General features: G+C 70.5%; 31 protein-coding genes and 2 pseudogenes. 22 read left to right on the top strand and 11 right to left on the bottom strand.

Features of this window, described 5'->3' with window-relative positions; translation table 11 throughout:
• The 3 genes and pseudogenes from IG62_RS46710 to IG62_RS0131815 form a co-directional block, all read left to right on the top strand.
• Positions 1 to 89: pseudogene (locus IG62_RS46710) on the top strand (IS5/IS1182 family transposase); the annotation flags it as partial.
• Between the two features lie 315 nt (positions 90 to 404).
• Positions 405 to 1,232, top strand: a complete 828-nt coding sequence (locus tag IG62_RS0131820; protein WP_030811271.1) for an enoyl-CoA hydratase family protein — start codon at positions 405 to 407, stop codon at positions 1,230 to 1,232.
• Positions 1,217 to 3,634 carry an oxidoreductase gene (locus IG62_RS0131815; protein ID WP_037839788.1) on the top strand — a complete coding sequence of 806 codons (2,418 nt, stop codon included), beginning with the start codon at positions 1,217 to 1,219 and terminating at the stop codon, positions 3,632 to 3,634. The genes IG62_RS0131820 and IG62_RS0131815 overlap by 16 nt, the downstream gene beginning before the upstream one ends.
• Before the next feature lie 49 nt (positions 3,635 to 3,683).
• Here the strand turns inward: IG62_RS0131815 and IG62_RS0131810 are convergent, their stop codons facing one another.
• The 3 genes from IG62_RS0131810 to IG62_RS0131800 all read right to left on the bottom strand — a co-directional run bounded on the left by IG62_RS0131810 (position 3,684) and on the right by IG62_RS0131800 (position 6,501).
• Complete coding sequence (locus tag IG62_RS0131810; RefSeq protein ID WP_030811264.1) at positions 3,684 to 4,667, bottom strand: ScbA/BarX family gamma-butyrolactone biosynthesis protein; 984 nt, start codon at positions 4,665 to 4,667, stop codon at positions 3,684 to 3,686.
• Between the two features lie 129 nt (positions 4,668 to 4,796).
• Complete coding sequence (locus tag IG62_RS0131805; protein WP_030811261.1) at positions 4,797 to 5,414, bottom strand: ScbR family autoregulator-binding transcription factor; 618 nt, start codon at positions 5,412 to 5,414, stop codon at positions 4,797 to 4,799.
• A gap of 442 nt (positions 5,415 to 5,856) precedes the next feature.
• Positions 5,857 to 6,501 (bottom strand): TetR/AcrR family transcriptional regulator, encoded by a 645-nt coding sequence (locus tag IG62_RS0131800; protein WP_030811258.1) that lies wholly within the window; start codon positions 6,499 to 6,501, stop codon positions 5,857 to 5,859.
• Between the two features lie 484 nt (positions 6,502 to 6,985).
• Here IG62_RS0131800 and IG62_RS42545 point away from each other — a divergent pair, with 484 nt between their 5' ends.
• Positions 6,986 to 7,735 carry an HAD family hydrolase gene (locus IG62_RS42545; protein WP_234326826.1) on the top strand — a complete coding sequence of 250 codons (750 nt, stop codon included), beginning with the start codon at positions 6,986 to 6,988 and terminating at the stop codon, positions 7,733 to 7,735.
• Positions 7,736 to 7,748: 13 nt separating this feature from the next.
• On the opposite strand, the gene IG62_RS0131790 is transcribed toward IG62_RS42545, so the two are convergent.
• Both IG62_RS0131790 and IG62_RS0131785 read right to left on the bottom strand, forming a co-directional pair.
• Entirely contained in the window at positions 7,749 to 8,600 is an 852-nt protein-coding gene (locus IG62_RS0131790) for a PaaX family transcriptional regulator C-terminal domain-containing protein (protein ID WP_030811252.1), read from the bottom strand.
• Positions 8,601 to 8,604: 4 nt separating this feature from the next.
• On the bottom strand, positions 8,605 to 10,254 hold the full coding sequence (locus IG62_RS0131785; RefSeq protein WP_051798864.1) for an AMP-binding protein: 1,650 nt from the start codon (positions 10,252 to 10,254) through the stop codon (positions 8,605 to 8,607).
• Positions 10,255 to 10,493: 239 nt separating this feature from the next.
• Here IG62_RS0131785 and IG62_RS0131780 point away from each other — a divergent pair, with 239 nt between their 5' ends.
• On the top strand, positions 10,494 to 11,621 hold the full coding sequence (locus IG62_RS0131780; protein WP_030811247.1) for an acyl-CoA dehydrogenase family protein: 1,128 nt from the start codon (positions 10,494 to 10,496) through the stop codon (positions 11,619 to 11,621).
• 123 nt (positions 11,622 to 11,744) lie between these two features.
• Positions 11,745 to 12,545 carry a VOC family protein gene (locus tag IG62_RS0131775; protein ID WP_030811245.1) on the top strand — a complete coding sequence of 267 codons (801 nt, stop codon included), beginning with the start codon at positions 11,745 to 11,747 and terminating at the stop codon, positions 12,543 to 12,545.
• 188 nt (positions 12,546 to 12,733) lie between these two features.
• Here the strand turns inward: IG62_RS0131775 and IG62_RS45485 are convergent.
• Positions 12,734 to 13,350, bottom strand: a pseudogene (locus IG62_RS45485) (response regulator).
• On the bottom strand, positions 13,338 to 14,576 hold the full coding sequence (locus tag IG62_RS0131765) for a sensor histidine kinase (protein ID WP_030811241.1): 1,239 nt from the start codon (positions 14,574 to 14,576) through the stop codon (positions 13,338 to 13,340). The pseudogene IG62_RS45485 and the gene IG62_RS0131765 overlap by 13 nt, the downstream one beginning before the upstream one ends.
• Before the next feature lie 134 nt (positions 14,577 to 14,710).
• Here IG62_RS0131765 and IG62_RS49205 point away from each other — a divergent pair, with 134 nt between their 5' ends.
• Positions 14,711 to 15,199 carry a hypothetical protein gene (locus IG62_RS49205; RefSeq protein ID WP_234326825.1) on the top strand — a complete coding sequence of 163 codons (489 nt, stop codon included), beginning with the start codon at positions 14,711 to 14,713 and terminating at the stop codon, positions 15,197 to 15,199.
• A 191-nt stretch (positions 15,200 to 15,390) separates the two neighbouring features.
• Positions 15,391 to 15,918, top strand: a complete 528-nt coding sequence (locus IG62_RS42535) for a class I SAM-dependent methyltransferase (protein ID WP_234326824.1) — start codon at positions 15,391 to 15,393, stop codon at positions 15,916 to 15,918.
• Between the two features lie 253 nt (positions 15,919 to 16,171).
• Here the strand turns inward: IG62_RS42535 and IG62_RS0131750 are convergent, their stop codons facing one another.
• Entirely contained in the window at positions 16,172 to 17,701 is a 1,530-nt protein-coding gene (locus tag IG62_RS0131750) for a helix-turn-helix domain-containing protein (protein WP_030811236.1), read from the bottom strand.
• Between the two features lie 237 nt (positions 17,702 to 17,938).
• Here IG62_RS0131750 and IG62_RS0131745 point away from each other — a divergent pair, with 237 nt between their 5' ends.
• The 4 genes from IG62_RS0131745 (at position 17,939) to IG62_RS0131730 (ending at position 21,215) form a co-directional block, all read left to right on the top strand.
• Complete coding sequence (locus IG62_RS0131745; protein WP_234326823.1) at positions 17,939 to 18,958, top strand: DUF1648 domain-containing protein; 1,020 nt, start codon at positions 17,939 to 17,941, stop codon at positions 18,956 to 18,958.
• Between the two features lies 1 nt (position 18,959).
• A complete protein-coding gene (locus IG62_RS0131740) occupies positions 18,960 to 19,319 on the top strand; it encodes a GntR family transcriptional regulator (RefSeq protein ID WP_030811232.1) in 360 nt (119 codons plus the stop codon).
• Positions 19,320 to 19,424: 105 nt separating this feature from the next.
• Positions 19,425 to 20,228 (top strand): nucleotidyltransferase domain-containing protein, encoded by an 804-nt coding sequence (locus IG62_RS0131735; RefSeq protein ID WP_030811230.1) that lies wholly within the window; start codon positions 19,425 to 19,427, stop codon positions 20,226 to 20,228.
• A gap of 222 nt (positions 20,229 to 20,450) precedes the next feature.
• Entirely contained in the window at positions 20,451 to 21,215 is a 765-nt protein-coding gene (locus tag IG62_RS0131730) for a S16 family serine protease (protein ID WP_030811228.1), read from the top strand.
• A 59-nt stretch (positions 21,216 to 21,274) separates the two neighbouring features.
• Here the strand turns inward: IG62_RS0131730 and sigJ are convergent, their stop codons facing one another.
• Both sigJ and IG62_RS0131720 read right to left on the bottom strand, forming a co-directional pair.
• Positions 21,275 to 22,219 (bottom strand): RNA polymerase sigma factor SigJ, encoded by a 945-nt coding sequence (sigJ, locus tag IG62_RS0131725; RefSeq protein WP_078872366.1) that lies wholly within the window; start codon positions 22,217 to 22,219, stop codon positions 21,275 to 21,277.
• Between the two features lie 97 nt (positions 22,220 to 22,316).
• Positions 22,317 to 23,498 carry an alkene reductase gene (locus IG62_RS0131720; protein WP_078872365.1) on the bottom strand — a complete coding sequence of 394 codons (1,182 nt, stop codon included), beginning with the start codon at positions 23,496 to 23,498 and terminating at the stop codon, positions 22,317 to 22,319.
• Positions 23,499 to 23,565: 67 nt separating this feature from the next.
• On the opposite strand from IG62_RS0131720, the gene IG62_RS0131715 reads away from it, so the two are divergent.
• On the top strand, positions 23,566 to 24,459 hold the full coding sequence (locus IG62_RS0131715) for a sigma-70 family RNA polymerase sigma factor (RefSeq protein ID WP_030811218.1): 894 nt from the start codon (positions 23,566 to 23,568) through the stop codon (positions 24,457 to 24,459).
• A gap of 239 nt (positions 24,460 to 24,698) precedes the next feature.
• Positions 24,699 to 27,416, top strand: a complete 2,718-nt coding sequence (gene acnA / locus IG62_RS0131710) for an aconitate hydratase AcnA (protein ID WP_030811216.1) — start codon at positions 24,699 to 24,701, stop codon at positions 27,414 to 27,416.
• A gap of 104 nt (positions 27,417 to 27,520) precedes the next feature.
• Here acnA and IG62_RS0131705 read toward each other — a convergent pair whose 3' ends face one another.
• Positions 27,521 to 30,937 (bottom strand): GH92 family glycosyl hydrolase, encoded by a 3,417-nt coding sequence (locus IG62_RS0131705; protein ID WP_030811213.1) that lies wholly within the window; start codon positions 30,935 to 30,937, stop codon positions 27,521 to 27,523.
• A gap of 434 nt (positions 30,938 to 31,371) precedes the next feature.
• Between IG62_RS0131705 and ngcE the strand changes: the two genes are divergently transcribed.
• From ngcE to IG62_RS0131665, 8 genes are all read left to right on the top strand, one after another.
• Positions 31,372 to 32,811, top strand: coding sequence for an N-acetylglucosamine/diacetylchitobiose ABC transporter substrate-binding protein (ngcE, locus tag IG62_RS0131700; RefSeq protein WP_030811210.1), 1,440 nt, complete (start codon positions 31,372 to 31,374; stop codon positions 32,809 to 32,811).
• Between the two features lie 63 nt (positions 32,812 to 32,874).
• On the top strand, positions 32,875 to 33,798 hold the full coding sequence (locus IG62_RS0131695; RefSeq protein ID WP_030811207.1) for a carbohydrate ABC transporter permease: 924 nt from the start codon (positions 32,875 to 32,877) through the stop codon (positions 33,796 to 33,798).
• On the top strand, positions 33,798 to 34,766 hold the full coding sequence (locus IG62_RS0131690) for a carbohydrate ABC transporter permease (protein WP_030811204.1): 969 nt from the start codon (positions 33,798 to 33,800) through the stop codon (positions 34,764 to 34,766). The genes IG62_RS0131695 and IG62_RS0131690 overlap by 1 nt, the downstream gene beginning before the upstream one ends.
• A 208-nt stretch (positions 34,767 to 34,974) precedes the next feature.
• Complete coding sequence (locus IG62_RS0131685; RefSeq protein WP_030811202.1) at positions 34,975 to 36,174, top strand: ROK family transcriptional regulator; 1,200 nt, start codon at positions 34,975 to 34,977, stop codon at positions 36,172 to 36,174.
• Between the two features lie 139 nt (positions 36,175 to 36,313).
• Positions 36,314 to 37,408, top strand: coding sequence for a substrate-binding domain-containing protein (locus tag IG62_RS0131680; RefSeq protein WP_030811199.1), 1,095 nt, complete (start codon positions 36,314 to 36,316; stop codon positions 37,406 to 37,408).
• 224 nt (positions 37,409 to 37,632) lie between these two features.
• Complete coding sequence (locus IG62_RS0131675; protein WP_078872364.1) at positions 37,633 to 38,433, top strand: ATP-binding cassette domain-containing protein; 801 nt, start codon at positions 37,633 to 37,635, stop codon at positions 38,431 to 38,433.
• Positions 38,430 to 39,815: a sugar ABC transporter permease gene (locus tag IG62_RS0131670; protein WP_234326822.1), complete on the top strand. Its 1,386-nt coding sequence runs from the start codon at positions 38,430 to 38,432 to the stop codon at positions 39,813 to 39,815. Before IG62_RS0131675 ends, IG62_RS0131670 begins: the two co-directional genes overlap by 4 nt.
• Positions 39,816 to 40,111: 296 nt before the next feature.
• Positions 40,112 to 40,476 (top strand): 1-deoxy-D-xylulose-5-phosphate synthase N-terminal domain-containing protein (locus tag IG62_RS0131665; RefSeq protein ID WP_030414234.1); only part of this gene is annotated, 365 nt, incomplete at its 3' end.

The raw sequence follows: 40,476 nt of genomic DNA, 5'->3' as shown, positions 1-40,476 counted from the left end.
ACCGCCGTTATGAGCGAAAGGCCGAGCACTTCCTGGCCTTCGTCGGCATCGCCGCAGCCCTCATCAGCTACCGCCGACTCACCAACTGAAACAACCTCTTAGGGGTCATGGGAACAGATCCCCTAAGGGATGCGCGCGCCCCCTCGGGGCCGACAACGTGAAAACGGGGCGCGCAATTCCCGAAACTCGGCTCCCCGAAAGCCGTCTCCCCGAAAGTGGGCTCCCCGCGAGGGCCTCGGCGGCTCCGCGCCCCCCATCCGGTTACCGCCACGACAGCCACGACAGCCACGACAGCACATATCGCATATCGCGCCCTCATGACGACAGTCACAGAACAGTGATAGCTTCGAAGGGCATCCGGAAGAGCACCACCGGCCGACCCGCCGAAGGGGGCAGGCAGTCCGATGAGTCCGTTCGCAGGATCCGCCCGTAGTACAGAGGCCTGGCAGCACATCCGTGTGACCAGGGAGGACGGGGTCGCCACGGTCACCCTGGCGCGACCGGAGAAGCTCAATGCGCTGACCTTCGAGGCGTACGCCGATCTCCGTGATCTGCTCGCCGAGCTGTCCCGGGAGCGCTCCGTACGCGCCCTCGTGCTGGCGGGGGAGGGGCGCGGGTTCTGCTCGGGGGGTGACGTCGAGGAGATCATCGGGGCCACCCTGGGCATGGACACCGGCCAGCTGCTGGACTTCAACCGGATGACCGGGCAGGTCGTGCGGGCCGTGCGGGAGGCACCGTTCCCGGTGATCGCGGCGGTGCACGGCGTCGCGGCCGGTGCCGGTGCGGTGCTCGCGCTGGCCGCGGACTTCCGGGTCGCCGATCCCTCGGCCCGCTTCGCGTTCCTCTTCACCCGGGTCGGACTGTCCGGTGGCGACATGGGCGCGGCCTATCTGTTGCCGCGGGTCATCGGGCTCGGACACGCCACCCGGCTGCTGATGCTCGGCGACGCGGTCCGGGCGCCGGAGGCCGAACGACTCGGTCTGATCAGCGAGTTGGCCGATGAGGGACGGGCCGACGAGGCGGCCGCGGCGCTCGCCCGGCGGCTCGCCGAAGGGCCCGCGCTGGCGCACGCACAGACCAAGGCGTTGCTCACCGCGGAACTCGACATGCCGCTGGCCGCCGCGGTCGAGATGGACGCCGCCACCCAGGCACTGCTGATGAACAGCGCCGACTACGCGGAATTCCATGCCGCGTTCACCGAGAAGCGGACGCCCAAGTGGCAGGGGAAATAGCCGTGCGGGTCGCGGTCATCGGTGGCGGGCCGGGCGGGCTGTACGCCGCGGCGCTCCTCAAACGGCTCGACCCCACCCGCGAGATCACCGTATTCGAGCGCAACGCCCCCGACGACACCTTCGGCTTCGGTGTCGTCCTCTCCGACGAGACGCTCGGCGGCATCGAGCACGCCGACCCGGAGGTCTACCGCGCGCTCCAGGCGGAGTTCGTCCGCTGGGACGACATCGACATCGTGCACCGCGGCCGCACCCTCACCTCCGGCGGGCACGGCTTCGCAGCCCTCGGCCGGCGCCGGCTGCTGGCCGTACTGCACCGGCGCTGCCGCGGCCTCGGCGTGGAGCTGCGCTTCCGCACCGAGGCGCCGCCCGCCGCCGTACTGGCCCGGGAGTACGACCTGGTCATCGCCGCCGACGGCGTACACAGCGCGACCCGCACCGCGCACGCCGACGTCTTCCGGCCGCAGCTGACCACCCACTGCTGCCGCTACATCTGGCTCGCCGCGGACTTCGCGTTCGACGCCTTCCGCTTCGAGATCGCCGAGACCGAGCACGGCGTTGTCCAGCTCCATGCCTATCCCTACGCCGCTCCTGCTCCCGCACCTGTTTCCGCCGACGGCGGCCTCGCCTCGCCCCACGCCCGTTCCGCCGCCGCCCCCGACGCCGGCCCCCCTCCGCCCTCCGCCCGCACTTCGGCGGAGCCCGCCGGTCCTGGATCCGCCTCCGGTGCCAGCACCGTCATCGTGGAGATGCGGGAGGAGGTCTGGCGGGCCGCCGGGCTGGACCGGGCCGATGAGCGCGCGTCGGTGGAGTGGTGCGGCAAGGTCTTCAACGACGCCTTGCGCGGCCGGGCCCTGCGGTCCAACAACTCCAGCTGGATCGCCTTCCGCACCGTCGTCAACGAACGCTGGTCGCACGGCAATACCGTGCTGCTCGGCGATGCCGCGCACACCGCGCACTTCTCCATCGGCTCCGGCACCAAACTCGCCGTCGAGGACGCGCTGGCCCTGGCCGCCTGCCTCGAAGAGCAGCCCGACATCCCCGCCGCCCTCGCCGCCTACGAGGCGGAGCGCCGGCCCGTCGTCGCCTCCACCCAGCGGGCCGCGCGCGCCAGCCTGGCGTGGTTCGAGGAGCTCGCCGGGTATGTCGACCAGCCGCCGCGCCAGTTCGCCTTCAACCTGCTCACCCGCAGCCGCCGCGTCACCCACGACAACCTTCGGCTGCGCGACCCCGGATTCGTCGCCGCTGTCGAGGACGAGGCGGGCATCCCGGCCGGCACACCGCCGATGTTCACGCCCTTCCGGCTGCGCGGACTCACCCTGCGCAACCGCGTGGTCGTGTCACCGATGGACATGTACTCCTCCGAGGACGGCGTCCCCGGCGACTTCCACCTCGTACACCTCGGCGCCCGCGCCCTCGGCGGGGCCGGACTCGTGATGACCGAGATGGTGTGCGTCAGCGAACAGGGCCGGATCACACCGGGCTGCGCCGGTCTCTACACGGACGAACAGGCGGCGGCCTGGCGCCGCGTCACCGACTTCGTGCACACCCGGGCGCCCGGTACCGCGCTCGGCGTGCAGCTCGGCCACTCCGGCCGCAAGGGCTCCACCAAGCTGATGTGGGACGGCATCGACGAACCGCTCGACACCGGCAACTGGCCGCTCGTCGCCGCATCCCCCCTCCCCTACAAGCCCGGCAGCCAGCGCCCTCACGAGCTGACCACCGGCGAACTCACCGATCTGCGGCGGGAGTTCACCGACGCCGCACGGCGCGCCGCCGACTGCGGCTTCGACCTCCTCGAACTGCACTGCGCCCACGGCTATCTGCTGTCCGGATTCCTCTCCCCGCTGACCAATCAACGCACCGACGCCTACGGAGGTTCCCTGGCCGGCCGGCTCCGCTTCCCGCTCGACGTCTTCGACGCGGTGCGCGAGGTGTGGCCGGACGACCGGCCGATGACCGTCCGGATCTCCGCCACCGACTGGGCCGACGGCGGCACCACCGCCGAGGACGCGGTGGCCATGGCGGGCGCGTTCGCCGAGCACGGCGCCGACGCCATCGACGTCTCCACCGGGCAGGTCGTCTCCGACGAGCGCCCCGACTTCGGACGCTCGTACCAGACGCCGTTCGCCGACCGGATCCGCAACGCGCTCGGCGTGCCGGTCATCGCGGTCGGCGCGATCTCCTCCTGGGACGACGTGAACTCCCTCGTCCTCGCCGGGCGCACCGACCTGTGCGCACTGGCCCGACCGCACCTCTACGACCCGCACTGGACGCTGCACGCCGCCGCCGAGCAGGGCTACACCGGCCCTGGCGCCCCCTGGCCGCTGCCCTACCAGGCGGGCAGCCGCACCCCGCCCACCGGGCGCACCGACGCACCGAAGCCCCGCCTCACGCTGCGGTGACGGGGGAGGCACGGGCAGCGCGGGCGGGGCCGCTCGGGGAGCCGGTCCGTCAGGGCACCGGCACGCCGGTGATCCGCGCGGCGACCACCGGTTTTCCGTGCTGTTCCACGCCGACCTCGACCCGTCGCGCGCCGCCGGCGGTGACCGGGTCCGGGGTGCGCGCCCGCACCCAACTCGGCGCGTCCAGCTCGGCGTACCGCTCGAAGGAGCACTCCAGCGAGACCGGCAGCATCGGCACCCCGGGCGTCAGCGCCTGGGCGGCCTGCCGGGCGGCCTCCACCATCAGCATGCCGGGGGCGTGGTCGACGGGATGGCCGAAGAGCACCGGATGGGAGGTGTCGACCCGCAGCTGCCAGCGGTCCGGGAGGTCGGTGGGGGAGAGCACCACATCGCGTTCGTGGTCCCGGGCGACCAGCTGCGGGCTGACCGGCTCCGGCACCGGCAGCCGGCGGGAGGTGGCGAACGCCAGGTCGCCGTATCTGCCGCGCAGTCGGCGGTGGGCCGTCGGGCTGTGACAGGAGTAGATCAGCCGGGCATGGGCCAAGTGGGCGCCGTCGCACCGGATGCGGACCTCCTGACGGGCGCTGATCAGGCGCTTCCCGCGGCGTACCACGTCATGGTCGGTGATCCGCAGCTCCACCTCGGCCGGTTCGTCGGCGGTGCGCAGCGCCTGCGGGGCGAGGTCGTAGCGGACGTGCTGCCAGACGATGGGGTGGTCGAGCGGCACCCGGTGCGCCACATGGCTCAGTAGTATCCCCGCCTGCCGCACGGTCTCGATCAACAGCAGTGGATCGTGCAGCCCGGCGATCGGTTCGTAGAACGTGTGGGCCCGCGGCCACTGGGCGCTGACCACCCAGCTGTCGCCGGGACCGGGCTGCCAGTTGGTGAGGAACACCTCGGACACGGTGGTGCGGTGTCCGTACTCGCGGAGGCCGGGCGAGGGTGACGAGGCCGGGCGGTTTCCTCCCGCCGACGGAGTCGCCCTGTGGTGGTGGTCGCGCGAGGAGGAGGGCATCAGGGTGGCGCTGGCCATAGGCGTCCCTTTCTGCGGTGCGGCTCTCAGCGCCCTCACGGGCGAACGATCGACGACAGCCCCGAGGTAACTAAGATACGGACCATGTGGTTTGTTTGCCAGAGGCCACATGCCGGAGTGCAGCGCGGATCAGATGGGGACGTGGGTCCTGCGGCCGTGCGGATCGAGACGGCTCAACGGGCCGGGCGCGGCCAGCCCCGGCAGGGTGTGCTTCCACAACGCGGTGACCCGCTCGGGGAGGTCCGCGCGATTGGTCGCGGCCCGCGAGAACAACTGCACGCCCATGTAGGCGGCGACGAAGAACTCGGCCGCCCGTTCGGGTACCACGCCCGGCAGTAATTCCCCGTTGTCCCGGGCCTCGCGGAACATCGTCGTGATGATGTCCGTCCACACCTGATACGGCATCAGCGGTTCCTCGCTGAAGGTCGTTTCCACCGCGATACGGGTGCCGGCCTGCAGCATCGGGTCGCTGCGCAGCGCCAGGGCCACCTGGTGCGTGAAGTCGATGGCGTCCTGGAGGCGGGACGCGCTGACCTGTGGGAGGAACGGTTCGGCCTGCTCCGTGATGACGGCACGAGCGAGTGCGTCCTTGGAGGTGAAGTGGAAGTACACCGCCCCTTTGGTGACGCCGGCGCGCTGGATGATCTCGGCCATGGTGGCCGCCTGGTATCCGCGATGTCCTATAACATGAGCCGCTGCTTCGAGGACCGTGCGTCGGGTACGCAGTGCGCGTTCCTGCTTGACCACAGATCATCCTCCGCATGCTCTCTTGGAGTTGTCGGCCGTCGACCGCTGCTCGTGGCCGCGCAGTCTATTTGCGCCATGGTAAAGAAGCCAACCATGCGGTATTGAATCCGCGCGTCGTCGCCCGTCCCCAAGGCCGGTCTGCGGCAGGTGACTTCATCGGGAGCGGGGCCGGCCTCGCCGGCGCAATCACGGCGGCACGCGGGTATCGGCGGCGGTGCGCCGTCCGGCGCATGCGGCCACCGTCCTTACGCGTGGCGGGAGTTCGCCGCCTCCGGGCCGGTGCGGAGGTGGCCGATGGCGCCGGACGGCATCGATGTGCCGGCATCGGCGCGGTGTTCGTGGAGTGGCGACGGGGGCGCACGGTGACGCCGGTGCGTTGGCGTTCGCCGGAGAGAGGAAGACGGGCCGCGGGTGCGGCCCGGTACGGCGCGGCGGCTCGGGATCAGCCGGCCGCGGGCAGTTGTGCCGGTGCGGGAACACCGGCGGCCGGCACCCGGTCCGGGGCCTCCGGCAGCAGCGCCCACAGCCCGGCGACGGCCTCCTCGTCCCACCAGGTGCCGTCCTCGCCGCCCAGGTGCAGCAGCCCCACCACGACCGAGGTCAGCAGCTGGGCGGTGCGCCGTGGTTCGGCGTCCGGCGCGTCCGCCGCGGCCGGTCCGCCGGGGGTGCCGGTGCCGCAGGTGACGGCCTTGTCGAGGAAGAGCGCGTACCAGCGCTGTTCCAGGGCGTAGATGCCGAGGCCCGGTGCGGTCTCGGGACGCAGCCGCAGTCCGGCGCGCAGCACCGCGTCGGTCCGCACCCGGCCGAACAGCTCGACGGCGAAGTCCCGTACGGCGTGCGGCAGCGGCTCCGGGGAGCGGGTGAAGGCGTCCTCGATCTCCTGGAGGGTGGCGAGTGCGGAGTCCCGTACCGCGAGGGTCAGGTCGTCCTTGGACGTGAAGTGGAAGTAGAGGGCGCCCTTGCTCAGGCGGGCCCGCCGGCTGATCTCGACCATACCCGCGGCCGGGACCCCCTTCTCCAGGAAGGTCTCGGCGGCCGAGCGGATGAGTGCCTGGCGGCTCTGGATGGCGCGATGCTGGGTGGGCACGGTGTCCGTCCCGTCTCTAGTACGGCTGCGAGCTGATTGCAGTCTACATAGAAAACCAACCATGCGGTTCGATATGCTTCAGGGGTTTGGCCGGAACTCGCGTCCCCTGACGGGAAGTCGACGGTTCGCCACCCCTCCGGGGGCATCGGCGGCCCCTGTGAAGCGTGTGTCCCCAGTCTGAACGCTGGAAAGGGTGTTGTCGACCCGTCAGGGAGTGACCAAGGCACATTGACAAACAGCGCAGGCGGTTTTTAAATCTCCGAAGGCGGTAAACGGGACGTTCCCTTCCGTTGCAGCCGCCCCGTCGGTCGCGTGCCGCCCCAGGACAGCGGTGCGCCATGGCGAGACCGCCTCAGCCGTTACGAGTCGTCGACCGCGGGCCGCCCCACAAGCAGAGCCAGCAACGTCACCCGAACCCGCACCCCCACCGGAACCCGAAAGGTCTCCAGCCATGCGCGTAGCAACGGAAGTCCGCGAACGTCCCGTGAGAGGCGCACGGGGTACCGGAGTCGACACGCTCCGGGCCGCCGTCTTCGACCTGGACGGCACTCTCGCCAACACTCTGCCCGCCATCAGCAAACTGTTGGTCAAGGTGGCTTCGGAGCAGGGCTGCTCGGTGACCGCGCGGCAGGCAGCGGCGGCCATCGGCAAGCCGCCCGGCACGGCCTTCGGCCGGCTGCTGGGCCGTCCGGAGGACGACAGCCGGGTGCAGGCCGCCATCAACCGCTACCGCGAACTGTTCTCCTACGAAGTGCTCTGCCAGGGACCGCAGCTGCTCTTCCCGGGCGTGAGCGCGGGGCTGTCCGCACTGCGCGCCCACGGCGTCGAGCTGGCGGTCGCCACGTCCAAGCCCACCCGCAGCGCCGAGGCGCTGCTCGACGTCATGGGCATCCGCGACCTGGTCGGGCCGGTCATCGGCCAGGACATGGTCCGGCGCGGCAAGCCGCACCCGGAGATGGTGCTGCGGGCGGCCGGCCGACTGGGGGTCGCGGCCTGGCAGACCGCCTACGTGGGGGACACCGTGGGGGACATGAGGATGGCGGTCACCGCGCGGATGGAGCCGGTCGCGGTGACGTACGGGGTCGGCACGTTCGGCGAGTTGGCCGCGGTCGCCGGTACGCGCATGTGCAGTTCGTTCAAGGACGTGGTGTCGGTGATCGCCGCCGCCCGGCCGCGCCCCGCCATGGCCGCCGGAGCCGCGGGCGCCGCGCGGGCCGTACAGCGCCGCCGCTGACGCATCGCGGCGGTCACGGCCCGGCCGTCACCTCACGCACGTAACGGGCGCCCGCCGCCCGCAAGGTGTCGTGCAGCCGGCCGAAGACCTCCGCAGCGCGGCCGCCCGGCCAGTCCTCCGGCAGGAGGGGAGAGGGCAGTCCGGGATCCGCGTACGGCAGACGGCGCCAGGCGTCCAGGGCCAGCAGATAGTCGTGGTAGGCCGCCTCGCCCGGCACCGTGCGCCGCCGTGACCACCGGCGCAGCACCGGCTCCTGCTCCGCCAGGAAGGCGCGGTGCTGCGCGGCGATGGCGTCCAGGTCCCACCACCGCGCCACCGACGAGGCCGTCGGCGCGAAACCCGCATGCGTACCGGTGAACAGCTCGACGTAGGGGGCGAGTTCGAGCCGCTCCAGGGTGTGCCGGGTCTCCTCGTAGAGGTGTGCGGGGGCGATCCACACACCCGGGGCGGCGGTACCGAAGCCCAGCCGGGCCAGCCGTGAGCGCAGCAGGTGCCGTTTGTGCCGCTCCTCCTCGGGGACGGAGAAGACGGCCAGCACCCAGCCGTCGGAAAGCCGCGCGGCCGGCCGGCCGAAGATCCGCCGGTCACCGTCGTCCAGCAGCTGGCGGCCCGCGTCCGACAGCCCGTAACCGGCCGCCCCGGTGACGGTGCGCCCGGGGACGAGCAGGCCGCGCCGCTTGAGGCGGGAGACCGCGGAACGCACCGACGGCGGATCGACACCCAGCACGCCGAGCAGCCGGATCAGCGCGGCGACCGGCACCGGCCCGGCCGCCTGGTCCGCCGGGCCGGGCTCGTCGCGCCCGTACGCACCGTAGAAGGTGACGATCAGGGACCGTGGGGTGCGCTGTGTCTGCTGGTCGGTCACCGGATCACTGTAGATCGGCGGCCGGGTGCGGCCCGCGGGACGGGTCGGCCGCCCCGTGCGGCGCGCGCAGCCGGAAGCGCTGGAGCTTGCCGGTCGGGGTGCGCGGCAGTGCGGTGTGGAAGACGATCTCGCGCGGGCATTTGTACGGGGCGATGCGGGACTTGGTGAAGGCACGCAGCGCGGCGACGGTGTCCGGGCCGCGGGGCACGCCGGCCCGCAGGACGACGTGGGCGACCACCACCTGCCCGCGCTCCTCGTCCGGTCGCCCGACGACCGCGGCCTCGGTCACGTCGGGGTGGTGCAGCAGTGCGTCCTCCACTTCGGGGCCGGCGATGTTGTACCCGGCCGAGATGATCATGTCGTCCGCGCGGGCCACATAGCGGAAGTAGCCGTCCGGCTCACGGACATAGGTGTCGCCGGTGAGGTTCCAGCCGTCCCGCACGTACTCGGTCTGCCGCGGGTCCGCGAGGTAGCGGCAGCCCGTCGGTCCGCGGACCGCAAGCAGCCCGGGCTCGCCGTCCGGCACCGGCTTGCCGTCCGCGCCCACCACCCGCGCCTCGAAGCCCGGCACCGGCAGGCCCGTCGTGCCGGGCCGGATCGCCTCGTCGGCGGCCGCGATGAAGATGTGCAGCAGTTCCGTGGCGCCGATCCCGTTGATGATCCGCAGACCGGTCGCCTCGTACCAGGACTGCCAGGTGGCGGCGGGCAGGTTCTCCCCGGCCGACACGCAGCGGCGCAGTGAGGAGACATCGTGCCCGGCGAGCCGGGGCAGCATCGCGCGGTAGGCGGTCGGCGCGGTGAACAGCACCGAGATCCGGTGCCGGGCGATGTCGCCGAGCAGCCGCTCGGGGCCGCCCCAGTCGGCGAGCAGGGCCGAGGCGCCGGCCCGCAGCGGGAAGATCACCAGGCCGCCGAGGCCGAAGGTGAAGCCCAGCGGGGGGCTGCCGGCGAACACGTCGTCCGGGGTGGGCCGCAGCACCTGCGCGGAGAAGGTGTCGGCGACGGCGAGCACGTCCCGGTGGAAGTGCAGACAGCCCTTGGGGCGGCCGGTGGTGCCGGAGGTGAAGGCGATCAGCGCGACGTCGTCGGCCGCGGTCGGCACCGCCGGGTACGGGGCGCCGCCGGGCCGGGCCAGGTGTCGCAGATCGCCCGGTCCGTCGCCGCCGTACGTCGTGATGCGCAGCCCGGGGACGCCGGCCCTGGCGAGGTCGTCGACCGCCTCGGCCGCGCACAGGGCGTGCCGTACCTGTGCCAGTCCGCAGATCGTGGCGAGTTCGTCCGGGCGCTGGGAGGCCAGGACCGTCACCGCGACCGCGCCGGCCTTCATCACGGCGAGCCAGCAGGCGGCCAGCCAGGGGGTGGTGGGGCCGCGGAGCAGGACGCGGTTGCCGGGGCGGACGCCCAGCGGACCGGTGAGCGCGTGCGCGATCGCGTCCACCCGGTCGCGCAGTTCCCCGTACGTCCAGACCCGGCCGGCCGCGTCGCGCAGCGCGGGCCGGCCGGCGCCGTACCGGGCGAGGGAGCCGTCCAGCAACTCGGCGCCGCAGTTCAGCCGGTCGGGATAGCCCAGGTCGGTCAGGTGCGGCCACTGCTCGCGAGGTGGCAGCCGGTCGCGCGCGAAGGTGTCGGTGTGGGCCGAGGACCGTGGCTCCATGGCGGTGCGCCCCCTAGGACGGCCGGGTGGCCGGCTCGGTCGGCTGCTCGTCCCTCCGGCCGGGACCGGCCGACGAGCCGTCGAGACTGCTCCAGAACTGTCTGTTGTCCAGGGACTGTCCGTCGCTCAAGGGCTGTCCCTCGCCCCGGGGGCTGCCGTTCGGATCCGTCGCCAGCGTAACGTGTTCGTGACGGTAGTCAACAGACCGCGATAGAGGACCGCTACCAGGGAGCCGCCTCGTGACTGTATTCGCGCTGGGACCGGACGAGCAGGAATGGTGTGCCGCGTTGCGCGCCATGACGGCCGAACGGCTGAGCCCGCTCGCCGAGAAGGGCACCGAGGGCCGGGTCAACCGCCCCCTGGTCGCCGCCCTCGGCGAACTCGGCCTGCTGCGCCGCCTGTTCCCGGACGACGGGCCGCCGCGCGCCCTGGACCTGTGCCTGCTGCGGGAATCCCTCGCCCAGGAGTGCACGGAGGCGGAGACCGCCCTCGCGCTCCAAGGGCTGGGGACCTGTCCGGTCGTCCAGTCGGGGACCGAGGCGCAGCGCGCCCGCTGGGTGCCCGAGGTCGTCGCCGGCCGCGCGGTCGCCGCCTTCGCGCTGAGCGAGCCGGACGCCGGCTCGGACGCCGCCGCGCTGTCGCTGGCCGCCGAGCCGGACGGGCCGGGCCGCTGGCGGCTGACCGGCGAGAAGTGCTGGATCTCCAACGCGCCCGAGGCGGACTTCGCCACCGTCTTCGCCCGCACCGGCGGCGCGCCGGGCTCCCGCGGCGTCACCGCCTTCCTGGTGCCCGCCGACCGGCCCGGCCTGACCGGCGCGCACCTGGACCTGCTCAGCCCGCACCCCATCGGCACGCTGGTCTTCGACGGCACACCGGTGACCGGCGAGGACGTGCTGGGCGAGGTGGACGGCGGCTTCGCCGTCGCGATGCGCACGCTGAACCTCTTCCGGCCGAGCGTGGGCGCCTTCGCGGTCGGTATGGCGCAGGCCGCGCTGGACGCCGCGGTGGCGCACGCCGGCGCGCGCACCGCTTTCGGCGGACCACTGAAGGACCTGCAGTCCGTCGGCCACCAGCTCGCCGAAATGGCCACCCGCACCGAGGCGGCCCGCCTCCTGGTCTACGCGGCGGCCACCGCGTACGACACCGGGGCCCGCGACATCGCCCGCCGCTCGGCGATGGCCAAGCTGCTGGCCACCGAGACCGCGCAGTACGTGGTCGACGCCGCCGTCCAGATCCACGGCGCCCGCGCACTGCGCCGCGGCCACCTCCTGGAGCACCTCTACCGCGAGGTCCGGGCTCCCCGCATCTACGAGGGCGCCACGGAGGTGCAGCGCTCGATCATCGCGAAGGAGCTCTACCGCGCCTGAGTGTCGACGGCGGGCCGGCGCCGGGCACGGCCCGCCGACCGGCGGTCACCCACCGTTCCGACGGGCGATTGTCAGTGCCGAATGTCAGGCTGAATCCAGAGAGGATCCGCGAAGGGAATCGCCATGATCACTACTGACTTCGTCCCCGGCTCCCCGTGCTGGCTCGATCTGGGTGCGCCCGACGTCGAGGTCGCGACGGCCTTCTACCGAGCGGTGTTCGGCTGGCGGTCGGAGCCGTTCGGTGACCAGCAGGCGGGCGGATACACGCTCTTCCGGCTCGACGGGAAGGCGGTGGGCGCGGTCGGCCCGCTCACCGAGGACGGCGCCGCGTCGGCCTGGACGATCTACTTCCACACCTCCGACGCGGACGCCACGGTCAAGGCTGTGGAGCAGGCGGGCGGCTCGGTCCGTTCGCAGCCGGCCATGGTCGGCGCCGAGGACGGCCGCTTCGCGCAGCTCACGGACCCGCAGGGCGCGGACTTCGCCATCTGGCAGCCCGCGCGGTACCCGGGCTTCGAGGCCGCCGACGCCCCGGGCAGCCTGGGCTGGACGGAGCTGTACACCACCGACCCGGCCGCCGCCCAGGCCTTCTACCGGTCCGTCTTCGACTGGCACACCCAGGACATGCCGCTCCCCGCCGGAGGCGGCACCTACACCCTCCTCACCCCCGCGCACTGCGGCGACGACCGCACGCACGGCGGTCTCATGGGCGTCCCCACCGACCTCCTCGCCCCCACGGGCAAGCCCTACTGGCACCCGGTCTTCATCTCCAAGGACTGCGACGCCACCGTCGGCCTGGTGACCGGCAACGGCGGCACCCTCTCCATGGGCCCCGAAACCGCCGAGGGCGTCGGCCGCCTCGCCGTCTGCACGGACTCCGCAGGCGCCGAATTCGTCATCCTCACGCCGCACGGATCGCTGTGACCCCCGGGAGCCGCCGGCACGCCCCGGCTGACGACAGCCGGTCGCGGGTGCCGCCCGAACTGCCGCAGCCGGGGCCGCGGTTCAGATGTCCCGGAACTGATGCCCCATATCGCTCACCTCGGACGTTGAGTTTGGTTGCGGCGCTGATCAGCGGGGGAGGGGTCGTCATAGGTCGTTGCCGGTCGCCCTCAGGACTCCTCGGACGGGTCGGCGTCGGCTGCGGGCAGGCCGAGTTCGGCGAGGATGTTGTTGATGTGCTTGGCCACTGCGCTGTCGCTGACGACCAGGGCCTCGGCGATCCCGGTGTGGGAGCGTCCCTCGTCATCAGGGCGAGTACCTCCCGTTCGCGTGGCGTCAGCCGATCGAGCGGGTCACTGCGGCGGCGCACGAGCAGCTGGGCGACCACCTGTGGATCCAGTGCCGTGCCCCCGGCTGCAACCCGCCGAACGGAAGCCACGAACTCCTCGACGTCGGCGACGCGTTGCTTGAGCAGGTAGCCGACGCCGCTGGTGTTGGCCGTCAGCAGGTCGGCCGCATACCGCTCCTCGACGTACTGCGAGAGCAGTACCACCGCGGTCTGCGGCCATTGCTTACGGATCACCAGCGCGGCGCGCACGCCTTCGTCGGTGAAGCCGGGTGGCATGCGGACATCGACCAGGGCCAGCCCGGGCCGGTGTTCCTCGACGGCTGCAAGCAGGGCTTCGGCGTCGCCGACTTCGGCGGTGATCTCGAAGCCGGCCACTTCCAGGACCTTGACGAGCCCGACGCGCAGCAGCAGTGAGTCCTCGGCGATCACGGCTCGCATGGCAGCTCCACGGCGATGGTGGTCGGGCCCCCGACCGGGCTGCTGATGTGGAAGGTGCCGTCGACGGAACCGACCCGTTTGGCCAGCCCGCTCAGTCCGCTGCCGGTGGAGCTGTCGGCGCCGCCGATCCCGTCGTCGGTGATGTCCACGCGCAGCATTCTCCCGATCTGTTTGACAGTGACGTCCACGCGGGTGGCGCGGGCGTGCTTGGTGACGTTGGTGAGCGCCTCGGAGACCACGAAGTAGGCGACCGACTCCACGGTGGGCGCCGCTCGCTCCTCGAGGTCGACTCGCAGCCGTACCTGGATCGGTACCCGGGCGGCCAGCCCGGACAGCGCCGCGTCCAGCCCGCGGTCTTCGAGGACGGCCGGGTGCAGGCCGCGCACCAGGTCGTTGAGTTCGGCGATGGCCTCCTTCGCCTCGCGGTGCGCCTCGTCGATCACGGTGCGGGCCTCGTCCGGCAGGTTGGTGAGGGTGGCCTTGGCCAGGCCCAGGTTGACCGCGAGGGAGACCAGGCGCTGCTGGGTGCCGTCGTGCAGGTCGCGTTCGATGCGGCGGCGTTCGGTATCGACGGCGTCGATCAGGTCGGTGCGGCTCTCGGATAGGTGCTCGACACGCTGCTGAAGCTGCTGGGAGCGGCTGGTCCCGAGCAGCGCGAGCGCGATCCGGGTCTCGGCGCGGGTCACCGGCCCGGTCAGCCAGGGTGCGGCGCACAGCAGCAGCACGCCGGCCGCGGTGTAGTACACCGCTTGGGTCGCGTAGTCGACATGGTCCAGGCGAACCTGCAGCGGCAACATCCAGGCCCACCCGTTGACGGTGACGCCAGCAAGGCCCGCGACCCACGCAGCGAGCACCCCCAACTCCACCACAGCCAGGAGCGGACCGACAAGCAGGTGGTATCCGGCCTGCCGCCAGGTCTGGGCCACGGATAGCCACCGCAGAGCGCGCCTCAGCCACCCTTGCTCGCGCGCGGCCGGCAGCCGGAGGATCTCCACTCCCAGCAGCACCCGGTAACGGCGTCGCTGCACAGCGGTGAGCGCAAGCACACCGAGCAAGATCAGCACAAACGGGAGCGGGAGCACCGGCCACGGCCCCCACTTCGCGACACTCGCCATCCAGCTCCACAACGGCACCAGCGCAAGGTGCAGCGGAATCCCAGCCGCCAAGAAACCGGTGTCCCGCCGGACCCGAACAACTCTGCGCCGCAGCGCCCGGGGAATCGTCATGGCTCGACGGTAAAACGCCAGGTGAGAGCTATGCCATGCCCCGTGCATCCGGATCGATGGTGAAGCTGGCACCACCCTGAGAACGGCACCCGGCATTACTGACTGTGATCGCTGTGCGGCTCAGGCTGAAGGGCATGCAGGAAATCATCGAACTGTTCCCGGAGCCGGACGCCGAGCGCGGCATACGCAGGCCGCACGGCCCGCGCACGGGATCGCTCCCCAGCCCGCAGCGCCGTCGTCCGGACCGCCTTCCAGGCCGACGGCGGGGTCTTGTCCTGGCCGGCTGCGGGGTGGCGCTGCTGCCGTGGCTCGTCGTGTTGGCCACCAGCCTGCCGACCACCTTCCGTGCCTCGCACTGGTCCGCCGCCTGGGTGGGTCTGGACGCGCTGGAGGCGATCGGCCTGATCACCACAGGTCTGCTGGCCACCCACGGGGATCGGCGACTGGGACCGGCCGCCGCCGCGACGGCCGCCCTGCTCACCGTCGACGCCTGGTTCGACACGATGACCGCGGCCAGCGGGAGCGAACTGCGCGCGGCGCTGGTCATGGCGTTGTTCGCAGAACTTCCGCTCGCAGCGGTATGCGTCCGCCTGGCGGTTCGAGCGCTGCCCCGCACCCCATGAAACCCGCCACACCGACCCGGGCTGCAACCACGGATACCACAGAACTGGAGAACACCATGGGCTCTGCTGTCCTGACCGCACCGCGCCTGCGCTGGGCCTGCGCCCTCAGTGCCGCTGCCGCCGCAGGCGCCTGGTGGTTCGGCGACAAGGCGCCGTAACCCTACGCCCAACGCAGCCTGCTGGACCTGCCGTTGCCGTTCCTCACATCCGCCCGGCTCGACGCGGTGCTCACCCCGAGCCCGGGCGAGCGGATCCTGGAAGTGGGGCCCGGCACCGGACTGCAGTCGCTGCACATCGCACCGCAACTCGGGCCCCACGGGCAGCTCGACATCCTCGACATCCAACCCAAGATGCTCCGCCACGTGATGCACCGCGCGGGGCAGCGTGCAGTACCCAACATCGTGCCCACCCATGCGGATGCCCGCGAGCTGCCCTTCGACGACGACACCTTCGACGCCATGTATCTGGTGACCGCACTGGGCGAGATCCCGGAACCACAACGGGTGCTCGATGAGGCAGTACGGGTGCTCACCACCGCAGGACGGCTGGTCGTAGGCGAGTTCTTCGACCGGCACTGGATCCCCTTCGGCCCTCTGCACCGTCTCGCCGACGCGTCCGGCCTGCATCTGAGCACCAGGAGCGGCTCGACCCTCGCCTATCTGGCACGGTTTCAACCCTGCGCCCCATCGCAGCGCTCACTTCGAGGACCTGAGAGCTGATCGGTAGCCCAGCCCAGGTGTTCCGCCTCGGCGGAATCATCCCGTGCCCGGTAGCGGCAGCCGATGCGAACCCACAGCCAGTACAGCACCGCGATGGCGACAGCCGCGCCGGTTAAGCCCACGCCGAGACCCACATGCGCTCATCACTCTGCTGCCGTGGTCATCGCTTCAAGTATCCCGGTAGGGTCCCCGACCAGCTGCGTCAGGTGGTCAGGGAACGGAGAGCGAAAAGGGCCCCTGACCTGCGGATGCGTCAGATGTCCCGGAAGATCTCGATCTGTGCCCCGATCGAGTTGAGGCGGGCCGCCAGGTCCTCGTAACCGCGGTTGATGACATAGACGTTGCGCAGGACGGAGGTGCCCTCGGCGGCCATCATGGCGAGGAGGACGACGACGGCGGGGCGCAGGGCCGGGGGGCACATCATTTCCGCGGAGCGCCAGCGGGTCGGGCCGTCGACCAGGACCCGGTGCGGGTCGAGCAGTTTGACCTGGGCGCCGAGGCGGTTGAGGTCCGTGAGGTAGATCGCGCGGTTGTCGTAGACCCAGTCGTGGATCAGGGTCTGGCCCTGGGCGCTGCCCGCGATCGCCGCGAAGAAGGGGACGTTGTCGATGTTCAGGCCCGGGAAGGGCATCGGGTGGATCTTGTCCAGCGGGGCCTGGAGCTTGGAAGGGCGGACGGTCAGGTCGATCAGCCGGGTGCGGCCGTTGTCGGCGGCGTACTCCGTGCTGCGTTCGTGGTCCAGGCCCATCTCCTCCAGGACCGCGAGCTCGATCTCCAGGAACTCCACCGGCACCCGGCGGATGGTCAGTTCCGACTCGGTGACGACCGCGGCGGCCAGCAGGCTCATCGCCTCGACCGGGTCCTCGGAGGGGGCGTAGTCCACATCGCGCTCGATGTGCGCGGTGCCGTGCACGGTGAGGGTGGTGGTGCCGATGCCGTCGACCCGGACGCCCAACTCTTCCAGGAAGAAGCAGAGGTCCTGGACCATGTAGTTGGAGGAGGCGTTGCGGATGACCGTGACGCCGTCGTGCCGGGCCGCCGCCAGCAGGGCGTTCTCGGTGACGGTGTCCCCGCGCTCGGTCAGTACGATCGCGCGCTTGGGGGTGACGCTGCGGTCGACCTCGCCGAGGTACGTGCCGTCGGTCGCGGTGATCTCCAGCCCGAAGTGCCGCAGCGCCGTCATGTGCGGGGTGACGGTCCGGGTGCCGAGGTCGCAGCCGCCCGCGTACGGCAGTTTGAAGCGGTCCATGCGGTGCAGCAGCGGACCGAGGAACATGATGACGCTGCGGGTGCGGCGGGCCGCCTCCAAGTCCATGGAGTCGAGGTCGAGTTCCGCGGGCGGCACGATCTCCAGGTCGTTGCCGTCGTTGATCCAGCGGGTGCGTACGCCGATGCTGCCGAGCACTTCGAGGATGCGGTAGACCTCCTCGATGCGGGCCACCCGGCGCAGAGTTGTGCGTCCGGCGTTCAGCAGAGTGGCACAGAGCAGCGCCACGCAGGCGTTCTTGCTCGTCTTCACGTCGATGCTGCCGGACAGTCGACGGCCACCGACCACCCGCAGATGCATCGGGCCGGCATAGCCGAGCGAGACGATCTCGCTGTCCAGCGCCTCGCCGATGCGAGCGATCATCTCAAGGCTGATGTTCTGGTTCCCGCGTTCGATGCGATTCACCGCACTCTGGCTTGTGCCGAGCGCCTCCGCGAGCTGCGTCTGCGTCCAGCCACGGTGTTGCCGGGCGTCACGGATGAGCTTGCCGATGCGTACGAGGTAGTCGTCTGCCATGGGGCGACCGTATCTCAGATATGAGATGGGTACGCAATTGATGGCGGTTGAGTTGTTCTATTAGAATGCGAATAAGTGGGGGGGGGTGAGGGTGGGTCACCGTCGGTGTGTGCGCGATGTCATGGGGCGTAGGACCAACGGGGCCTATTCGGCTGGTACCCCCTATGGCGCACTAAATGCCGCGCAAAGGGTGCTTGGCGAATGAAGGGTGTGGACGGTGTGAAAGGTGTGAAAGGGATGAAGGGTGCGTCAGAGGTCGGGGGCGGGGCGCGGTCACGTTCCGGGTTGGCGTCGAGCGGTCCCTGGTGGGCCCTGATCGCCGCGTTCCCTTTCGTCGCCGTGCTCACCACCGTCGTGCTCGTGTACGCCGTCGTCACCGACCGGCTGCCCGAACCGCTCGCGACCCACTTCACCACCACCGGCGGCCGGGCCGACGGCTATGGCACCGCCCAGGACTTTCTGACGGTGGTTCTGGGGCTCCTCCTGATAAGCGGCGCCGTCTTCGGTGCCCTCCTCCAGGTGCGTGCGTTCCGCCCCGCCACCCCTTGGCTGATCGCCGGCGGTTACGCCACGGCCGCGGGGGTCGGCTATCCCGGCTGCCTCACCCTGCTCCTCAACGACGGTGTCGCCGATGCCTCGGCCGTACGGCTGCCCTTGTGGCATCTGCCCGCGATGGTGGCGGTCGCCCTGGCCGCCGGTGTGCTGGGCCGGCTGCTGGCCGGCGCCCCGCCCCGCCTGCCGCACCCGGAGTCCGGCGGGGCGCCCCGGCTCGACCTCCCGGCCGGCACGGCCGCCGGCTGGTCACGCACCATCAGCTCGCCCCTGATGGCCGTCCTCGGCGGCGTGCTGTTCTGCGCCGGGCTGGTCCTCGGCGTCCTCGTCGACTGGCCGGCGAGCCTGAGCCTGATCCTCGCGGCGGCCCTGGTCCTCCCCTTCGCCTCCGTGCGGGTGACCGTCGACCGGCGCGGCCTGACCGTCGCGCCCACCCTGCTGCCCTCGCGCCTCCGCATCCGCCGTGTCCCCCTCGACCGCATCGCGGAGGCCACCGGCCGGCCGATCGCCGCCCTGCGGGAGTACGGCGGCTGGGGCTACCGCATCCGCCCCGGCGGCAGCGGGCTCATACTGCGCTCGGGTGACGGGATCGTGGTGACGCTCACCGGCGGCCGGACGTTCGCGGTGACGGTCGACGACGCGGCCACCGCCGCTGCCCTGCTCAACACGTACGCGGACCGCGCGCGGTCGCAGCAAGGAGGCTGAGGTGCTCTTCCGGGTCGATCCCGGCTCGTCCGTCCCGCTCGGCGACCAGATCGCGGCCTCGGTCCGCGGGGCGATCGCCGACGGCAGCGTCAGCACCGGGGAGCGGCTGCCGGCCGCCCGCGAACTCGCCACGTCCCTGGGCGTGAACGTGCACACGGTCCTGCGCGGCTACCAGCGCCTCAAGGAAGAGGGCCTGATCGAACTCCGCCGCGGCCGCGGCGCGGTCGTCACCGGAACCGCCGCACCGGCCCGCGCCCGCCTCGGGGAGACCGCCGCCCGCCTGATCGCCGAGGCCCGCCAACTGGGGCTCTCGGACGAGGAGATCGTGGGGGTGGTGCGGGTGGGGCTGAACGGGCGGTGAGGGGGCGGGCGGACGGGCGGTGAGGGGTGGGCGGAACGGTGCGGAGCCGGCGCCCGCCCGTTGCGGCCCCTCCCCGCGCTGCGCCATCCGGGCCACACTGCACCCATGGAACCCACCCAGGACCGGCGCACCGACGCCCTCCTCCAGCGCTTCCGCACCGCCCTGCACACCCGACTGCCGCTCCGGGCCCTGTGGGCGCACGGGTCGCTGGGCGGCGGGGACTACCAGGAGGGCCGCAGCGACCTCGACCTGATCGCGGTGCTCGACCGTTCCCCCACCCCGGAGGAGGAACGGGACATCGGTGCGCTGCACCGCACGCTGGACGCCACCGACCCGCTCGCCCGGCATCTGCACTGCAGCTACCTGGTCGCCGATGACACCGCCGCCGACCCCGGACGCAGCCACCTCACCTGGGCCCACCGGGAGGTGCTGCACCGCCCGGTCACCCCCGTCACCCGGCGCGAACTCCACACGTTCGGCCGCGTCCTCTCCGGTGACGCCCCCGGTGCGCTGCTCCCGCCGGTGACCGATGCCGAGCTCGCCGCCCACATCCGTCACGACCTGCGGAGTTACTGGCGGCCCGCCCTGGATGACCCGGCGCGCTGGCTCCAGGACGTCTGGGTCGACCTCGGACTGCTGACCCTCGCCCGCGCCACGGTGACCCTGCGCGACGGCACCCTCATCACCAAGGCCGAGGCGCTGACCGTCCTCGGTGAACTCGGCGCCCCGGACGCCGTAGTCACCGACATCAAAAACCGGCGGTACGGCTCCCGGCCCGGCATCACGCCCGCGGACCCGGACCGCCCCGGTCCCTCGCCCTGGCACCTTCACCGCGCCGACCTCACCCGGACCTTCCTCGGCCCGGCCATCGACCGGACCGTCGCGACGTACGGGAAGGGTCGGGATTGAGGCATCAACCGCCCGAATGTCACGTGGAGTTGACGGCGTGCCGGGGCCGGACCGGCACAGCGTTCCAGGGCCGGTGAAAGCGGGCAATTGCCGTGACCTAGATTGGGCCGGGTGACCACTCGCCCCTCCCGTGACGAAGCCCCGACGCCAACGCCGACGCCGACGCCCTCGCAGACGTCTGCGCCGGCCCCGGCTCCCGGCGGTTCCCGGTCCCGCGCCCGTGTGCGGGGGATCGCGCTCGGCGTCGTGCCGCTGGTGGCGCTGCTCGCCGTGGTGGGGTTCGCGCCGCTGCCGTACTCGGTGGCGCGGCCCGGGCAGACCACGGACGTGCTGGGGAAGCACGGCGGCGGGGAGGTCGTCGCCGTCAGCGGTGCCCCGGTGCGCACGACCCGTGGCCAGCTGCGGATGGTGGCGATCCAGGCGACCGGGCCGCATGTCGACATCCACCTGGGCCAGGTGGTCGACGCCTGGTTCCGTCCGGATCGTGCGGTGATGCCTAAAGATGCAGTGTTTCCGTCCGGAATGTCCGATGCGCAGGTTGCCCAGCACAACATGGCAGACATGAAGTCCTCCCAGCGGTCCGCCGTCGCCGCCGCGCTCGGGCTGCTGCACAAGGACCCGGACCAGGTGAAGGTGAAGCTGACGCTGAACGATGTGGGCGGGCCCAGCGCCGGGCTGATGTTCTCGCTCGGCATCGTCGACAAGCTGGCCGGCGACGGCAGCGGCGGCGACCTCACCGGCGGTCGCACCATCGCCGGTACGGGGACGATCGACGCCGACGGCACGGTGGGTGCGGTCGGTGGCGCGGCGCTCAAGACCCAGGCGGCGCGGCGCGACGGGGCGAGCGTCTTCCTCGTGCCGGCGGAGGAGTGCGCACAGGTGCAGCCCGCACCGGCGGGGCTGCGGCTGGTCCCCGTCAGCACGCTGAAGAGCGCGGTGCAGGCACTGCGCGCACTGGCCCGCGGCGGCACGGTCCCACACTGCTGAGGCGTCCCACGCTACTCCTCAAGTAGCCTTGTTCCAGGGCTGGTTGGCCTCACTCACGGTCAGTCGGTGACCTCGGCGGCCTCGGCGGCCTCGGCGGCCTCGGTGACCTCGGCGTCATCGCCCTCGTCGAGGATGGTCAGGTCCAGCCGCCGCAGTCGCGCGAGGTCGGCCAGGATGTTGATCTCGACGATCCTTCCGTGCGCGATGGTGAAGCCCATGACGGAGAAGAGCCGGCCGTTGTGCACCGTGACCACCCCCGGCGCGCCGTTGACCAGGGCCGGCCGGGCGGACAGCGCCAACCGGGAGAAAAGCAGGGCCTGTTCGACGACCGGCCGGGCCCCGCGGACCAGTTTCGAGATGCCGCCGGGTGCGGCACCGGCGTCCGCCCGCAGCACCACATCCGGGTCGAGCACCGCGAGCAGCGCGTCGAAGTCGCCCCCGCGTGAGGCGGCGAGGAAGGCGTCGACCACCTCCCGCTGGCGGGTGGGATCGGTGTCCGGGGCCGGCGCCGTGCCCCGGACCCGCCGGCGGGCGCGGCTGGCGAGCTGCCGGGTGGCGGCCGGCGTACGGTCGATGACCGGCGCGATCTCGTCGAAGGGCATCGCGAACATGTCGTGGAGCACGAACGCCAGCCGTTCGGCGGGGGAGAGGGTCTCCAGAACGACCAGCAGGGCGAGCCCCACCGAGTCGGCCAGCAGCACCTCCTGTTCCGGGTCGACGCGGTCCGGGGAGCTCACGATCGGCTCGGGGACGTGCGTGTCGAGGGGGTCCTCGCGACGCGCCTTGCGCATCCGCAGCTGGTCCAGGCAGACCCGGCCCACGATCGTGGTCAGCCAGCCGCCCAGGTTCTCCACCCCGTCCACCCCGGACCGGCTCAGCCGCAGCCAGGCCTCCTGCACGGCGTCGTCCGCCTCGCTGAGCGAGCCGAGCATCCGGTAGGCCACCGCCCGCAGATGCCTCCGGTTCTGCTCGAACTGCTCCGCCAGCCACTGGGTATCGGTCATTGCTCTCCTGCTTCCCCGTCGAGGTACGTCATGAGGATGACGTTGCGGACCGGCACGATGTGACGGTCACCTCACGTCACGAGGGTGTCATGTGCCGTCACGCGCTGACCGGATAGTCGACATAGCCCCGGGCGCCGCCGGTGTAGTACGTGGACGGGTCACCGGCCGCCAGCTCCCGGCCCAGGGCGAAGCGGGTGACGAGGTCGGGGTTGGCGATGAAGTGGCGGGCGTACGACACGGCGTCGGCGGTGCCCTCCTCGATGATGGCGTTCCCGGTGTCGCGGTCGAAGCCCAGATTCGCGATGAAGGGGCCGTCGAACCGCCGGCGGTAGCGGGCGAACGCGGCGAAGTCGGGTTGACCGCCCGGCGCGGCGGCGTGGTCCGCCCCGGCGGTCTCCGGCCCGCGCAGGTGCAGGTACGCCACGGGGTGGTGGTTGAGCTCGGTCACCAGCTCGTCGTAAGCGGCGAGGGTCTCCGGGTCCGCGGTGAACGTGTCCCCGGAGGTCCAGTAGGGCGAGAGCCGGACGCCGACGCAGTGCCCGTCCCAGGGGTCCGCGACGGCGTCGATGATCTCCAGCAGCAGGCGCCGACGGCCGGCCCGGTCCGCGCCGTAGGCATCGGTACGGCGGTTCAGCCGTGGGCTCAGGAACTGCGCGATCAGGAACGAGCCGAGCGCACCGATCTCGACACCGTCGAAGCCGGCGCGCCGGGCGTTGCGCGCGGCGGTCCGGAAGTCCGCGACGGTGGTGGCGATCTCCGTCCGGCTCATCGCGCGGGGCGTGACGGTGTCCTGGAAGCCGCTCGCGGTGAAGGACCGCTCGTACGGGTTGACCGCCGACGGTCCGGCGGGCAGCGCGCCGCCCAGGTGGGCGGGGTGCGAGGCGGCGCCGGTGTGCCAGAGCTGGAGCACGATGCGGCCGCCGAGCGCGTGCACGACGTCGGTGACCTGCCGCCACCCGGCGATCTGCGCCTCGCGGTAGATGCCCGGGACGCGGACGAAGCCGATCGCCCGCTCGCTGACCCAGGTGCCCTCGGCGACGATCAGTCCGGCGCCGGCCCGCTGGCCGTAGTACAGGGCGTGCAGGTCGGTCGGTACGAGGCCGGGGCCGGCGGCGCGCGCCCGGGTCGTGGGCGCCATCACCACCCGGTTGGGCAGCTGGAAGTCCCCGAAGTCCGCCCGCCGCAGGAGCGGCTGGCCCGTGCCGGTCGTCGGGCAGTGGTCCCCCGTAAGCGCGGTGTTCGTCGTCCCGGTCGGGTTCGTCGTCGTGGTGGTGGTCATGAAGGGTCACCTCGGTCGGATCGGATGCGTCATGGAAGTGACGGGGCACGACGAGGAGAGGTGACCGATGGCCGGGCAGGACGCACTGGCGGAGCTCGCGGAACGGTTCGAGGCACAGCGCGGCCGGTTGCGGGCCGTCGCCTACCGGATGCTCGGTTCGTCCGGGGAGGCGGACGACGCGGTCCAGGAGACCTGGCTGCGGCTCGGCCGCGCCGGCGCCGACGGCGTGGAGAACCTGGGGGCCTGGCTGACCACCGTCGTCTCCCGCGTCTGCCTCGACATGCTGCGCGCCCGTACCGCCCGGCGCGAGGACCCGGTCGGGCCACAGCCGCCCGACCAGGCACGGGAGGCGGACGACGGGAGCGACCCCGAGCACGAGGCGCTCCTGGTCGACTCGGTCGGCCGGGCCCTGCTCGTGGTCCTGGACACGCTGGGGCCGGCCGAGCGGGTCGCGTTCGTCCTGCACGATCTGTTCGCCGTGCCGTTCGACCGGATCGCGCCGATCGTGGAGCGCTCCCCGGTCACCACGAAGAAGCTCGCCAGCCGGGCGCGCCGCAAGGTGCGCGGCACGCCCGTGGTTCCGGCCGCCGAGCTGACCCGGCAGCGCCAGGTCGTCGAGGCGTTCCTCACGGCGTCCCGCGAGGGCGATCTGAGCGGTCTGCTGGCGGTCCTGGCCCCCGACGTCGTACGCCGGGCGGACCCGGCCGTACTGCCGCCGGGTGCCGCGTCCCTGATCCGGGGCGCGCGGGCGGTGGCCGAGGAGACGGTGGCGCTCGCCCGCAACGCGCGGTTCGCGGCACCGGCGCTGGTCGACGGAACGATGGGCATCGTGGTGGCACCGCACGGCCGCCTGCTCCTGGTCCTGACCGTGCGCGTCGAGGACGAGAGGGTCACCTCCTACGAGGTGATCGCCGACCCGGCCCGCCTTGGCCGGCTCACGCTCGCCGCCCCGGATGCGTAGCCCGTCCGGAACCGTCCCCGCCCGGCGGCGCGCGGGGAGGGCAGCACGAGAAAGTCAGGGCATGACCGCGCCGCCTCGATGTACTAGAGTTATCTCGACATCGAGATATCTGCCGAGAGGCGTACCGCTGCCGCGCCCATAAGGCGTACCTAACTTAGGCTCACCTTAGCGGATGGGGCGAAAGCCTGTGACGGCAGGATGCGGTGGTACGCGCGAATTCATGCATGAAGGAGACTGTCGTGTCGGCGAACAGCTTCGACGCCCGCAGCACGCTGCAGGTGGGCGACGACTCGTACGAGATCTTCCGGCTGGACAAGGTCGAGGGCTCCGCCCGTCTGCCCTACAGCCTGAAGGTGCTGCTGGAGAACCTGCTCCGCACCGAGGACGGCGCGAACATCACCGCCGACCACATCCGGGCGCTCGGCAACTGGGACTCCACGGCCCAGCCCAGCCAGGAGATCCAGTTCACGCCGGCCCGCGTGATCATGCAGGACTTCACCGGCGTGCCGTGTGTCGTGGACCTCGCCACGATGCGTGAGGCCGTGAAGGAGCTGGGCGGCGACCCGGCGAAGATCAACCCGCTGGCCCCGGCCGAGCTGGTCATCGACCACTCCGTCATCGCCGACAAGTTCGGCACCAAGGACGCCTTCGGCCAGAACGTGGAGCTGGAGTACGGCCGCAACAAGGAGCGCTACCAGTTCCTGCGCTGGGGCCAGAAGGCGTTCAACGAGTTCGCCGTCGTCCCGCCCGGCACCGGCATCGTCCACCAGGTCAACATCGAGTACCTGGCCCGCACCGTCATGGTCCGCGGCGGCCAGGCGTACCCCGACACCCTGGTCGGCACCGACTCGCACACCACGATGGTCAACGGCCTGGGTGTCCTGGGCTGGGGCGTCGGCGGCATCGAGGCCGAGGCCGCGATGCTCGGCCAGCCGGTCTCCATGCTCATCCCGCGCGTCGTCGGCTTCAAGCTGACCGGTGAGCTCAAGCCCGGCACCACCGCCACCGACCTCGTGCTCACCATCACCGAGATGCTGCGCAAGCACGGCGTCGTCGGCAAGTTCGTCGAGTTCTACGGTGAGGGCGTCGCCGCCACCTCCCTCGCCAACCGCGCCACCATCGGCAACATGTCGCCCGAGTTCGGCTCCACCGCCGCGATCTTCCCGATCGACGACGAGACCCTGAACTACCTGCGCCTGACCGGCCGTGACGCCAAGCAGGTCGCCCTGGTCGAGGCGTACGCCAAGGAGCAGGGCCTCTGGCTGGACCCGAAGGCCGAGCCGGACTTCTCCGAGAAGCTGGAGCTGGACCTCTCCACCGTTGTCCCGTCGATCGCCGGCCCGAAGCGTCCGCAGGACCGCATCGTCCTCGCCAACGCCGCCGAGCAGTTCAAGCTGGACGTCCGCAACTACGTCGACGAGGTCGACGAGGCGGGCCAGGAGTCCTTCCCGGCCTCCGACGCCCCGGCCGTCCACCCCAACGGTGCGCCGTCCAACCCCTGCACCGTCACCGCCCCCGACGGCTCGACCTACACCCTCGACCACGGTGCGGTGACCGTCGCGGCCATCACCTCCTGCACCAACACCTCGAACCCGTACGTCATGGTCGCCGCGGCGCTGGTCGCCAAGAAGGCCGTCGAGAAGGGCCTGACCCGCAAGCCGTGGGTCAAGACGACCCTCGCGCCGGGCTCGAAGGTCGTCACCGACTACTTCGACAAGGCCGGTCTGACGCCGTACCTGGACAAGGTCGGCTTCAACCTCGTCGGCTACGGCTGCACCACCTGCATCGGCAACTCCGGCCCGCTGCCGGAGGAGGTCTCCAAGGCCGTCAACGACCACGACCTGGCCGTGACCTCGGTGCTCTCGGGCAACCGCAACTTCGAGGGCCGGATCAACCCCGACGTCAAGATGAACTACCTGGCCTCGCCGCCGCTGGTCGTCGCCTACGCCCTCGCCGGCTCCATGAAGGTCGACATCACCCGGGAGGCCCTGGGCACCGACCAGGACGGCAACCCGGTCTACCTGAAGGACATCTGGCCGTCCGAGTCCGAGGTGAACGAGGTCGTCGCCAACGCCATCGGCGAGGACATGTTCTCCAAGTCCTACAGCGACGTCTTCGCGGGCGACGCCCAGTGGAACGCGCTCCCGGTCCCGACCGGCAACACCTTCGAGTGGGACGCCGAGTCCACCTACGTCCGCAAGCCCCCGTACTTCGAGGGCATGCAGATGGAGCCGGCGCCGGTCCAGGACATCACCGGCGCCCGCGTCCTCGCCAAGCTGGGCGACTCGGTCACCACCGACCACATCTCCCCGGCCGGTGCGATCAAGGCCGACACCCCGGCCGGCCAGTACCTCACCGAGCACGGCGTCGAGCGTCGCGACTTCAACTCCTACGGCTCCCGCCGGGGTAACCACGAGGTCATGATCCGCGGGACCTTCGCCAACATCCGCCTGCGCAACCAGATCGCGCCGGGCACCGAGGGCGGCTACACCCGCGACTTCACGCAGGACGGCGGTCCGGTGTCGTTCATCTACGACGCCTCCCGCAACTACATCGAGCAGGGCACCCCGCTGGTCGTCCTGGCCGGCAAGGAGTACGGCTCCGGCTCGTCCCGCGACTGGGCCGCCAAGGGCACCGCGCTGCTCGGCGTCAAGGCCGTCATCGCCGAGTCCTACGAGCGCATCCACCGCTCGAACCTCATCGGCATGGGCGTCCTGCCGCTGCAGTTCCCGGAGGGCGCCTCGGCCGAGTCCCTCGGCCTGACCGGTGAGGAGACCTTCTCCATCGCCGGCGTGACCGAGCTGAACGACGGCACCACGCCGCGCACGGTCAAGGTCACCACCGACACGGGCGTCGAGTTCGACGCGGTCGTCCGCATCGACACCCCCGGTGAGGCCGACTACTACCGCAACGGCGGCATCATGCAGTACGTGCTGCGGTCGCTGATCCGGAAGTAATTCCCGGCAGCCGCAAGCCGGCAGCAGCGCCACGACGGGCCGCACTCCCTCTGCCGAGGGGGTGCGGCCCGTCCGCATGGGCGCGGTGGCGTCACCGCCCCCGGTCACCGGCCGGCCGGCGCTCCCAGCAGCTCGACCTCGGCGAGCGTGGCGGTGCCGTCCGGCACCAGCCGGTAGTGCCGGTAGTCCGCCGGGTGGGCGAGCGCGAAGACCCGGGTCTGGCGGTCCCAGGCGAACGATTCGCCGGAGCGGCGGTCCAGCGCCGTCCAGCGAGTGCCGTCCGCGGAGCCCTCCAGCCGCCACCCGGCCGGGGCGGTGCCGCGGTCGGCCGAGGTGAGCGTGTACGAGGTGACCCGGGCCGGCCCGGGCAGGTCGATCGGCGCCGCGGTGAGCGGGGCCGCCGTGTCGGAGGTGTTGTCGAAGAGCGGGCCGGCGGACGGGTCGGTGGTGTCCGCCGGCGGCACCGGCACCTCGTCGTCCTTGGTGAGGGAGGTGGGCGCGGCGTGCGGGCCGGTGCCCCAGGAGGACGGCCGGTCGCCCATGGTGAATTCGAGGGTGCCGCCGCGGGCGAGCAGCCGGTGCGGCAGCGCGGTGGAATTCCACGGCTTTCCGTTGACACGGAGGTCCTGGACGTAGACGTTGCGGGCGTTGTTGTGCGGGGCCTTGATGACGAGATCGTGGCCGTTCTCCAGATGGATCGTGGCCTTGGGGAACAGCGGTGATCCCACCGCGTATTCGCCCTGCCCCATCACCAGCGGGTAGAAGCCGAGCGCGCCGAAGACGTACCACGCGGACATCTCGCCGTTGTCCTCGTCGCCCGGATATCCCTGGCCGATCTCACTGCCGAGATAGAGCCGGGAGAGCGCCTGACGGACCTTCTCCTGGGTCTTCCAGGGCTGCCCGGCCGCGTCGTAGAGATAGGCGATGTGGTGCGACGGCTGGTTGTTGTGGCCGTACATGCCCATCCGGGTGTCGCGGGCCTCGGTCATTTCGTGGATCACCCCGCCGTAGGAGCCGGCGAATTCCTTGGCGGCGGTTTCCGGGGTGGAGAAGTAGGCGTCCAGCTTCTTCGACAGCGCGGCGCGGCCGCCGTAGAGATTGGCCAGCCCCCGGGTGTCCTGCGGCGCGGTGAAGGCGGCGGTCCAGGCGTTGGTCTCGGTGTAGTCGTTGCCCCAGACCCGGGGGTCGAATTTCTCCGGGGGCAGCCGCCAGTGGCCTTCGGCGTCCTTGCCCTGGAAGAAGCCGATCCGGCCGTCGAAGAGCCTGACGTAATTCCGGGCGCGGCCCAGGAAGTAGTCGGACTCCTCCTTGTAGCGGGGCTTCTTGGTCTTCTCGTAGAGCGCCTGGCCCATACGGGCGATGCCGAAGTCGTTGAGGCAGCCCTCCAGCGCCCAGGACATGCCCTCATGGGTGTCGGTGCTCGTATAGCCGAGGAAGGGCGCGGTGTTCATGCCCTTGCGGCCGACGCCGGAGCCGGGCGGGGCGACCGTGGCGTTCTTGACGGCGGCGGCATAGGCGGTCTCGGCGTCGAACTGCACGCCCTTGACATAGGCGTCGGCGAAGGCGACGTCGGAACTCGTACCGGTCATCAGGTCGGCGTATCCGGGCGAGGACCACCGCGAGATCCAGCCGCCGTCCTTGTACTGCTGGACGAAACCGTCGACCATTTTCCCGGCCCGCCGCGGGGTGAGCAGTGAATAGGCCGGCCAGGTGGTCCGATAGGTGTCCCAGAAGCCGTTGTTGACGTAGATCTGCCCGTCGACGATCTTCGATCCGGTGCGGGTCGGGGTGTCCGGGCCGGTCTGCGGGGAGAACGGGCTCGCATAGCGGCTGCGCGAACCGACCTGCTCGAAGCCGGAGTTGGGGTAGAGGTAGAGCCGGTAGAGGTTCGAGTAGAGGGTGGTCAGCTGGTCGCGGGTGGCGCCCTGGACCTCGATGCGGCCGAGGAGCGCGTCCCACTGCGCCTGTGCCCGCTGCTCGACGGTACCGAAGGCGGTGCCGGCCGGGATCTCCCGGTTCAGGTTCGCCCGGGCCTGGTCCACGCTGATCAGGGAGGTGGCGATCCGCATCGTCACGGTCCGGTCGGCGCCAGGGCGGAAGCGGAGGTAACCGGTGACGTCCTTGCCGCCCCCGCCCTCCAGCCTTCCGCCGCCGGTCACCGGTGCGTCGAACACGCCGTAGACGAAGAGCCGGGTGGCGCCGACGGACAGCCCGCTGCGGACGTCCGAGAAGCCGGTGACCACCCCACGGTCGGTGTCCAGGCTCAGCCCGCCCTTGTTGTTGACGTTGTCGAAGATCAGGCTCGCCCGGTCGCCGGGGAAGGTGAAGCGCATCAGCGCGGCGTGGTCGGTCGGGGTGATCTCCGTCTTGAGGCCGTTGTCGAAGGTCACGCCGTAGTAGTGCGGCCGGGCGGTCTCGTTGCTGTGGTGGAACGGCAGCGCGCGGCCGGTGCGGGAGGCGTCCGGGGTGCCGTCCGCGACGGACGGCATCACCTGGAAGGTCTGCCGGTCGCCCATCCAGGGGCTGGGTTCGTGGCTGGCGCTGAACGCCTGGAGGGTGGGCAGGTTGTCGGCGTTGTTCTTCCGCGCGTACTCGTAGAGCCAGTCGGCGGAGTTCGCGTTGGTCACCGGGGTCCAGAAGTTGAAGCCGTTGGGGACGGCGGTGGCCGGGAAGGTGTTGCCGCGCGAGAAGCTGCCGCTGGAGAGGGTGCCACGGGTGGTGACGGCGTAGTCCGACAGATGGGCGAGCGGTTTCTCCGGCGGGGTGGGCCGGAGGGTGATGTCGTCGACCCAGCCGCGGAAGGCGGGCGCCGCGGTGGGGGCCTGGGGCGCGTCGTAGGCGACCAGGATCCGGTCGACGGTCTTGCCGGCGGCGACCGCGCCGATCCGTGAGGTGCGGTGGTTCCACTGGTTGACGTAGAGGGTCTTGGACGCGGCCTGGCCCTGCGGGGTCAGCGGGGCGCCGTGCTGGTCGACCGCGGACAGGTCGCTGAGGTAGGTGCCGTCGGTGAAGGCCAGATCGACCGCGACATGGGTCGCGGGGTAGGACAGATCGGTTTTGGCCATCTCCGGGAAGACCAGGTACGAGAGCGAGGTTGACGCCGTGACGGGGACGTCGACGTCGAAGATCTTGTTGTACGCGTAACCGCGGCCGTCGGCGGTGTGGGTGCCGGCGTACCGCAGCGCATGCCCTCCGGTGAAGCCGGCGTGGGCCTTGGCGGTGGGGGAGTCGGTGGGGCCGGTGTCGGGACGGGTGCTCATGCCGGGCGCCGCCGGAGTGGTCTCCGGGCTCACCCCGGAGGCCCGGGGTCTGCCGTCGGGTCCGGTCTCGGCGGTGTCGGTCCAGTCCGGGCGGGGCTGGCCGGGTTCGAAGGAGGAGCTGAACTCCGCGTCCGCGCGGGGGGTGTGGGGCGGCGCGGCCTGGGCCGGGCCGGGGAGGGTGAGGACGAGCAGAACGGCCGCCGTGAGGGCGGCCGGGCGGGTGATGTCCCGCAGCTGACGGTGCCGGTGTCGGATCCGCACGCGAGCCCTCTCAACCAGATTGACATCGTTGTCAGTTGAATGACGCCAAGATAAACAGAGATAAGTAACGTGCGTGGGGACTTTGGTGTCAAGGGTGTCGCCGCGATCGGGGTGCCGGTCGTGTCGCGGGTGATCCGGCGGGCCACCGGCGGCAGATGCGCCGCATGTCCGCGAGGTCTCAACTAGGGAAAGATGCCCGGCCAACCCTGCATTCGATCTTGCCCCTTCGGCCGGAAGTGGACTATACCTGTCGGCGTCCGACCGGCCGTACGACCAAGGCCTTGGATCCGGGGGGAAGGCGGGGAACGGATGATTGACCCGCATTTCTCTAGCAGGCCCGGTGCACATCCCGTACAACTCAGCTTCATCTGACCCGCGGTGCCGGGGTGGCTCCGGTACACCGCCTGAGTCCTGAAGAAGGCGAGGACTTGAGCATGGGATCCACCTCAGAATTCAACCGTCGCGATCTGGTCAAACGAGCCGCCGCCCTGGGGATCGTCGCGGTCCCGGCCATGAGCGTGCTGTCCGCCTGTGCCAGCGGCGGTGGCGGCGCCGAGGACAAGGTCGAAAAGGGCACGAAGTCCGCGAAGAATCCGCTGGCGGTCAACGAGTCGGCCGGCCTCGACGTGGTCATCTTCGACGGCGGATTCGGCGACAAATACGCCAAGGACGCCCAGGCCCTGTACGTCAAGGCCTTCCCGAAGGCCGACGGCAAGGTCAAGCTGTCCTCCACCCAGAAGATCCAGTCGACCCTGCAGCCGCGCTTCAACGGCGGAAACCCCCCGGATCTGGTCGACAACTCCGGCGCCGAGCAGATGGATTTCGGCACGCTGGTGGCCAAGGACCAGCTGACCGACCTCACCCCGCTCCTGGACGCCCCCTCCGTCGACGACCCGAACAAGAAGGTGCGCGACACCCTGCGCCCCGGCGTCGTGGAAATGGGGCAGTTCGGCGGCAAGGAGACCTGGATCCTCTACTACGCCTACACGGTGTACGGCGTGTGGTACTCCCGGAGCAATCTGCAGAAGCTCGACGCGGAATACCCCGAAACCTGGGACGACATGCTCGCGCTCTGCGCGAAGGCCAAGAAGAAGGGCGTCGCGGGCTGGACCTACCCCGGTAAGTACCCGTACTACCTGCCCTTCAGCCTCTACCCGTTCATCGCGAAGATCGGCGGCGAAGAGGTCCTGAAGAAGATCGACAACCTGGAGCCCAACGCCTGGAAGGACCCGGCGGTCAAGGCGGCCTTCGAGGCCTATTACGAGCTGTACCGCAAGGGTTATGTGCTGAAGGGCTCACCCGGCCTGGACCACCTGCAGTCGCAGAAGGCCTGGGCAGAGGGCAAGGCGCTGTTCATTCCCAACGGCTCCTGGGTGGAGAACGAGTCGGCCAAGCAGATCGCGAAGAACCCGCACTTCGACCTCGCGGTCGGCGCCCCGTCCAGCCTGTCCTCCTCCGACAAGATGCCGTACGGCACGATCTGGGCGTCCGGCGGTGAGCCGTACATCGTGCCGAGGAAGGCCCGGAACGCCGAGGGCGGAATGGAATTGCTGCGCATCATGCTCAGCAAGCAGTCCGCACAGAACTTCATCAAGCAGGTGTCCTCGCTGACCTCGCTCAACGGCGGTACGGAAGGATTGAAGCTGCCGCCGGGCCTGGCATCGGCGCAGGCCGCGCTGCAGAAGGCGGGCCAGAACATCGTCAATCCGCGGCTGCAGGACTGGTACGTGGCGCTGCAGAAGGAACGCATCGGGGTCGGCGCGCTGGGCGAGATGATGGCCGGCCGGATGACGCCCGACGAGGCCATCACGAAGATCCAGAAGTATGCGGACGAAACCCGCGACGATTCCAGCGTGAAGAAGTACAAGCGCTGACCGATACGTCGTCCGACGCGTCACCGGCGGTGGGAACGCAGGCAGAGAGCGGGATCGGTAGTCATGAAGCACGGTAAGTACCGTTTCATCGCGGGGTTCTTGGTGCTCCCGCTGGCGATTTATGCGATCTTCGTGATCTCGCCATTCCTCCAGGCCATCTACTACTCCTTCACGGACTGGACCGGACTGAGTCCGGACCTGAAGGTGGTCGGGTTCGACAATTACGCCCGCCTCTTCCAGGACGAGGTGTTCTGGGCCGCGGTGGGCAACAGCGTCACGCTGTTGTTGCTGCTGCCGGTGGTGACGCTCTCGCTCGGGCTGTTCTTCGCGTTCATGCTCAACGTCGGTGGCCGCCGCCGGAAGAAGGCGGTCATCGGCGGGGTGCGCGGCTCCAGCACCTACAAAATCCTCTACTTCTTCCCGCAGGTGCTGTCGGTCCCGATCGTGGCGCTGCTCTTCCAGTTCGCCTACAACCCGGAGAGCGGCGCCCTGAACGCGTTCTTCAAAGCGATCGGGCTCGATGGTGTGCAGCCCGACTGGCTGGGGGATCCGCAGCTCGCGCTGTGGTGCGTGATGGCCGCCATGGTGTGGGCCAACGTCGGTTTCTACGTCGTGCTGTTCTCGGCCGGTATGAGTTCCATTCCGAAGGACTTCTACGAGGCCGCGCTGCTGGACGGCGCGAACCGCTTCAACACCTTCTTCCGGATCACCCTGCCGCTGCTGTGGGACACCGTGCAGACCGGCTGGATCTACATGGGCATTCTCGCCCTGGACGTTTCGGCCTTCGCGTTCGTGCAGATCATGAGCGTCGGCCCGGGCGGTCCCGACTATTCGACCGAGGTCCTTCCGCTGTACGTGTACCAGAAGACGTTCCGCGACGGTCAGGCCGGCTATGCGACCGCCATCGGCGTTTCCCTGCTGATCGTGACCCTGATCTTCTCGGGCATCGTCATGCGGCTGGGACGCCGCGAGCGACTGGAGTTCTGATGAGCGCGCAGACCGACCCCGCGGACCTCCCGGGCGTCACCAAGGAGCAGGGGCCGCCCGGCGGGGCCGCCTCGCGGGTGCCCGGACCGCGCGCGGGACGCGGCGGCCCGGAGGGTACGGCCGGCCGGGACAGCGGCGGCGAGGGGCGGGTCCTCAACGTCTTCTCGCACGGAGTCCTGGTCATCTGGGGGCTGTTGGTGACCATGCCGCTGCTGTGGGCGGTGGTCAGCTCCTTCAAGGACGACACCGAGATCTTCGGCTCGCCCTGGAGCCTGCCCTCGGTGCTGCACTTCGACAACTGGGCCCGCGCCTGGGACAAGGCGAACATGGGCCAGTACTTCCTCAACTCGGTGATCGTGGTGGGCGGTTCGCTGATCGGCACGATGCTGCTCGGGTCGATGGCGGCCTATGTGCTGGCCCGTTTCGACTTCCCCGGCAACCGCTTCCTCTACTTCCTGTTCGTCGGCGGCATGGGTTTCCCGGTCATCCTGGCGCTGGTGCCGCTGTTCTTCGTCATGAAGAACATGACGCTGCTGGACAGTTACCACGGCCTGATCCTGGTCTACATCGCCTATTCGCTGCCGTTCACGGTCTTCTTCCTGAGCGGCTTCTTCCGGACGTTGCCCACCTCGGTGGCCGAGGCCGCGCTGATCGACGGGGCCTCGCACACCCGCACCTTCTTCCAGGTCATGCTGCCGATGGCCAAACCCGGCCTGATCAGCGTCGGGATCTTCAACTTCCTCGGGCAGTGGAACCAGTACCTGCTGCCGACGGTGCTCAACGTCGGTGATCCGGACAAGAAGATGCTCACCCAGGGACTGGTGGCACTGGCGGTGAGCCAGGGATACAAGGGCGACTGGTCGGGACTGTTCGCGGGTCTGACGATCGCGATGCTCCCGGTGCTCGCCGCGTACATCATCTTCCAGCGCCAGGTGGTGGCCGGGCTGACCGCCGGCGCGCTCAAGTAGTGCCTGATCAGACCGTGCCTCCCGCCGGATTGCCGGCGGGAGGCACGTGCGCTGTGCTGGTTTCGGGGTGGAGGGAGGACTTGACGGGAGGTGGCCCGGGCGGCTCAGCTTAGATTCACATGTTGGAGACAAGCCGGGCCCCGCTGCTGTGGTCCGGCAAGGCGGGCGGTCGTCGCGCCGTCCGTCCCAGGCGGGAGTGGATGAGTCGATGGAGACTCCGGGGTCGCAGTCCTCGCTGCACCGGGCCAATCTGGAGCGGGTGGTACGCGCGGTACGCATGGCGGGCTCGCTCACGCAGGCGGAGATCGCCCGGAGCACGGGGCTGTCCGCGGCCACCGTTTCCAACATCGTCCGGGAACTGAAGGACGGCGGCACCGTCGAGGTCACCCCCACATCGGCCGGCGGCCGGCGGGCGCGCAGCGTCTCGCTCTCCGGCGACGCGGGCATCGTCGTGGGCGTCGACTTCGGCCACTCCCACCTGCGGGTGGCGGTCGGCAACCTGGCACACCGGGTGCTCGCCGAGGAGGCCGAGCCGATCGATGTGGACGCCTCCGCCGCGGAGGGCTTCGACCGCGCGGAAGTGCTGGTCAACCGGCTGATCGAGGCGACCGGCATCGGCGCGGACAAGGTCATCGGCGTCGGCCTGGGCGTGCCCGGACCGATCGACGTGGAATCCGGGACACTGGGCTCGACCGCGATCCTGCCGGGCTGGACGGGTACGAACCCCGGCCAGGAGCTGTCCGGGCGGCTGGGCGTCCCCGTCTACGTCGACAACGACGCCAACCTCGGCGCGCTGGGCGAGCTGGTCTGGGGCGGTGGCCGTGGGGCCGCCGACCTCGCGTACATCAAGGTCGCCAGCGGTGTCGGTGCCGGGCTGGTGATCAGCGGGCAGATCTACCGCGGGCCGGGCGGTACCGCGGGCGAGATCGGGCACATCACGCTGGACGAGTCCGGGCCGGTGTGCCGGTGCGGCAACCGCGGCTGCCTGGAGACCTTCACCGCGGCCCGGTACGTCCTTCCGCTGCTGCAGCCGAGCCACGGGCCCGATCTGACCATGGCGCGGGTGGTCCAGCTGGCCCGCGAGGGCGACCCGGGCTGCCGGCGGGTCATCGCGGACGTAGGCCGCCATATCGGAAGTGGTGTGGCGAACCTGTGCAATCTGCTCAATCCCAGCCGAGTGGTGCTCGGCGGCGATCTCGCCGACGCCGGTGAGCTGGTGCTCGCGCCGATCCGCGAATCCGTCTCCCGGTACGCAATTCCCAGCGCCGCACGGCAGTTGGGCATCGTCACCGGCACGCTCGGCGGTCGCGCCGAGGTGCTGGGCGCGCTGGCGCTGGTGCTGAGCGAGATGGGCGATTCGACGCTGCTCGACGGCGCTCAGAGCGTGGACGCACCCGCCCTGGCATAAGCGCTCTGCGTTCACACAGCTAACGCATGGCACCGTTGTCATCTCGTTAAGGATTTACTCCTTGACGGTCGGCTAGCGGCCGAGTTGACTTCCCCCACCTCGGCCGCAACGACGCGGCCTCGTCAGGGAGGCAACCCCAATGAACGTTTGGACGCGCCGCGTCGTCATAGGCACCGCCGCTGTCTCGATGGCCCTCTCCGTGGCCGCTTGCGGCAAGGCCGGAGACAGTGCCAAGGGCGGCGGTGGCGACAACAAGACCATCGGCCTGCTCCTGCCGGAGAACAAGACCACGCGCTACGAGACCTTCGACCGCCCGATGATGGAGGCGAAGATCAAGGAACTGTGCAGCGACTGCACGGTCAAGTACAACAACGCGGCGCAGGAGACCGAGACCCAGAAGAAGCAGTTCGACGCGCTGATCACCCAGGGTGTGAAGGTGATCATCCTGGACCCGGTCGACTACAAGGCCACCCAGTCGTGGGTGAACCAGGCCGCCAAGAAGGGCGTCAAGGTCATCGCCTACGACCGTCTGGCCGAGGGCAAAATTTCGGCCTATGTCTCCTACGACAACGAGAAGATCGGCCGCCTCCAGGGGCAGGCGCTGGTCAAGGCGCTCGGCGACAAGGCCAAGGACAGCAATGTCGTCATGATCAACGGCTCGCCGACCGACCCGAACATGCCGTTCTTCAAGAAGGGCGCACACAGCGTCCTCGACAAGCAGGTCAAGAAGATCGCGTACGAGCAGGACATCCCCGACTGGTCGTCGGACGAGGCCAACAAGAAGATGAACGCCGCCCTCGACTCGCTGGGCAAGGACGGCATCCAGGGCGTCTACTCCGGCAACGACGGCATGGCCGGCGGCATCATCACCGCGCTCAAGCAGAAGGGCGTCAAGGTCCCGGTCGGCGGCCAGGACGCCGAGCTCGCGGGTCTGCAGCGGATCCTCAAGGGCGACCAGGCGTTCACCATCTACAAGCAGATCAAGCCGCAGGCCGACTCCACGGCCGAGATCGCGGTCAAGCTGCTCAAGGGCGAGAAGATCGACTCCCTGACGTCCACCAAGGTCGACAGCCTCAGCGGCGCGGTCAAGGGCATCCCCGCCAAGCTCTACGACGCGCAGATCGTGACCAAGGACAACATCGCCACCACGATCATCAAGGACAAGGTCTACAAGGCGAGCCAGATCTGCGCCGGCGACGTCAAGAAGGCCTGCGCGGCGGCCGGCATCAAGTAGCCGGCGACAGCAGGTACGCGACACGACCCACGCGAGACAGAACCACGCGGCACCACCCCCCGGTACCGCGTGAGACCTTCGGCCCCGGCCCGCGCCGACCCGTTCCGGGCGCGGGCGGGGCCCTCCCCCGCATCCCCTCGGCTCGCAGAGCACCCCTCTGACCGCTCGCAGAGCCCCCCTCTTCGCACCACCATGCCCCCGCCGTTGTGACGGCGGCGAAGGAGATGATTCACGTGTCCGCTACGCCTGTGCTGGCGTTGCGCGGAATCTCCAAGCGGTTCGGCGCCGTCCAGGCACTCACGGACGTCACGCTGGAGATCCACCCCGGTGAGGTGGTCGCCCTCGTGGGCGACAACGGCGCCGGCAAGTCCACCCTGGTCAAGACCATCTCGGGCGTCCACCCGGTCGACGACGGCACCATCGAGTGGGAGGGCGACGCGGTCCGCATCAACAAGCCGCACGACGCCCAGGAGCTCGGCGTCGCCACCGTCTACCAGGACCTCGCGCTCTGCGACAACCTCGACGTCGTCGCCAACCTCTTCCTCGGCAACGAGAGCCGCACCGCCGGCATCCTCGACGAGATCGCCATGGAGAAGCGCGCCAAGGAACTGCTCGACACCCTCTCCATCCGCATCCCCAGCGTCCGCATCCCGGTCGCCGCGCTCTCCGGCGGCCAGCGGCAGGTCGTCGCCATCGCCCGTGCGCTGATCGGCGACCCGAAGATCGTCATCCTCGACGAGCCCACCGCCGCGCTCGGCGTCGAGCAGACCGCGCAGGTCCTCGACCTGGTCGAGCGGCTGCGCGAGCGCGGTCTGGGCGTCATCCTCATCAGCCACAACATGGCCGATGTGCAGGCCGTCGCGGACCGGGTCGCGGTGCTGCGACTGGGCCGCAACAACGGTGTCTTCGACGTCGAGGGCACCTCCCACGAAGAGATCATCGCCGCCATCACGGGTGCCTCGGACAACGCGGTGACCCGCCGCAAGGCGCGCACGGACCAGGTGAAGAAGGAGGCCGGGGCATGAGCGACCTCACCAAGGAGCCGGCGGGCGGCGCCACGGAGGCTGCGGCCGGCGAGGCGACGGACACCGTGGAGGCCTCGGCCGACACCGTGACGGAGACCCCGGCCGACGCCGCCGCGGAGACCGCGCAGGCCACCGCCGCCGACGCCCCCCAGCCCGCCGCCGTCGACCCCCGGCTGCTGGTCCGGGAAGCGGGTCTGGCCGGCTACCTCGCCGACTTCAAGCGCCGGGTGCGCGGCGGTGAGCTGGGCTCGCTGCCGGTCGTCATCGGCCTGATCGTCATCGCGATCGTCTTCCAGCTCAAGAACAGCAGCTTCCTGTCGGCGGACAGCCTCGCGAACATCGGTGTCTACACCTCCGGCCTCGGCATCATGGCCGTCGGCATCGTCTTCGTCCTGCTGCTCGGTGAGATCGATCTCTCCGTCGGCTCGGTCGCAGGCGTCGGCGCGGCCGTCTGGGCGGTGCTCAGCGTCACCCACGGGGTCAACGACTGGCTCGCGGTCCTGATCGCCATCGCGGCCGGTGTGGTCATCGGCGTCGTCCATGGCTTCTTTTTCGCCAAGATCGGCGTGCCGGCGTTCGTCGTCACCCTGGCCGGATTCCTCGGCTGGAGCGGTCTGCAGATCTGGATGATGGGCCAGGAAGGCTCGATCAACACGCCGAGCGGCAGCCTGGTCGAGAACCTCACCGGCTACTACTTCGAGGACAAGGCCGCCGCGTACGGCCTCGCGCTGGTCGCGGTCCTCGCGTACGCCGGTTCGCTGCTGCTGGACAGCAAGCGCCGCAAGGCCGCCGCGCTGACCTCCCGGCCGCTCAGCGAGATCCTGCTGCGCACCGGTGTCGTCGCGGTGATCGCCTTCGTGGTCGCCTACGTCCTCAACGAGCCGGCCGGTGCCCGTGGGCTCCCGCTGGCCCTGGTGCTGTTCCTGGCCGTGCTGGTCATCGCCGACTTCGTGGTGCGCCGCACCTCGTACGGACGGCAGATCTTCGCGGTCGGCGGCAACGCCGAGGCGGCCCGCCGGGCCGGTATCAACGTGAACAAGATCCGGATCAGCGTCTTCGCGATCTCCGGGATGCTCGCCGCCTTCGGCGGACTCTTCATCGCCAGCCTCTCCGGTGGCGCCACGAAGAACCTCGGCTCCGGCAACACCCTGATGAACGTCATCGCGGCGGCGGTCATCGGCGGCACCAGCCTCTTCGGCGGCCGCGGCAAGATCTGGTCCGCGCTGCTGGGCATGCTGGTCATCCAGTCCATCCAGCAGGGCCTGAACCTGCTGGGCATGGCCAGTGAGATCCAGTACATGATCACCGGCGCGGTGCTGCTGGCCGCGGTCGTGATCGACTCGGTGTCGCGGCGCACCCAGAAGACCGCTGGGCGCACGTGACCGCGAGTCGTCCGACCGCAGGTCGTTCGTCGGGTGCGGCGGCGCCCCGGCGTACGTGAGCACCTGACCACACCGTCGGCCTTCGGCGGCTGGTCACCGGCCCCCACCGGGCATGTCCCGGTGGGGGCCGAAACGCGTTGCCGGAGGCATTTCCGGGGCGGCCGAAAGACGGCTTTCACCCGAGTGACATACATCGCAAGGCCCGGGCGTCGCCGCAGCGGGCGCGATATTAGACTCATCTGATCGGCAAGCTCGATCGATCGACGGCAGCAGCAGCAAGCAGCAAGGAGGCAGGGGTGGCGTTGCTTTCCCGTATCAGGGGACCGCGCGATCTGGACCGACTGGGCCCGGAGCAGCTGGAGCAGCTGGCGGGGGAGATCCGTTCCTTCCTTGTCGACGCGGTCTCCAAGACCGGCGGCCACCTCGGCCCGAATCTCGGCGTGGTCGAGCTGACCATCGCCCTGCACCGGGTCTTCGACTCACCCAAGGACCGGGTCCTCTTCGACACCGGCCACCAGTCCTACGTACACAAGCTGCTCACCGGCCGTCAGGACTTCTCCAGGCTGCGGGCCAAGGGCGGTCTGTCGGGCTACCCCTCGCGGGCGGAGTCGGCACACGACGTCATCGAGAACAGCCACGCCTCGACGGTCCTGGGCTGGGC

The sequence above is a fragment of the Streptomyces sp. NRRL S-337 genome (assembly GCF_000720175.1).
In the GTDB taxonomy this organism is placed as follows: Bacteria; Actinomycetota; Actinomycetes; order Streptomycetales; family Streptomycetaceae; genus Streptomyces; species Streptomyces siderophoricus.
This window is presented reverse-complemented; position numbering and strand designations above follow the sequence as displayed.

Coding starts and splice junctions, on each gene's coding strand:
- IG62_RS0131745 (WP_234326823.1), top strand. CDS start 17,939: ATGAAGGGTGCGTCAGAGGTCGGGGGCGGGGCGCGGTCACGTTCCGGG.
- ngcE (WP_030811210.1), top strand. CDS start 31,372: ATGGGATCCACCTCAGAATTCAACCGTCGCGATCTGGTCAAACGAGCC.
- IG62_RS0131690 (WP_030811204.1), top strand. CDS start 33,798: ATGAGCGCGCAGACCGACCCCGCGGACCTCCCGGGCGTCACCAAGGAG.
- IG62_RS0131675 (WP_078872364.1), top strand. CDS start 37,633: ATGATTCACGTGTCCGCTACGCCTGTGCTGGCGTTGCGCGGAATCTCC.
- sigJ (WP_078872366.1), bottom strand. CDS start 22,219: ATGACCGATACCCAGTGGCTGGCGGAGCAGTTCGAGCAGAACCGGAGG.
- IG62_RS0131765 (WP_030811241.1), bottom strand. CDS start 14,576: ATGACGATTCCCCGGGCGCTGCGGCGCAGAGTTGTTCGGGTCCGGCGG.
- IG62_RS0131720 (WP_078872365.1), bottom strand. CDS start 23,498: ATGACCACCACCACGACGACGAACCCGACCGGGACGACGAACACCGCG.
- IG62_RS0131750 (WP_030811236.1), bottom strand. CDS start 17,701: ATGGCAGACGACTACCTCGTACGCATCGGCAAGCTCATCCGTGACGCC.
- IG62_RS0131785 (WP_051798864.1), bottom strand. CDS start 10,254: ATGGAGCCACGGTCCTCGGCCCACACCGACACCTTCGCGCGCGACCGG.
- IG62_RS49205 (WP_234326825.1), top strand. CDS start 14,711: ATGCAGGAAATCATCGAACTGTTCCCGGAGCCGGACGCCGAGCGCGGC.
- IG62_RS0131775 (WP_030811245.1), top strand. CDS start 11,745: ATGATCACTACTGACTTCGTCCCCGGCTCCCCGTGCTGGCTCGATCTG.
- IG62_RS0131670 (WP_234326822.1), top strand. CDS start 38,430: ATGAGCGACCTCACCAAGGAGCCGGCGGGCGGCGCCACGGAGGCTGCG.
- IG62_RS0131810 (WP_030811264.1), bottom strand. CDS start 4,667: ATGGCCAGCGCCACCCTGATGCCCTCCTCCTCGCGCGACCACCACCAC.
- IG62_RS0131715 (WP_030811218.1), top strand. CDS start 23,566: ATGGCCGGGCAGGACGCACTGGCGGAGCTCGCGGAACGGTTCGAGGCA.
- IG62_RS0131735 (WP_030811230.1), top strand. CDS start 19,425: ATGGAACCCACCCAGGACCGGCGCACCGACGCCCTCCTCCAGCGCTTC.
- IG62_RS0131680 (WP_030811199.1), top strand. CDS start 36,314: ATGAACGTTTGGACGCGCCGCGTCGTCATAGGCACCGCCGCTGTCTCG.
- IG62_RS0131685 (WP_030811202.1), top strand. CDS start 34,975: ATGGAGACTCCGGGGTCGCAGTCCTCGCTGCACCGGGCCAATCTGGAG.
- IG62_RS0131695 (WP_030811207.1), top strand. CDS start 32,875: ATGAAGCACGGTAAGTACCGTTTCATCGCGGGGTTCTTGGTGCTCCCG.
- IG62_RS0131820 (WP_030811271.1), top strand. CDS start 405: ATGAGTCCGTTCGCAGGATCCGCCCGTAGTACAGAGGCCTGGCAGCAC.